This is a genomic window from Pseudomonas oryzihabitans (assembly GCF_007665395.1).
Taxonomy (GTDB): Bacteria; Pseudomonadota; Gammaproteobacteria; order Pseudomonadales; family Pseudomonadaceae; genus Chryseomonas; species Chryseomonas psychrotolerans_C.
Map to the genome: position 1 here is coordinate 56,997 of NZ_VDND01000002.1, position 55,946 is coordinate 112,942.

At 68.0% G+C, this 55,946-nt stretch carries 48 protein-coding genes, 1 tRNA gene and 1 pseudogene (2 of these 50 cut by a window edge); 24 read left to right on the forward strand and 26 right to left on the reverse strand.

The genetic code is table 11. The features are described 5' to 3' along the window. On the reverse strand, nt 1-1,225 hold the 5' portion of the coding sequence (locus FSV73_RS04180) for a polysaccharide biosynthesis tyrosine autokinase (protein ID WP_260856020.1). Its footprint begins 956 nt before the window's first position; 1,225 of the gene's 2,181 nt are visible here — the first part of the coding sequence; it begins with the start codon at nt 1,223-1,225; its stop codon lies off the left edge, out of view. Nucleotides 1,226-1,769: 544 nt separating this feature from the next. Between FSV73_RS04180 and FSV73_RS04185 the strand changes: the two genes are divergently transcribed. Next, on the forward strand, nt 1,770-3,350 hold the full coding sequence (locus tag FSV73_RS04185; RefSeq protein WP_145004371.1) for a hypothetical protein: 1,581 nt from the start codon (nt 1,770-1,772) through the stop codon (nt 3,348-3,350). Nucleotides 3,351-3,387: 37 nt separating this feature from the next. Next, nucleotides 3,388-4,659, forward strand: a complete 1,272-nt coding sequence (locus FSV73_RS04190; protein ID WP_145004374.1) for a hypothetical protein — start codon at nt 3,388-3,390, stop codon at nt 4,657-4,659. Here the strand turns inward: FSV73_RS04190 and FSV73_RS04195 are convergent. Continuing rightward, nucleotides 4,656-5,864 carry a YeeE/YedE family protein gene (locus FSV73_RS04195; RefSeq protein WP_145004377.1) on the reverse strand — a complete coding sequence of 403 codons (1,209 nt, stop codon included), beginning with the start codon at nt 5,862-5,864 and terminating at the stop codon, nt 4,656-4,658. The two genes, FSV73_RS04190 and FSV73_RS04195, sit on opposite strands and share 4 nt — an antisense overlap. A gap of 203 nt (nt 5,865-6,067) precedes the next feature. On the opposite strand from FSV73_RS04195, the gene FSV73_RS04200 reads away from it, so the two are divergent. Continuing rightward, nucleotides 6,068-7,189 carry a DUF1615 domain-containing protein gene (locus FSV73_RS04200; protein WP_437179265.1) on the forward strand — a complete coding sequence of 374 codons (1,122 nt, stop codon included), beginning with the start codon at nt 6,068-6,070 and terminating at the stop codon, nt 7,187-7,189. A gap of 143 nt (nt 7,190-7,332) precedes the next feature. After that, nucleotides 7,333-7,689 (forward strand): hypothetical protein, encoded by a 357-nt coding sequence (locus tag FSV73_RS04205; protein WP_145004380.1) that lies wholly within the window; start codon nt 7,333-7,335, stop codon nt 7,687-7,689. Here the strand turns inward: FSV73_RS04205 and FSV73_RS04210 are convergent. From FSV73_RS04210 to FSV73_RS04225, 4 genes are all read right to left on the reverse strand, one after another. Beyond that, nucleotides 7,686-8,768, reverse strand: a complete 1,083-nt coding sequence (locus FSV73_RS04210; protein ID WP_145004383.1) for an SMP-30/gluconolactonase/LRE family protein — start codon at nt 8,766-8,768, stop codon at nt 7,686-7,688. The two genes, FSV73_RS04205 and FSV73_RS04210, sit on opposite strands and share 4 nt — an antisense overlap. 129 nt (nt 8,769-8,897) lie before the next feature. Further along, complete coding sequence (locus tag FSV73_RS04215) at nt 8,898-10,145, reverse strand: GGDEF domain-containing response regulator (protein ID WP_145004386.1); 1,248 nt, start codon at nt 10,143-10,145, stop codon at nt 8,898-8,900. A 117-nt stretch (nt 10,146-10,262) separates the two neighbouring features. After that, the gene (locus FSV73_RS04220) at nt 10,263-11,516 is read right to left on the reverse strand and encodes a sensor domain-containing phosphodiesterase (protein WP_145004389.1); all 1,254 of its coding nucleotides are present in this window, start codon (nt 11,514-11,516) and stop codon (nt 10,263-10,265) included. 70 nt (nt 11,517-11,586) lie between these two features. Then, on the reverse strand, nt 11,587-13,356 hold the full coding sequence (locus FSV73_RS04225) for a putative bifunctional diguanylate cyclase/phosphodiesterase (protein WP_145004392.1): 1,770 nt from the start codon (nt 13,354-13,356) through the stop codon (nt 11,587-11,589). A 235-nt stretch (nt 13,357-13,591) separates the two neighbouring features. On the opposite strand from FSV73_RS04225, the gene FSV73_RS04230 reads away from it, so the two are divergent. Beyond that, complete coding sequence (locus FSV73_RS04230) at nt 13,592-14,269, forward strand: haloacid dehalogenase type II (protein ID WP_145004395.1); 678 nt, start codon at nt 13,592-13,594, stop codon at nt 14,267-14,269. A 76-nt stretch (nt 14,270-14,345) separates the two neighbouring features. Next, entirely contained in the window at nt 14,346-15,650 is a 1,305-nt protein-coding gene (locus FSV73_RS04235; RefSeq protein WP_145004398.1) for a leucine-rich repeat-containing protein kinase family protein, read from the forward strand. Here FSV73_RS04235 and FSV73_RS04240 read toward each other — a convergent pair. Continuing rightward, nucleotides 15,647-16,339: an aspartate/glutamate racemase family protein gene (locus tag FSV73_RS04240; protein ID WP_145004401.1), complete on the reverse strand. Its 693-nt coding sequence runs from the start codon at nt 16,337-16,339 to the stop codon at nt 15,647-15,649. The genes FSV73_RS04235 and FSV73_RS04240 overlap by 4 nt on opposite strands. A gap of 253 nt (nt 16,340-16,592) precedes the next feature. On the opposite strand from FSV73_RS04240, the pseudogene FSV73_RS04245 reads away from it, so the two are divergent. The 3 genes and pseudogenes from FSV73_RS04245 to FSV73_RS04255 all read left to right on the forward strand — a co-directional run bounded on the left by FSV73_RS04245 (nt 16,593) and on the right by FSV73_RS04255 (nt 17,648). Next, nucleotides 16,593-16,961: pseudogene (locus FSV73_RS04245) on the forward strand (toxin). Further along, nucleotides 16,958-17,275: a helix-turn-helix domain-containing protein gene (locus tag FSV73_RS04250; RefSeq protein ID WP_145004404.1), complete on the forward strand. Its 318-nt coding sequence runs from the start codon at nt 16,958-16,960 to the stop codon at nt 17,273-17,275. The pseudogene FSV73_RS04245 and the gene FSV73_RS04250 overlap by 4 nt, the downstream one beginning before the upstream one ends. 181 nt (nt 17,276-17,456) lie before the next feature. Beyond that, nucleotides 17,457-17,648, forward strand: a complete 192-nt coding sequence (locus FSV73_RS04255) for a hypothetical protein (protein WP_145004407.1) — start codon at nt 17,457-17,459, stop codon at nt 17,646-17,648. A 109-nt stretch (nt 17,649-17,757) separates the two neighbouring features. Here the strand turns inward: FSV73_RS04255 and FSV73_RS04260 are convergent, their stop codons facing one another. Next, a complete protein-coding gene (locus FSV73_RS04260) occupies nt 17,758-17,955 on the reverse strand; it encodes a hypothetical protein (protein WP_145004409.1) in 198 nt (65 codons plus the stop codon). Nucleotides 17,956-18,116: 161 nt separating this feature from the next. Next, nucleotides 18,117-18,923 carry an SDR family NAD(P)-dependent oxidoreductase gene (locus FSV73_RS04265; RefSeq protein ID WP_145004412.1) on the reverse strand — a complete coding sequence of 269 codons (807 nt, stop codon included), beginning with the start codon at nt 18,921-18,923 and terminating at the stop codon, nt 18,117-18,119. A gap of 122 nt (nt 18,924-19,045) precedes the next feature. Here FSV73_RS04265 and FSV73_RS04270 point away from each other — a divergent pair, with 122 nt between their 5' ends. Then, complete coding sequence (locus FSV73_RS04270) at nt 19,046-19,258, forward strand: DUF3820 family protein (protein WP_145004415.1); 213 nt, start codon at nt 19,046-19,048, stop codon at nt 19,256-19,258. Here the strand turns inward: FSV73_RS04270 and FSV73_RS04275 are convergent. Both FSV73_RS04275 and FSV73_RS04280 read right to left on the reverse strand, forming a co-directional pair. Continuing rightward, entirely contained in the window at nt 19,255-19,707 is a 453-nt protein-coding gene (locus FSV73_RS04275; RefSeq protein WP_145004418.1) for a GNAT family N-acetyltransferase, read from the reverse strand. The genes FSV73_RS04270 and FSV73_RS04275 overlap by 4 nt on opposite strands. 2 nt (nt 19,708-19,709) lie before the next feature. Next, the gene (locus tag FSV73_RS04280; RefSeq protein ID WP_145004423.1) at nt 19,710-19,934 is read right to left on the reverse strand and encodes a hypothetical protein; all 225 of its coding nucleotides are present in this window, start codon (nt 19,932-19,934) and stop codon (nt 19,710-19,712) included. A gap of 126 nt (nt 19,935-20,060) precedes the next feature. Between FSV73_RS04280 and FSV73_RS04285 the strand changes: the two genes are divergently transcribed. Further along, a complete protein-coding gene (locus FSV73_RS04285; protein WP_145004425.1) occupies nt 20,061-20,474 on the forward strand; it encodes a VOC family protein in 414 nt (137 codons plus the stop codon). A gap of 30 nt (nt 20,475-20,504) precedes the next feature. On the opposite strand, the gene FSV73_RS04290 is transcribed toward FSV73_RS04285, so the two are convergent. Next, nucleotides 20,505-20,855, reverse strand: coding sequence for a 4a-hydroxytetrahydrobiopterin dehydratase (locus FSV73_RS04290; RefSeq protein WP_145004428.1), 351 nt, complete (start codon nt 20,853-20,855; stop codon nt 20,505-20,507). A gap of 161 nt (nt 20,856-21,016) precedes the next feature. Here FSV73_RS04290 and acs point away from each other — a divergent pair, with 161 nt between their 5' ends. Both acs and FSV73_RS04300 read left to right on the forward strand, forming a co-directional pair. Then, nucleotides 21,017-22,975 (forward strand): acetate--CoA ligase, encoded by a 1,959-nt coding sequence (gene acs / locus FSV73_RS04295; RefSeq protein ID WP_145004431.1) that lies wholly within the window; start codon nt 21,017-21,019, stop codon nt 22,973-22,975. Between the two features lie 284 nt (nt 22,976-23,259). Beyond that, entirely contained in the window at nt 23,260-24,222 is a 963-nt protein-coding gene (locus FSV73_RS04300; RefSeq protein ID WP_145004434.1) for a GlxA family transcriptional regulator, read from the forward strand. A gap of 22 nt (nt 24,223-24,244) precedes the next feature. Here FSV73_RS04300 and FSV73_RS04305 read toward each other — a convergent pair whose 3' ends face one another. The 3 genes from FSV73_RS04305 to FSV73_RS04315 all read right to left on the reverse strand — a co-directional run bounded on the left by FSV73_RS04305 (nt 24,245) and on the right by FSV73_RS04315 (nt 28,329). Further along, nucleotides 24,245-26,809, reverse strand: coding sequence for a bifunctional diguanylate cyclase/phosphodiesterase (locus FSV73_RS04305; protein WP_145004437.1), 2,565 nt, complete (start codon nt 26,807-26,809; stop codon nt 24,245-24,247). Nucleotides 26,810-26,988: 179 nt separating this feature from the next. After that, complete coding sequence (locus tag FSV73_RS04310) at nt 26,989-27,669, reverse strand: hypothetical protein (protein ID WP_145004439.1); 681 nt, start codon at nt 27,667-27,669, stop codon at nt 26,989-26,991. 60 nt (nt 27,670-27,729) lie between these two features. After that, entirely contained in the window at nt 27,730-28,329 is a 600-nt protein-coding gene (locus tag FSV73_RS04315; protein WP_145004442.1) for a short chain dehydrogenase, read from the reverse strand. Nucleotides 28,330-28,427: 98 nt separating this feature from the next. On the opposite strand from FSV73_RS04315, the gene FSV73_RS04320 reads away from it, so the two are divergent. Then, nucleotides 28,428-29,339 (forward strand): LysR family transcriptional regulator, encoded by a 912-nt coding sequence (locus FSV73_RS04320; RefSeq protein ID WP_145004445.1) that lies wholly within the window; start codon nt 28,428-28,430, stop codon nt 29,337-29,339. A gap of 539 nt (nt 29,340-29,878) precedes the next feature. Here FSV73_RS04320 and FSV73_RS04325 read toward each other — a convergent pair. The 5 genes from FSV73_RS04325 to FSV73_RS04345 all read right to left on the reverse strand — a co-directional run bounded on the left by FSV73_RS04325 (nt 29,879) and on the right by FSV73_RS04345 (nt 34,912). Then, nucleotides 29,879-30,580: an ABC transporter ATP-binding protein gene (locus tag FSV73_RS04325; RefSeq protein WP_145004448.1), complete on the reverse strand. Its 702-nt coding sequence runs from the start codon at nt 30,578-30,580 to the stop codon at nt 29,879-29,881. A gap of 11 nt (nt 30,581-30,591) precedes the next feature. Continuing rightward, entirely contained in the window at nt 30,592-31,359 is a 768-nt protein-coding gene (livG, locus tag FSV73_RS04330; RefSeq protein ID WP_145004451.1) for a high-affinity branched-chain amino acid ABC transporter ATP-binding protein LivG, read from the reverse strand. Further along, on the reverse strand, nt 31,356-32,612 hold the full coding sequence (locus FSV73_RS04335) for a high-affinity branched-chain amino acid ABC transporter permease LivM (protein ID WP_145004454.1): 1,257 nt from the start codon (nt 32,610-32,612) through the stop codon (nt 31,356-31,358). Before FSV73_RS04335 ends, livG begins: the two co-directional genes overlap by 4 nt. Next, on the reverse strand, nt 32,609-33,532 hold the full coding sequence (livH, locus tag FSV73_RS04340; RefSeq protein ID WP_059226430.1) for a high-affinity branched-chain amino acid ABC transporter permease LivH: 924 nt from the start codon (nt 33,530-33,532) through the stop codon (nt 32,609-32,611). Before livH ends, FSV73_RS04335 begins: the two co-directional genes overlap by 4 nt. 258 nt (nt 33,533-33,790) lie before the next feature. Continuing rightward, the gene (locus FSV73_RS04345; RefSeq protein WP_145004457.1) at nt 33,791-34,912 is read right to left on the reverse strand and encodes a branched-chain amino acid ABC transporter substrate-binding protein; all 1,122 of its coding nucleotides are present in this window, start codon (nt 34,910-34,912) and stop codon (nt 33,791-33,793) included. A gap of 213 nt (nt 34,913-35,125) precedes the next feature. Between FSV73_RS04345 and FSV73_RS04350 the strand changes: the two genes are divergently transcribed. Continuing rightward, on the forward strand, nt 35,126-35,443 hold the full coding sequence (locus tag FSV73_RS04350) for a DUF2288 domain-containing protein (protein WP_145004459.1): 318 nt from the start codon (nt 35,126-35,128) through the stop codon (nt 35,441-35,443). A gap of 47 nt (nt 35,444-35,490) precedes the next feature. On the opposite strand, the gene FSV73_RS04355 is transcribed toward FSV73_RS04350, so the two are convergent. Next, a complete protein-coding gene (locus tag FSV73_RS04355; protein ID WP_145004463.1) occupies nt 35,491-36,477 on the reverse strand; it encodes an aldo/keto reductase in 987 nt (328 codons plus the stop codon). Between the two features lie 110 nt (nt 36,478-36,587). On the opposite strand from FSV73_RS04355, the gene FSV73_RS04360 reads away from it, so the two are divergent. From FSV73_RS04360 to FSV73_RS04385, 6 genes are all read left to right on the forward strand, one after another. Continuing rightward, a complete protein-coding gene (locus FSV73_RS04360; protein WP_145004466.1) occupies nt 36,588-37,475 on the forward strand; it encodes a LysR family transcriptional regulator in 888 nt (295 codons plus the stop codon). Between the two features lie 92 nt (nt 37,476-37,567). Then, nucleotides 37,568-39,481 carry a selenocysteine-specific translation elongation factor gene (selB, locus tag FSV73_RS04365; RefSeq protein ID WP_145004469.1) on the forward strand — a complete coding sequence of 638 codons (1,914 nt, stop codon included), beginning with the start codon at nt 37,568-37,570 and terminating at the stop codon, nt 39,479-39,481. Between the two features lie 9 nt (nt 39,482-39,490). Next, nucleotides 39,491-39,586: transfer RNA gene (locus tag FSV73_RS04370), tRNA-Sec, on the forward strand. Between the two features lie 197 nt (nt 39,587-39,783). Further along, nucleotides 39,784-40,107 (forward strand): DUF485 domain-containing protein, encoded by a 324-nt coding sequence (locus tag FSV73_RS04375; RefSeq protein WP_145004472.1) that lies wholly within the window; start codon nt 39,784-39,786, stop codon nt 40,105-40,107. Continuing rightward, complete coding sequence (locus FSV73_RS04380; RefSeq protein ID WP_145004475.1) at nt 40,104-41,948, forward strand: solute symporter family protein; 1,845 nt, start codon at nt 40,104-40,106, stop codon at nt 41,946-41,948. Before FSV73_RS04375 ends, FSV73_RS04380 begins: the two co-directional genes overlap by 4 nt. Nucleotides 41,949-42,002: 54 nt before the next feature. Further along, a complete protein-coding gene (locus FSV73_RS04385) occupies nt 42,003-43,037 on the forward strand; it encodes a carbon-nitrogen hydrolase family protein (protein WP_145004478.1) in 1,035 nt (344 codons plus the stop codon). Here the strand turns inward: FSV73_RS04385 and FSV73_RS04390 are convergent. Together FSV73_RS04390 and FSV73_RS04395 are read right to left on the reverse strand one after the other, a co-directional pair. Continuing rightward, nucleotides 43,005-43,904 (reverse strand): LysR family transcriptional regulator, encoded by a 900-nt coding sequence (locus FSV73_RS04390; RefSeq protein ID WP_145004481.1) that lies wholly within the window; start codon nt 43,902-43,904, stop codon nt 43,005-43,007. The two genes, FSV73_RS04385 and FSV73_RS04390, sit on opposite strands and share 33 nt — an antisense overlap. A 243-nt stretch (nt 43,905-44,147) precedes the next feature. After that, on the reverse strand, nt 44,148-48,173 hold the full coding sequence (locus FSV73_RS04395; protein ID WP_145004483.1) for a bifunctional nitrate reductase/sulfite reductase flavoprotein subunit alpha: 4,026 nt from the start codon (nt 48,171-48,173) through the stop codon (nt 44,148-44,150). Nucleotides 48,174-48,757: 584 nt separating this feature from the next. Between FSV73_RS04395 and nirB the strand changes: the two genes are divergently transcribed. The 3 genes from nirB to FSV73_RS04410 all read left to right on the forward strand — a co-directional run bounded on the left by nirB (nt 48,758) and on the right by FSV73_RS04410 (nt 52,377). After that, complete coding sequence (nirB, locus tag FSV73_RS04400) at nt 48,758-51,307, forward strand: nitrite reductase large subunit NirB (RefSeq protein ID WP_145004486.1); 2,550 nt, start codon at nt 48,758-48,760, stop codon at nt 51,305-51,307. A gap of 2 nt (nt 51,308-51,309) precedes the next feature. Then, entirely contained in the window at nt 51,310-51,666 is a 357-nt protein-coding gene (gene nirD / locus FSV73_RS04405) for a nitrite reductase small subunit NirD (protein ID WP_145004489.1), read from the forward strand. A 501-nt stretch (nt 51,667-52,167) separates the two neighbouring features. Next, the gene (locus FSV73_RS04410; RefSeq protein ID WP_145004492.1) at nt 52,168-52,377 is read left to right on the forward strand and encodes a hypothetical protein; all 210 of its coding nucleotides are present in this window, start codon (nt 52,168-52,170) and stop codon (nt 52,375-52,377) included. Nucleotides 52,378-52,383: 6 nt separating this feature from the next. On the opposite strand, the gene FSV73_RS04415 is transcribed toward FSV73_RS04410, so the two are convergent. The 3 genes from FSV73_RS04415 to FSV73_RS04425 form a co-directional block, all read right to left on the reverse strand. Beyond that, nucleotides 52,384-54,927 (reverse strand): bifunctional diguanylate cyclase/phosphodiesterase, encoded by a 2,544-nt coding sequence (locus FSV73_RS04415; protein ID WP_145004496.1) that lies wholly within the window; start codon nt 54,925-54,927, stop codon nt 52,384-52,386. Nucleotides 54,928-55,086: 159 nt separating this feature from the next. Beyond that, a complete protein-coding gene (locus FSV73_RS04420) occupies nt 55,087-55,671 on the reverse strand; it encodes a DUF4136 domain-containing protein (RefSeq protein ID WP_145004499.1) in 585 nt (194 codons plus the stop codon). A gap of 62 nt (nt 55,672-55,733) precedes the next feature. Beyond that, a protein-coding gene (locus FSV73_RS04425) for a DUF4136 domain-containing protein (RefSeq protein ID WP_145004502.1) crosses the window boundary here: on the reverse strand, nt 55,734-55,946 show its 3' end. The gene runs 399 nt beyond the window's last position; 213 of the gene's 612 nt are visible here — the last part of the coding sequence; its start codon lies off the right edge, out of view; its stop codon occupies nt 55,734-55,736.

The window sequence follows — 55,946 nt, forward strand, 5'->3', positions numbered from 1 at the left end:
CCACCTCGCGTTGCAGGCGCAGCACCTCCTGCTGGGTCTGGGGCAGCTTGCCCAGGCGCCGTTGCAGGGCCTGGCGTTCGCCGTTGAGCACCTGGCGGCGCGCCAGCAGGGTCTGGTACAGCGGATGGGTAGGCGTGAAGCGCAGCGCCAGGGCCAGGCGTTCCACCTCCAGGCCCGACAGCTGGGCATCGAGCTCCACGGCCTGGCGCAGCAGGCTGCGGCCTTCTTCGCCGATGGCGATGGAGCCCTGCCGGCGCTGGTAGCTGTCCAGCGCCTGGCGACCCGCGCTCAGGCGCTGATTCACCTGCGGCAGTTCCTGGCGCAGGAAGGCCAGTTGCTGGCTGGACTGGTCGGCATTGCGGGTCACGTCCTGGCGGACATAGGCCTCGCTGATGCCTTGCAGGATGCGCTGGGCCCGCTGCGGATCCTGGTCCTGCAACTGGATCGACAGGATGCCCGAACGCTTGCCGCGCTCGCTGACGTTGAGGCGCTCCTGCAGGGCCTGGATGGCCACCCCCCGGCGTTGCTTGACCAGGATGAACTGGGTGCCCGGGTAGGCGCGCAACTGGGCGATGTCCAGCTGCAGGGCGCCGGCGCTGGCCGGCTGGCCCAGTTGGCCCTCCAGCAGGCGGGTGCCCTGGGCGTCGCTGAGCACGAAGCGATCCGGCGCCGCGGCGGTGAGGGTCAGCGGCTGTCCATAGAGGGCGTCGGGCAGCTCGAGGTGGGCGATGACCAGGCGCTCGCCACCCCAGCCGTACTGGGTGAGCCCGAAGCGCGCGGCGGCGATGTCGCCATGGCTCGCCTCATAGCGACGCGCCAGCCAGTCGCCCAGCAGCGGCAGGCGCCGCGGCGTGACGCTCAAGTCGAGGCCCTGGGTATCCACCACCTCGCCGACCACCCGGCGCGAGGTGAGCAGCTGCATTTCGGTGATGGCTTCCGGCGGCGGCAGGGGGCGGCCGTTGTCGGCGTCGTCCAGCCTTACGATGCCGCGCTGGTATTCGATCTGCAGCGTCGCCACCGCCTGGTAGCGCGGCGCCGCCAGCTGGGCATAGGCCACGCCCAGCAGGGTGCAGCCCGCCACGCACGCGAGCAGGCCGCGGCGATGCCGCCAGAGGGCGGCGCAGTAGCGGGCGAATCCGATGTCCGCGGCCGAGGCGGCAGCGGGTAGAGCCTGATGCGACATGTCCATGCAGGAGCGGGCCTTGGGCAGGTACGGTGAGGACATCCGTCGCGGAACACCCTCGCGGGCGAGGGTCAGCGGTCGGTGAACCGGGGTGTAAGGGTGGCACCCGGCAGGGCACAGCGGGAAACGCCAGGCGCTGGATCGGGATCCGCACCTCGTCGGCTGGAGTGCTGCGTCGACTCTAAGCGAAAGCAAAAGCCAAAAATGTGACACTCCGTGCAGAACGCGACGGATGCCCGCTTGGCAGCGTCAAGGTGCTAAGGCAGTCTTCTTCGCGACCCTGCTATCCAGTGCCGTTGCCTGGCGTGTCGGTACCTGCTGGCGGGTCCCTGTCCGTTCCTCCGTTGGCCTGGCTGCTGGCGGAACGGCGACTTTCACTACAGACACCGTGGCCCCTGGGCGACGGTGTGTTCCTGGCGGCTTCTTGAATGTAGTCAGCGGTTGAAGCCCGGTTACCCACCCGCGCGGCCTCCTGGTCGGTGTGGGTGGTCTTGCACCGGTTGTACCAGGCCCGCGGATGGCGGTGACCTGGTTCTTCATTGCCCTGGACGGCGTACTCGACTGCACGGCTGTCAGGAGACAAGCGATGAGCGTGGTATCCGGTGTCACCCATTCCGGGGTCCGGGCTGGACGTTGGCCTTTTTGGCTAGGCGGTCTGGCCGTCGGGCTGCTGTTGTTGCTGGCGCTGCTCTGGCGCCTGCCGGATTTTCGCGACGGCACCGGGGCGCAGAATCTCGAAGCCAGCTATCACGTGCTGCTCAGCCTGAATGCGCTGGACGAATCCGGGGTGGCCCGCCACTGGTGGCTGCCGACCATCACCCTGGGCGGCAGCCATGACAAGCAGGTCTCCTGGGGCGCCACCATCCCCACCCGCAGCGGCGATTACGTCTACACCAGCTTCAGCAGCTATGGCTTCCTCGCGCCCTATCTCGGCCTCAAGGCCGCCGGCCTGCCGCCTTCGCTGCACAATCTTGCGCTGTTCAACGCCGCCCTCGGCGCCCTGACCGCGCTGCTGCTGTTCCGCCTGCTCTACCTGGTGCTGCGCAGCAACGGCGGCAGCCGCGGCCTGGCCGCCGGCGCGGCGGTGCTGGCCTGCCTGGTCGCGGTGTTCAGCCGCGAGGCCTTGCTGTCCCAGGGGTTGCTGTACTGGGTGCAGAGTTTCTACCAGGTGCTGCTGCTGGCCAGCCTGCTGACCTTCTTCCATTACCTCCAGGCGCCGGCCGGCCCGTCGCGCAGCCGCCTCGGCTGGGTGCTGGCCGGGCTGGTGTGCTTTGGCGCCCTGACCGAATGGACCGGCTACGTCTTCGGCGGTGGCCTGGTCGCGCTGTTCTGGCTGCAGCGTCGGCACCTGCCGGACGGCCAGCGGATGGCCTGGCGCCTGGCGTTCGCCACCGCGCTGGCCGGCCTGCTGGTGCTGCTGCACTACAGCCTGGCAGCGGGCCTGCTCCCCACGCTCAAGGCCTTCGCCCGGCGCTTCCTCGCGCGCAGTCCGAACAACGCCCACCTGGTGGACTTCTTCGCCGGCTACGGCCTGTCCTTCGGCCTCTTCCTGGCCGCGGTGGCCCTGGCCCTCGGCGTGCTGGTCTGGCAGCGGCGGACGCTGCACTGGCCGCGCAGCACCGTGCTGCTCGTGCTGGCCGCCAGCCTGCCGCTGCTGGAAAACCTGCTGCTGCTGCAGCACGCCACCCAGTTTTCCTTCGACCGCCTCAAGTTCATCTTTCCCGCCGCGCTGCTGCTCGGTCTGGCCTTCATCAGCCTGGGCGGCAAGGGCCGCGCCGTCCTCGCCATGCTGCTGGGTTTCGCCGTGTGGCAGAACGCCCAGACCTACCGCAGCGACCTCGCCGGCTACGCCGGCTGGGGCGCCATCGACCGGCAGAACCAGGCGCTGGCGACGCTGGTCCGGGGCCAGGTCGACCTGGGCTGCACCCTCATTTCCACCGACATGACCGTACGCGGCTACGCCAACCTGCTGTTCCACCGCAGCATCCACGAGTTGCAGCGCCAGCCGCTGGACTATCGCGGCGAGCCCGGGTCCTGCGGCGGCCTCTATCTGGAAGGCCGGGATTTCCGCGTCGACCTCCCTGAGTACACCCGCGCCCGCCTGACTCTGGCGGATGGCCGCCAACTGACCTACGCCAAGGTCGGTGGCGACTGGCGCGTGCAATGAATTCTTTATCCATGACCAGGCCACGAGGAGACCGGTAATGCCGGGTACGCTGATCAATCGACTGAGTTTTCTGGCCCTGGGCGGCCTGATGGTCCTGCAATTCGGCGTGTTCGAGCAGAGCCCGACCAATCCGGTAGGGATCCGCTACGTGGGCGAGCTGTACCTGGCGATCTGCCTGGGATTCTTCGCGCTGTTCACGCTGAGCACCTGGCATCGGCCCCAGCGCGACTACCGGCTGCTGATGGCCTTCTGCCTGTTCTCGTCGGTGGTGTTCGTCGTCCTGGTGGCGCTGTTCGCCCAGCTGTTCTGGGGCCAGCCGCTGATCTACGGCATCATCGAGGAGCGGCGGGTGCTCTACTGCTTCAGCGCCTTCCTGGTGCTCTACCTGGCCAAGCGCCTGACCGCCGCCCAGTTCGAGAATCTGATCATCCTGGTCGGGCTGCTCTCGGCGCTGCTGTGCTGGCTGTCCTACTTCAAGATGCTGCCGGACCTGCGCGAAGAGGTGAAGGACCTCAGCCGTCCCGGCCGGGCCTCCACCGGGGCGGTCGCGATCTTCTTCGGCTATTTCATCTGCATCTACTTCGCCGGGCGCGGTCGCTCCTTCATCGATGGCCAGCTGAGGCCCAAGCTGCGCAATGGCGTGCTGGCGCTGTTCTTCCTCGCCACCATCGTGGTGGTGCTGCAGACCCGCCAGCTGATCGTGGTCTGCATGGTCTTCACCATCCTCGCGCTACGTGCCCGTCTGATCGGTCCGGCGCTGTTCGGCGGCCTCGTCATCTCGCCGCTGATCCTCTATCCCCATCTCCTGGAGGTGCTGGGCTTCAACCTGGATTTCTATGCGCGTTCGGTGCAGGAAGGGCCGACCGACAACGTTCGGGAAAACACCATTTCGCAGATCATCAACCACCTGCAGCTGTACAACGGCCTGCCCAGCGGCAGTCTCAGCCTGATGTGGAACGATGGCTTCAAGCCGATCTTCGGCGACTACTTCTTCCTCTCCGACGTCGGCATCTTCGGCACCGTGTTCCGCTTCGGCTTCCTGTCGATCCTGGTGATTCCCATTGGCCTCGCCGTCCACTACCTGGTGGCGCGCAAGCTGAGCCGGGACCTGGAATTCACCCTGGCGGTGTTCCTCTCCTTCATGATCATCTGGCCGCTGCAGGGGCTGTTCGAATACCAGGGCACCGCCGCCTTGCTCTTCGTCATGCAGGCGCTCAAGACCTACCACGGTGCGCCCCAGTACGGCATGGTGACTACGCCGGAGCGAGCGGGCGCCCTGCCGCCCGCTCGCCAGGCGCTACCGGTCTAGCAACCGGTCAGCCGCTCCACCCGGCGCTCGTCCGGGAAGAAGACCGGGCGCAGGCGCACGCCGACGCCGTTGCCGACGAAGGCGGCGACCAGCCACAGCCAGCCGTGCAGGCTGCCCGAGGCGATGCCGCTGAAGTAGGCGCCGATGTTGCAGCCATAGGCCAGCCGCGCGCCATAACCCAGCAGCAGGCCGCCGAGCACGGCCGCCACCAGGGACCGCGCGGGGATGCGCAGGCTGGGGGCGAAGCGGCCCGCCAGGCCGGCCGCGGCCAGGGCGCCGAGCATGATGCCCAGGTTCATCACGCTGGTGACGTCGAACCACAGCGGCTCGGCCAGCGCCCGGGCATTCGCCGGTTGCTGCCAGAAGGCCCAGCCGGAGACATCCAGCCCGAACAGCCCGGCGCCCTTGGCACCCCAGAGAGCGAAGGCCGAGGTGATGCCCCAGGGGCGGCCGGCCAGCGCCAGGGTGATGAAGTTGAGCAGCGCCAGGGCGATGGCGCCCCAGACCAGTGGCCAGGGGCCGCGCAGCAGGCGCGCCGCGCCCTGGTGTTCACCGGCTGCCGCGCGTTCCAGCTGGCCATGACGGCGGCGCTCCAGCACCACCGTGGTCCAGGCGATCAGGGCGAACAGCGCCAGGCTGACCAGGATGCCCGGGAGCACGCCCAGGCTGGTCACCAGGGCGGTGGGCGGCAGGCTGGGCAGGGCGAACCACCAGCCCAGGTGCTGGGTGGCGACCAGCGAGCCGACGATGAAGAACAGCAGGGTCACCAGCATCCGCGCGTTGCCGCCACCCACGGTGAAGAGGGTGCCGGAGGCGCAGCCACCGCCCAGCTGCATGCCGATGCCGAACAGGAAGGCACCGATCACCACCGAGGTCGACAGCGGCGAGACATTGCCGCGTACCGCCTCGCCGAACAGGCTGCCGGCGCCCAGGGCCGGGAAGAACAGCAGCACCGCCAGGGCCAGCATCACCATCTGGGCGCGCAGGCCGGCGCCACGGCGGTCGCGGATGAACACCCGCCAGGCCGAGGTGAAGCCGAAGGCGGCGTGGTAGAGCGTCAGGCCCAGGGCGCCGCCCAGCAGCAGCAGGAGCGCCTGGCGGGTACCGACCGCCTGGCCGACGAAGACCGCGGCCAGGGCGAGCAGCAGCCCGGCCCAGAGGGCGGTCCAGGGCAGGCGGGGGGAAGCGAGGGTGGAAGTGTGCATGGTGGTTCCGGTAGCTTCGAACTAAAGTCCGACTATTTTAGTAGGACTTGCCCGGGAATCCCAGCCGCCAGGTAGCTCTGGTTGAATGAAAGGGTTACATCGATATAGCGAGAAGTTATCTAGCGCTCAGGGCAGCCGTTTGGCCGAGGGCGTGGTCAAAGCGGCCAAAGGAATCCCCTGGAGTCGCCGTGTCCGCTGTTGCCGTGCCGTTCGTTCCCGCCTCGCCCACCCTGTCGCGACTGCGCGGCTGGACCGCCCTGGCCGCTGCCCTGGTCCTCGCCGGTTGCAGCCTGACGCCCAGCCCCCAGGGGCCGACCCGTTCGCCGGCCGAGGTGCGCGCCGAACTCGTGCGGCTGCTGCCGGCCAGCGTGGCGGATCGCCAGGGGTGGGCCAGCGACATCCAGACGGCCTTCAGCGCCCAGCACCTCGACCCCACCACGGAGAACCTCTGCGCCGTGCTGGCGGTGGCGGAGCAGGAGTCGACGTACCAGGTCGACCCGCCGGTGCCGGGGCTGGGGCGCATCGCCCGCGAGGAAATCGACCGGCGCGCCGCGCGGGCCTATGTGCCCCAGTTGCTGGTACGCACGGCCTTTGGTCTCAGGTCGCCTACCGGCAAGACCTACGCCGAGCGCCTGGACGCTGCCCGTACCGAGCGCGAACTCAGTCTGATCTTCGAGGACTTCACCGCCATGGTACCCCTGGGCGGCCAGTTGTTCGGGCGTTTCAATCCGGTGCGTACCGGCGGCCCCATGCAGGTGAGCATCGACTTTGCCGAGGCCCACGCCCGGGACTATCCCTATGAGCGCGAGGGGTCCATCCGCCATGAGGTGTTCAGCCGCCGCGGCGGCCTCTATTTCGGTACCGCGCACCTGCTGGGCTATCCGGCGGACTACGCCACACCGCTGTATCGCTTCGCCGATTTCAACGCTGGCTGGTACGCCAGCCGCAATGCCGCCTTCCAGAGTGCGGTGAGTCGCGCCGCGGGGGTGAAGCTGGCGCTGGACGGCGACCTGGTGGTTCCCGGCTCGCGGACCCAGGGCGAGACCGAGCGGGCGGTGAATCGCCTGGCGCCGGCCCTGGGCATGAGCGACATCGCCATCCGCCATGACCTGGAAGCCGGGGAATCCGACGACTTCGCCAGGACCGATCTCTACGCCAAGGTCTATGCCCTGGCCGAGCGCAAGGCCGGGCGCAGCCTGCCGCGGGCCGTCCTGCCGGGCATCACCCTGGAAAGCCCGAAGATCACCCGGACCCTGACCACCGCCTGGTTCGCGAAGCGGGTCGAGGAGCGCTGGCAGCGCTGCCTGGGTCGCGCGCCGCGCTGATCGCGGCGGGCAGCGGCCGAACGGTGGCGTCGGGCGGATGAGGGCCGGTCCGAGGGATGGCAATTGGCCAGACTATTCGCCTACCATGGTGGCAAGAAACGGCCTCGCGCCGTGCGGTTCTGGTGTAGTCCCTAGAGGTCCAGATGACCGATACCCCCTCCGGCTCCCGGTTGACGCTGATCGTCGACCAGCCCACCCCTACGGCGCGCCACCGCCTGCCGCCCCGGCAGCAGGCCAAGGCGCTGCGGCTGTTGCGGACCCTCGGCCTGGAAGCCGATACCCCGCCCGAACTGGTGCTGGCCTGGCTGGAACGGCGCGACGGGGGCTGCTCGCTGCCCGAGGCGGCGCGCCAGATCGGCCTGGGCAACTGGCTGGGCGTCACCACCAGCCTGGCCGACCTCACCCAGAATCTGGCACGCTTCGAGGCGGCCTATGCCCTGGACAGCGTGCTCGATTCCCTGGCCACCCTCGTCGAGCAGTCACCGCCCGAATCGCGCTAGAGTCCGGCGCCGCGTACGTTGACGTAGAGGCTGTAGAGCGAATGGGAGCCGGCCATGAACAGCCGGTTGCCCTCCGGGCCGCCAAAGCACAGGTTGGGACAACGTTCCGGCAGGTGGATGTGACCCAGCGCCTTGCCGCTGGGATCGAACACCCGCACGCCATCGAGCGCCTCGGGCTTGGCGGCCGGTGCGCCGCTGCTGCCCCAGCCGCACCAGAGATTGCCCGCCACGTCGCACTTGAGGCCATCCAGGGCGCCGTATTCCAGCGCCTCGATGAGCTTGCGCCGCTCGCCCAGGGTGCCGTCGTCCTTGACGGTATAGGCCCACACCAGGCGATTGGGCTTGGCCCGGCCCTCCACCACATAGAGCAGCTTTTCGTCCGGTGAGAAGGCCAGGCCATTGGGACCGTTGAGATCCCCGATCACCCGGGTCACCGCCAGGCTCTCGCCGTCGAGGCGATAGACCCCATCGGGTTGCTCGGTCTTGACCCGGTGGCCCTCGTAGTCGCTGTTGGCCTGGAAGGGCGGATCGCTGAACCAGATCGAGCCGTCACGTTTGACCACCACGTCGTTGGGCGAATTGAAGGGCTTGCCCTCGAAGTGGTCGGCCAGCACCGTGAGGCGGCCATCGTGCTCGGTGCGGGTGATCCGCCGACCCTGGCCCTGGGTGGTGGAGCCTTCGCAGGCGATCAAGCGGCCCTGGCGGTCGCGGGCCAGGCCATTGGCGAAGTTCGACGGCGCCCGGAAGGTATCCAGCCGACCGCTGAGTTCGTCCCAGCGGACGATCCGGTTGTTGGGGATATCGCTCAGCAGCAGGTAGTTGCCGTCGCCGATCCACACCGGGCCCTCGGCCCAGCGCAGGCCGGTGGCCAGGCGCTCGACGCTGGCGTTGAACAGGCGCAAGTCCAGGAAGCGGTCGTCGAGGATCTCGATGAGCGGATCGGGATAGCGTTGGCTGAGGGGTTCGGCGGCGGCGCGCGCCAGGCGGGGCAGGGCGAGCGCCGCGCTGCAGAGCAGGCCGCCCTGGAGCAGCTGGCGACGCGACAACGCCCGGGAGAGCCCCGGAGAGGAGTCAGGCATGGTGCAGGTCCTTGATTGTTATTGTAGAGACGAGGCGATGCGGACCCAGCCGCCAACGCATGTCGGTCGCGGCTGAGAATCATATGACATCATATGTCTTGTAATATGGCTAGGCCAGCCGGCCGCGGCCTAGTCGGCGTCCAGCACCAGGCAGGTCCGCCCGCGGCCCTGGCGCTTGGCCTGGTAGAGCCGACGATCGGCTTCGTGCAGGAAGCCTTCGAGATCGTCGGCGAGGCCGGCATGGATACCCGCGCTGAACGAGAGTGGCGGCGCGCCCGGGGCGTAGGTCTGGGCGTGGCAGTAGCGCCGCAGCAGGTCCAGCGCCTGCAGCAGCTGTTCCGGCGGCATCCGGCTGACCAGGGCGAATTCCTCGCCACCCAGGCGGCCGGTCAGGTCCTGGGGCAGGGTACGGGCCAGGGCCTGGGCGAACACCACCAGGGCGCTGTCGCCGCTGGCGTGGCCGTGGTCGTCGTTGATGCGCTTGAAGTGATCCAGGTCGAGCATGGCCACGCTCAGCGACCGGCCTTCGCGTTCGGCCTGGCGGAACCATTCCTGGGCCTGGTCGTGGAAGGCGCGCCGGTTGCGCAGCCCGGTCAGGGAATCGTACTGGGCGGCGTGGGTCAGGGCGCGCATCAGCTCCCGGCGTTCCAGCGTCGAGACCACCCGGCAGTTGAGCTCCTCGGGGCAGAAGGGCTTGCGCAGGAAGTCGTCGGCGCCCTGCTTGATGAACTTGGCGCTGAGCGAGCCCTTTTCGTCGGCCGACAGGCCGATGATGATGAGGTCGTGGCGGCGCAGTTTCTGCCGCAGCAGCTGCACCAGTTCGAAGCCGCTCAGCCCCGGCATGCTGTGGTCCACCACCAGCAGGTCGATGTCCGGCTGCTCCTGGAGCAGCTGCAGCGCCTCGTTGCCGTCGCAGGCGTCCAGCAACTGGTAGCGGTGAGGCGTCAGCACGTGGCGGATGTAGTTGCGGGTGGCGTCCGAGTCCTCGGCGATGAGGATCTTGATGCCGGCGTTGCTGTCCAGACGCCGCAGCAGACGAAAGGCGAATTCGTAGGAGTACTGGCTCTCCTTGAGCACGTAGTCGACCACCCCCTTGGTCAGCAGGTCGTCGCGCCGGCGCTCGTCGTAGGAGCCGCTGAGGACGATGCAGGGCAGGCGATAGCGCAGCACCAGGTCGACGCTCTGGCCATCGGGGGCGTCGGGCAGGTTGAGATCCACCAGGGCGGCGAAGAACAGCTGGGCCGAGGTCTCCAGCATCACCTCGGCTTCGCCCAGGGTGGCGCAGAACACCGGCTCGAACTCCCGCTGCTGACGGAAGAGGTGCGCCAGGATCTTGAGCACCATGGGGCTGTCTTCGATGACCAGGATGGAGCGCACCGGTAACTCCTGCAGGGCAATGATCGGCTGGACGTCCGTCCGAGGTCGACTGAAACCGCGGGTCGCGCCAGCTTATCGACCGCTTGGTCAGCGACTTGAATGATCGCCGATCTTGCGTCAGTGCGGTATCGAATTCTCCAGTCGCCGCTGGCGTGGCAGGCGCAGGGCGTCGTCGCGGGACATCGGGCGGCCCAGCAGGTTGCCCTGTACCTTGTCCACCTGCAGGGCCTTGAGGGTCTCCAGTTCGGCGAGGGTCTCCACGCCTTCGGCGATCACCTCCTTATGCGTCTCGCGGGCGAAGGCGATGATCGCCGAGGCCAGCGCCCGGCGCTCGGCGTCGCGGTCGATGTCGCGGACCAGGCTCATGTCCAGCTTGATCATGTCCGGACGCAGCCGCAGGATGTGCCTCAGGCTCGCGTAGCCGGCGCCGGCGTCGTCGATCGCCAGGCGCACGCCCTGGGCCCGCAATGGTTGCAGTTGCAGGTGCAGGGCGTCGTAGTCGCTCACCTCGGCGTGCTCGGTGATCTCCAGTACCAGGCGCCCGGGCGCGTTGCCGGCCAGCAGCGCCGGCAGACGGCCCGCGAGGATGGTCTGCGGCGAGCAGTTCATGGTCAGGTAGGTGTCGTCCGGCAGGCTCTCCAGGCCCTGCAGGGCGAATCTCATGGCGCTTTCTTCGAGTTCGTCGCCCAGGCCGATGCTGCTGGCCTCGGAAAACCAGAGATCGGGACTGCGCTGGGGTGGGCAGTGGAAGCGCGACAGGGATTCCCAGCCGGCGATGCGCAGGTCGGCGAGATGGTAGATGGGCTGGTAGACGATGCTGGGCTGGTGGGCGGCCACCGCGCCCTGGATGCGCTGGCGCATCTCCACCTGGCCGCGCCGGCTGGAGACGTCGAGGCTGAGGCGGTCGGCCACCAGCTCGGCGAAGGTCCGCACCAGTTCCAGGTCACGCGGGCTCAGGGTCGGATCGGGTTGGTACTTGAAGCAGCAGAAGGTGCCATAGAGTTCGCCGTCGCTGAGGCGGACCGGCACGCTCAGGTGGGCGCCGATGGGGATGCTGCGGGTTTCCGGTATCAGCCGGGCGTTGCCCACGGCGCGGGTATCGGGGATGAGCTCCGGCAGATGGCCGGTGACCACCTGCTGGCAATAGCCCTGGCTCAGCGGCAGAGCGTCGCCGGCCTTGAGCGGTGCGTCGGGTTCGGCGTCGACATTGCGAAAGACGCGATCCTGCTGGCGAAACTCGGCCAGGAAGGCCACGTCCATGTCCAAGTGAACGCGCAGCGCGTGCAGCACCTTGTCGATACAGCCCTGGCTGCTCAGGTCGCCGGTATCCAGGCCGACCACATCCAACAACTCGGTACTCGATTCCCTCATGTCCTCACTCCCGGGAAACTACGACCTGAACCAGTGTAGAGGCTGAAGTGAATTTGTCAGTCAAATGACCTCAATCAGCGCGGCGGCCGTGCTCGGCGTACCAGGCTTCGAACGCCGGCAGGGCCATCGGCCGGGCCAGCAGATAGCCCTGTACCTCGTCACAACCGGCGTCCTGCAGGAAGGCCAGCACCTCGGCCGTCTCTATGCCCTCGGCGACGCTGCGGTAACCGAGCTTGCCGATCAGCGGCAGCAGGGCGCGGACCACCTCCTGCTTGCGCGGATCGGTGGGCAGGTCGTGGATCAGCGAACGGTCGAGCTTGACGCTGGTGACCGGCAATTCGTAGAGGTAGGCGAAGTTGCTGTAGCCGCTGCCGAAGTCATCGATGGCGATCTCCAGGCCCAGGGCGCGCAAGGCATGCAGCTGGGCGATGGCCGCCGGATTGCGCCGCAGCCATTCGCCTTCGGTGATCTCTACCTCCAGTCGCCGCGGGTCGACGCCCTGGTGCTCACAGGTCTCGCGCAGCAGCTCGACCAGGTCGCCCTCGTCGAAATCCCGGGGCGAGAGGTTGAGCGACAGCCGCCCCTGGTAGCGATTGTCCCACTGCGCGAGCTGGCTGACGGCGGTGCGGATCACCCAGCGGGTGACGCTGTGGATCAGCGCGGTCTTCTCGATCGCCGGGATGAAATCGCCCGGGGCGATGGGGCCGAGCTGCGGATGAGTCCAGCGCAGCAGCGCCTCGGCGCTGCGCAGGGCGCGACCAGGCAGGCCCAGGCGCGGCTGGAAGGCCAGGCTGAAATCGCCGCGTTCGAGGGCTTCGGGAATTTGTCGGACCAGCTGGAAGATGCGTTGGAAGGCCTCGTCCTGCGGGCGCTGGTAGAGCCCCCAGTGGCGCGCGCCGAGGGCCGCCTGGTCGACCGCCACCATGCCCTTGCGCAGCAGGTCGCGCACGTTGCCAGGGGTCAGCTCGAAGAGCACCACCCCGGCTTTCACCGGCGGGTCGATGGGGATGCGGTCGGCCTGGACCGGGGCGCGCAACTGGGCGATCAGGCTGTCGAGCAGGGGCGGGTAGTCGCACTCCGCCGGCAGCAGGAAGGCGAATCTCTTGGTGTCCACGTGATAGACCTTGGCTTTCTCGACCAGGGCATCGCAGAGCCGCAGCGCCAGGCAGCGCAGGAAGGTCTCGAAGGGCCACATGCCCTGGGCCAGGACCAGTTGTTCCTTCCACTGGGTTTCCAGCGGATCCACCAGCACCAGCAGCCGCAGTTCGCCCGGGTGCAGCTCGGCCAGTTGGGCGACATCGGCCTGGAACTGCTGGCGATTGGGCAGGCCGCTCACCGGATCCCGTCGCCGCAGGTGCTGGCGCAGGGCGATCAGCCGCATCACCTGGGCGGCGAAGTCATCCAGGCGCTTGCGCTCCGCCGCGCTCAGTTCCCGTGGCTGGTTATCGAGGATGCACAGGCTGCCGATGGCATAGCCGGCCTCGGTGACCAGGGCTGAACCGGCATAGAAGCGCACGTGCGGGGCGCGGACCACCAGCGGGTTGTGGCTGAAGCGGGCATCGCAGCGGGCATCACTGATCTCCATCCAGCCGTCCTCGGTCTGGATGGTATGGGCGCAGAAGGCGTGCTCCACCGGCATCTGCGCCTGGTCGAAACCGACGCGCGCCTTGAACCACTGGCGATCGCGATCCACCAGGCTGATCAGGGCGGTGGGCACGTTGAAGCTGCTGGCCACCAGTTCGCAGAGGCGATCGAATTCCTCCGCGGGCGCCGAGTCGAGCAGCTCCAGCGCGTGCAGGGCGTTGAGGCGGTCATCTTCGTGCTGCAAGGGATCGGCCATCGGACTCTCTCGGGAAAATCGCTGAGCCTGGTACGAGCAACCCGCGCTTCTTGGCGGTGCTGGGCCACTCGCGGCAGGCGGGGCGGCAAACGAGAGGCAGGCTGACCGAGGCTATCGGCTGCGTAAGGTCAGACTTTAGTCCTGCCGTCTCGCTTGTCCGAACTCGAACCTTAACGCGGGCGCACCTCGGAGGCGAGCGCGGGTCGAAAAGCCATCCTGCACTGGAGTGCCTGTCATGACCCTCACCTGCCTGTTCGACATCAACGAGACCGTCCTGGATCTCTCCGCCTTGGACGGCCTCTTCGCCGAGTTGTTCGGCGACCCGGGCAGCCGTGAACGCTGGTTCGCCCAGACGCTGCAGAACGCCATGACCGCCGACCTCTGTGGCCGCCATGCGCCCTTCGAAGCCCAGGGCCAGGCCGCGCTGGACATGCTCGGCGCGCGACTCGGGCGCGCGCCGAGCGCTGCCGACAAGCAGCGCGTGGCCACGGCGCTCAAGCGCCTGCCCGCCCACCCGGACGTCCGGCCGGGGCTCGACTTCGCCCGCACGCAGGGCGTGCGGTGCATCGCCTTCTCCAACAACGCCCGCGCCGCCACCGAGGCGCAACTCGCCCATGCCGGCCTGAGCGATGCCTTCGCCGAGATCCTCTCGGCCGAGGACGCCGGGGCCACCAAGCCCGCCACGGCCACCTACCGCCAGGCCGCCGCCAACCTGGCGCAACCGGCGGAGAGCCTGTGGCTGGTCGCCGTCCATGGCTGGGACATCGCCGGTGCCCGGGCGGCGGGGCTCAAGGGCGCCCTGCTGCAGCGGCGGCCCGAGCAGGTGGCCTATCCCCTGGCACCGCCGCAGGTGACCGCAGGGGATCTGCAAGAGGCAGTGGCGCGCATTCTGGCGCACGAGGGCCGCCGCTAGCGGCCCGGCGTGCTAACGTCCGCGCAGTCGACGGGCATGGTGCCCGGTTTTCCCAGACAGTGAGAGTCGCCTTCCCATGACGGATACCCTAGCCCGGCTGCGCGCCGGCGAACTGGCCGGAGCCACGCGCCTGACCCTGCGCGCCGACCTGACCGAATTCCCCGAAGAAATCTACGCCCTGGCCGACAGCCTGGAAATCCTCGACCTGTCCGGCAATCGGCTGACCCGGCTGCCCGCCGACCTGGGGCGGCTGCACCGGCTGCGCATCCTCTTCTGCTCGGGCAACCCCTTCAGCGAATTGCCCGAGGTGCTGGGGACCTTGCCCAACCTGGAGATGATCGGCTTCAAGGCCTGCCAGCTGGAGCGGGTGAGCGCCGCCGCCCTGCCACCGCGCCTGCGCTGGTTGATCCTCACCGACAACCGCATCGCCGAGGTGCCCGCCGCCCTGGGTGAGCGACCGGCCCTGCAAAAGCTAATGCTGGCCGGCAACCAGTTGCAGACCCTGCCGGCGTCCATGGCCGGGCTGCACCAGCTGGAGCTCCTGCGGCTGTCGGCGAATCGCTTCGCGGCGCTGCCGCCGGCCATTCTCGAGTTGCCGCGGTTGACCTGGCTGGCCTATGGCGACAATCCCCTCGGTGCCGCGCGTGAACGGGCGGTCCGGACCCAGGCCGCCAGCCAGCAGCGCATCGCCTGGCGCGATCTGACGCTCGGCGAGCGCCTGGGCGAGGGCGCCTCCGGCATCATCCACCAGGCCCGCTGGCAGTCGCCCAGCGGCCCGCGGGACGTCGCGGTCAAACTGTTCAAGGGCAGCATGACCAGCGACGGCACCCCGGAAAGCGAAAGCGCCGCCAGTCTCAGTGCCGGCACCCATCCCTGGCTGATTGGCGCGCTCGGCGATCTCGCCGAGCATCCCGAGCAGCGCAGCGGCCTGGTGCTGGAACTGGTGGAGCCGGCCTTCGGCAACCTGGCCGGCCCGCCCAGCTTCACCACCTGCAGCCGCGACGTCTATCCCGAGGATACCCGCTTCACCGCCGCCGCCGTGCGCGAGATGGCCGGCGGCATGGCCAGCGCCCTGGCCCACCTGCATGAACGGGGCCTGGTCCATGGCGACTTCTATGCCCACAACATCCTCTGGGACGGCGGCTCGCGCTGCCTGCTCGGTGATTTCGGCGGCGCTTCCCTGCTGCCCGAGGAGACCTCGCAGGCCGCGCGGCTGCAGCGCTTCGAGAGCCGCGCCTTCGGCATCCTGCTGGAGGAGTGGCTGGCACGCTGCAGCGAACCGGCCGATCCGGCGCTCATCGCCCTGGCCGAGGAATGCCAGCAGGGCGCCCTCGATGCGCGCCCGCTGCTCGCCGAGGTGGCGCAGCGCCTGCGGGGCTAGGCCAGCGCCCAGTCCACGGCGGCCAGGGCGTGCAGCCGGGTGGTGTCGAACAGCGGCACCGCGCTGTCGCCCTGGTCCACCAGCAGCATGATCTCGGTGCAGCCGAGCACGATGGCCTCGGCGCCCTGGGCCACCAGCCCGGCGATGATCTCCCGGTAGGCCTCGCGCGAGTCCACGCGGATCTCGCCGCGCACTAATTCTTCGTAGATGATGCGGTGCACGGTCTGACGATGCGCCGGTGCGGGTACCAGGACCTGCAGGCCGAACGTCTCGGTCAGCCGCTGGCGATAGAAGGCCTGTTCCATGGTGAAGGCCGTCCCCAGCAGGCCGATGGTCCGTAGCCCTCGGGCGCGGATCGCCGCACCCGTGGGATCGGCGATATGCAACAGCGGCAGGGGCGTGGCCGCCTCCAGCTCGGCCGCCAGGCAATGCATGGTGTTGGTGCAGAGCACCAGCCCCTCGGCGCCCCCGGCCGCCAGTTGCCGCGCGTGGTCCTGCAGCCGCCGGCCCAGCGCCGCCCAGTCGCCCGCGTGCTGCAGGGCGGCGATCTCGGCGAAATCCACCGACAGCAACAGGCAGGCCGCCGAATGGCTACCGCCCAGCCGCCGGCGGACCTCCTCGTTGAGGATGCGATAGTAGTGAGCCGAACTCTCCCAGCTCATGCCGCCCAACAGGCCCAGGGTGCGCATGGTGTTTCCTCCTGCCGTATGCGAGTGGTGATCCTGACGGTTGCGGTGGCTTTTGGTGAGCAGCAGTGGCGGGATGATCGAGCGGTACAGTGACCTCTTGGCCGAGGCGCGCGGGGTATATGCCTTGGGCAGGAAGGAACGAGCTGAAAGGGTGGGGGGCGAGGGAGTTTGTTTGCCGGAAGGGCGTCACCCTGGTACGACCTGAGCTGATTTTCTCCTATTGAAATATGGGCAACTTGCTTATATTTGATGCATGGAAGCAATCTTTTTCGAGACCTCAGCCTTTACCGCCACGGTTGGCAGCTACCTGAGGGACGACAAGTACCGTCGGCTGCAGGAGAACCTGCTGCACGATCCCGAAGGTGGTTATGTCATGCCGCATACGGGCGGGTTTCGCAAACTGCGTTGGGGCGACGTGCGTCGCGGCAAAGGGAAGCGGGGTGGCCTGAGGGTCATTTAGTACTGGTTATCAGAAGAAGGCCAGATTTGGTTGTTCGCTATCTACGACAAGGATGAGCTAGAAAGCCTGACTTCTGACCAGGAAAAGGCCTTGAAGGCTGCCATCGGTATCGAGATTGCGGCACGGCAGCAAACCAAGGCCAAAGGCAAGGCGGAGAAATGAGCGAGCGCGATATTTTTGCTGAGATCATGACCGGTATTGGTGAGATGGCGGCCGAGCGCGAGGGCAAGATCACCTTGCGCCAGCACCGTATGGGGCTGAAAGAACAGCCCAGGATTTCTGCTGACGAGATCGTCGCCATTCGTAAGCGACACAATATGTCCCAGGAAGTATTCGCCCGGGTGATCCGTACCAAGGCAAATACGCTGAAAAATTGGGAGCAGGGTAAGGCGGAGCCGAACCCTCAAGCGACGATGCTGCTCAAGCTGGTGGATCGTCACAGCGATATGCTCGAGCGGCTGGAGGCCGTGAGCTGACTGCCGATCACAACGAACAAGGTGTCGTGAAAGGTTGAAGTAAGTGTCAGGGTGGCAGCGCCATCGCCCGCATCATCTTCGCCTGGAACCAAGTTGCCCAGGATGCTATCGCTGCCGTGGCAGAGTGCTAGAGCGCCGGCTACGCTCCAAAAGGCCACTCCCGGCCTTGGAGGTGATCGTCATGCTGAAAGCGTTGTTCACCGCAGTAGCCCTGACCGTCTTCGCGTCCGCCAGTGTCCAGGCGGCGCCCTGTCGAGACGCCCACGGCAAGTTCGTCAAGTGCGAAACGACCAAGACCAAGGCCGTGCAATGCAAGGATGCCCAAGGCAAGTTCGCCAAGTGCGGCACGCCGGGGGCCAAGGCGATCAACTAGGCCTAGCCTGAGCCGTCCGGAGGTCAGGCACTTGGCGTGATCTCCGGACGGGTACCTCTGCGCCTCAGGTCAGCGCGACAGCGGTGCGCCGGGGGTGCCGGGAGGCGGCTCAGCGTACCGGCCTGGCGGAGCGTAGGGCGCGCTCCAGGGCTTCCACGCAATCGAGTTCGTTGGCATAGGCCAGGAATTGCACCTGCAATTCGTCACGGGTGCGGGTGAGCCTATGCTTGCGGGTGGCCAGTTCGTCTTCCAGGCTGGGGAGGTTCTGGGGGGTGACATCGACCTGGCAGGGGGCGCTGGCGCTCATGACTACTCTCTCGTGCGGCTGCTGTTGGGATGTATTCAGACATCCGTTTGAAAAAGGGTTCAGCCAGTCATGCCGCGCGCAGCGTAAAGATTTGCCTACAAAACCCGCGAGGCGGTATCGGTCGGGTTCCTTTCCTGACGGCCCGCCGCGGAGCTTCCCAGCTAATCCTGCTGCGCCGACCCCGGCTCCGACCAGGCGCGATGGCGCTCGGCCTTCTGAGCTTCGCTTTCCACCCGGTTGAGCACCTCGCCCTCGTGCGCGACCTCCGGTCCGCCGCCATAGACGTGGTCGAGCCCCTGCATCAGGGCCGCGTAGCCCTGGGCGGCCACCTGCACCGGATCGTTCTTCGGACCGGCGCCAACGCTGGTGTCGTCCTCGCCGGCGCGATGGAAGAAGTTGGTGTCGGTCTGGCCGGGCATCAGTACCGTGAGGGTCACGCCGCTGTCCTTGAGTTCGTTGCGCACGGCGAAGGCGAAGGAATTGATGAAGGCCTTGGACGCACCGTAGACCGCCTCGAAGGGAATCGGCGCCGTGGCCGAGATGGACGAGGTGAAGAGCACCCGGCCCTGGCCGGCGGCCACCATCTCCGGCAGCACCAGCTTGGCCAGGTGCACGGTCGACATGACGTTGAGCTGGATCAGCGCCAGCTCGTCTTCCAGGCGCGTCTGGCCGACGAAGGCGCCACCCAGGCCCACGCCGGCGTTGAGCACCAGTACGTCCAGGGGGCGCCCCTGGCGGCGCAGGAATCTATAGGTTTCCTCCACCCCGATGGGGGTGCGCAGATCGGCGGCGTGGCTCCAGACCTTGACGCCCAGGGCGCGCAATTCGCGCTCGGCGGCGTCGAGGCCGTCGCCGCGGGACACCAGCAGCAGGTCATGGCCATGGCGGGCCAGCTGCTTGGCCAGTTCGAAGCCGATGCCACTGGAGGCGCCGGTGACGGCGGCCAGCGGCCGGGTGACGTTGTTCATGCTGAAATCCTCTGCAAACCTGTGGTAGCTGGGATCCCTGGGCACGCCTGGCGCTCCCCGGGGCCGACGGATAACCCGGGCCGGCATGGCATAATCGCCAGGCCCCTCGGAGGAGACAAGAGATGCAACCCGCGGATCTGGAAGCCCTGGTGACCTGGACCATGCCCTACGGCAAATACGCCGGCCGCCTGCTGGCCGATCTGCCCGGCCACTACCTCAACTGGTTCGCCCGCAGCGGCTTTCCCGCCGGGGAGCTGGGCCGCCTGCTGGCCCTGATGCAGGAGATCGACCACAACGGCCTCAAGCCGTTGCTGGAACCCCTGCGACGGCGCTAGGCAGCGGCCCGGCGCATGTCGATATGGGGAATCCCGTCCTCGTCATAGACCTCCGAGCAGGGCGTGAAGCCATAGCGTCCGTAGTAGGCCTGCAGGTGGGCCTGGGCGGCCAGGAACAGCGGGCGCCCGGGCCAGCGTTCGGCGCTTTCGCTCAGGGCCCGCTCCAGCAGACGATGCCCGAGACCGCTGCCACGGCCTTCGGGGGCGACGATCACCCGGCCAATCACCACGTCCTCGCGTACCCCGCCGAGCAGGCGCAGATAAGCGTGCAACTCGCCGTCCTGCCAGCCGAACAGGTGCCAGACGTCTTCCGCCAGGTCCTGGCCATCGGGATCGGGATAGATGCACTGCTGCTCCACCACGAACACCCGGGCGCGGAGCACCAGGGCGGCATAGAGTTCGGCGGTGGTCAGCGTCGACGCGGCGCGGCAGCTCCAGTGAATCGTCATCTTCAGTCCTTGCGCCGGCCGGCCATGAAGCGGAAACGATTGCGGTTGAGCAGCACGTAACCGGTCAGCTGCAGGCCCACGGCGAAGATCAGGCTGCGCATCGCCCCGGGCTCGGCGGGACGCGGCCCCTGGTAGAGACCGTAGAGGGCGAAGGCGACGCCGAGCAGGCCGAGGATGAAGAAGATCAGCCCGACCTTGGTCAGGCGGGGAAGGTTGCGCAGGTTCATGAGCATATCGTCGTATTCAAAGCCCGCCACGCTAACCGCCCGGGCAGGGCTTGTCGAGCCGATAGGCAGCCGGTCCGGGCTGGGCTACCTTGGGGTGAGGCTGCCTGGGCGGCCGGGAGAAGAGCCATGTTCAGCCATGTACAGGTGGGCGCCCGTGACCTGGAGCGCCTGATCGCTTTCTACGACGAGGTGTTGCGCGAACTCGGCCTGGTCCGCATGCCGGCAGAGGACGATGGCGGTCCGCCCGGTTGCGGCTGGCAACGACCGGGCCGGGAATGGCCGCAGTTCTATGTGCAGCTGCCGTTCAACGGCCTGCCGGCGTCCTGGGGCAATGGCGTGCAGGTGAGCTTCGCCGCGCCCTCGGTGGTGGCGGTCGAAGCCGCCTGGCACCGGGCGCTGCAGCTGGGCGGCAGCGATGAAGGCGCGCCCGGGGTGCGGCCGGGCTATGGCCCGGACTTCTATGCGGCCTATTGCCGCGATCCGGAAGGCAACAAGCTGTGCTTCGTCCATGCCGACGGCCTGGCCGCCGCCTGCGACTAGCGCGCCCGCCAAACGGCTAAGGGTCGCTGGCTAGACGTTGGCCGCCAGGGCCACCGCATCGGTCCGCGCGGCCATGATGAAGTCGTTGCGGTGCAGGCCGCCGATGTTGTGCGTCCACCAGCTCACCGTCACCGCGCCCCATTCGGTGAGCAGCGCCGGATGGTGATCCTCGTCCTGCGCCTCGCGACCCACGCGGTTGGTGAATTCCAGCGCCTCCAGGAAGTTGCCGAAGGGATAGCGCCGTTCCAGGCGAGGAATACCGTCGCGCGCCACCAGCGTCCACCCGGGGACGGCCTTGAGTAATTCAGTGCTGGCGGCCTCGCTCAAGGCCGGCTCGCTGGAGCGGCAGGGGACGCAGTGGGAGTGGGCGAGATCGGCCATGGGGACTCCGTAGCAAAGCAAAATGGCGACCGGACAAGGGTAACAGACCCACCGGTCAGTCTCTGGCAGCCCGTCCGACCATGGTCGAATGGCTCGAAGCCGGTGCGCGCCGTACAACGGCAGACAACAAGAACAACAGTTTCCCGCCGAGGAGATCGCCCATGAGTGCCGCCTTCTACCCGGTCCGCGCGGAAGTCGCTTCCCGGACCCTGACCGACGAGGTCACCTACCGTCGCCTGTACCAGCAGTCCATCCTCAATCCCGATGGCTTCTGGCGCGAGCAGGCCCAGCGCCTGGACTGGATCAAGCCCTTCACCCGGGTCAAGCAAACCTCCTTCGACGATCATCGCGTCGACATCCAGTGGTTCGCCGACGGTACCCTGAACGCCTCCTACAACTGCCTGGATCGCCACCTGGAAACCCGGGGCGACCAGACCGCCATCATCTGGGAAGGCGACGATCCGGCCGAGAGCCGCCACATCACCTACCGCGAACTGCATCGTGAGGTCTGCCAACTGGCCAACGCCCTGCGTGGCCAGGACATCCACCGCGGCGACGTGGTGACCATCTACATGCCGATGATCCCCGAGGCCGTGGTGGCCATGCTGGCCTGTGCCCGCATCGGCGCGGTGCACTCGGTGGTGTTCGGCGGCTTCTCCCCCGAATCCCTGGCCGGCCGCATCAGCGACTGCCAGTCCAAGCTGGTGATCACCGCCGACGAAGGGGTACGCGGCGGTCGCAAGATCCCGCTCAAGGCCAACGTCGACGAGGCCCTGACCAACCCGGCCACCTATTCGGTGCGCAAGGTGATCGTCTGCAAGCGCACCGGTGCCGACATCGCCTGGCATCGCCACCGCGACGTCTGGTACGAAGACATCACCTCGGTGGCCCCGGAGCACTGCGAACCCAAGGAGATGTCCGCCGAGGCGCCGCTGTTCATCCTCTACACCTCCGGCTCCACCGGCAAGCCCAAGGGCATCCTGCACACCACCGGTGGCTACCTGACCTACGCCGCCCTGACCCACGAGCGGGTCTTCGACTACCGTCCCGGCGAGGTCTACTGGTGCACCGCCGACGTCGGCTGGATCACCGGCCACAGCTACATCGTCTACGGCCCCCTGGCCAATGGCGCCACCACCCTGCTGTTCGAGGGCGTGCCCAACTACCCGGACGTGACTCGCATGGGCCAGGTGGTGGACAAGCACCAGGTCAACATCCTCTACACCGCCCCCACCGCCATCCGCGCCATGATGGCCCAGGGCGACGCCGCCATGCGCGGCATCGACGGCAGCAGCCTGCGCCTGCTGGGCTCGGTGGGCGAACCCATCAACCCCGAGGCCTGGCACTGGTACTACAAGACCGTGGGCCAGGAGCGCTGCCCCGTCGTCGACACCTGGTGGCAGACCGAGACCGGCGGCATCCTCATCAGCCCGCTGCCCGGCGCCATCGGCCAGAAGCCCGGTTCGGCCACCCGGCCGTTCTTCGGCGTCCAGCCGGCGCTGGTGGACAACGAAGGCAACCTGCTCGATGGCGCCGTGGAAGGCAACCTGGTGATCCTGGATTCCTGGCCGGGCCAGTCGCGCTCCATCTACGGCGACCACGACCGCTTCGTCGACACCTACTTCAAGACCTTCAAGGGCATGTACTTCACCGGCGACGGCGCCCGGCGCGACGAAGACGGCTACTACTGGATCACCGGCCGGGTCGACGACGTGCTCAACGTGTCAGGCCACCGCATGGGCACCGCCGAGATCGAAAGCGCCCTGGTGGCCCATGCCAAGGTCGCCGAGGCCGCGGTGGTGGGCATGCCCCACGACCTCAAGGGCCAGGGCATCTATGTCTATGTCACCCTCAACCAGGGCGAGGAGGGCAACGAGGCGCTGCGCCAGGAACTCAAGCAATGGGTGCGCAAGGAGATCGGCCCCATCGCCACGCCCGACGTCATCCAGTGGGCGCCCGGTCTGCCTAAGACCCGTTCGGGCAAGATCATGAGACGCATCCTGCGCAAGATCGCCGTGGGTGAATACGATTCGCTCGGCGACATCTCCACCCTGGCCGACCCCGGCGTGGTCCAGCACCTGGTCGGCACCCACCAGCAGATGAGCCAGGCCGTCGCCTGAGCCGGCGCGACCACGAACCGCCCGCTACTTAACCGGTAGCGGGCGGTTTGTTTTTGGGCGTCCTATAAGGACTTGTCGCCAGGGTAAAAGCCAGGGCCGCCTGGCCAGGGCTAGAATCGCGCCAGCCGGCGGACCGGAGGGCACACCGGTCCGTTACCCGTGGCAAAGGCTGGGACAGGGGCACCGCTCCGGCGTACCATGCGTGCCAACCCCACAAGGGTTTCTCGGCGCACGGTCCCAGGATCGGCCGTACCCGCCGCTCTCGACAGGAAGCCAGACGTTAGATGACCACCCGCATCGCCTTTCTGCTTTGGCCCGACGTCCGTCCGCTGACCGTGGGCCTGGTCGAGGAAGCGTTGGAACTCGCCGCCCGCCACGCGAGCGACACGCCCTACGAGGTGCGCTTCCTGCAAGCCGGTAGCGAGCTCCAGCCGCGCCTGCCCGGCGGCTACTGGGAAGGCCAGCTGGAACGTCTGGACCGACTCTTCGTGCTGGCCGACGAACCCCCACGCACGGTGCCCCCGCCACTGGCGACCGCCCTGCGGCAGAGCGCCCGGGCTGGGGTGGTCATGGGCGGCTTCTCCGCCGGGGTCCAGGTGCTGGCCCAGCTCGGCCTGCTCGACGGCCATCGCGCCGCCGTGCACTGGCGCTGGCTGGAGGAATTCAGCGAACAGTTTCCCAAGGTCATCGCCACCCACCACCTTTACGAGTGGGACCGCGATCGCCTGACCGCCTGCGGCGGCCTGGCCATCCTCGATCTGCTGCTGGCCATGATCGGTCGTGACCGGGATGCGGAACAGGCGGGCACCATCGCCGAAGAGCTGATCGTCGAGCGCCTGCGCGAGGGCAGCGAGCGGCAGCGGATCCCGCTGAAGAATCGCCTGGGTTCGAGCCATCCCAAGCTGACCCAGGCGGTGATGCTGATGGAGGCCAACATCGAGGAGCCCCTCACCACCGACGAGATCGCCCAGCATGTCTGCGTCTCCCGCCGGCAACTGGAGCGGATCTTCAAGCAATACCTGGCGCGGGTGCCCAGCCAGTACTACCTGGAGTTGCGGCTGAACCGGGCGCGCAAGATGCTCACCCAGACCAGCAAGTCCATCATCCAGATCGGGCTGTCCTGTGGTTTCTCCTCGGGACCGCACTTTTCCAGCGCCTACCGCAACTTCTTCGGCGTGACCCCCCGCGACGACCGCAACCAGCGGCGCGGCGCGGCGGGCGAGGGCAGCATGGTGGCCGAGCGCTAGGCGCCCGCCGCCGGGGATCACCTCAGCTCAGGGGTTCCGTGGTCGCCTCTTGCAGCCAGGCGCTCAACTGGTCGGCTGGTAGCGGGGCGCCGCAATGGAAGCCCTGGATCTCGTCCGCCGGCAGGCGCTGCAACTGGCGCAGGTGATCGGCGTCTTCCACGCCTTTCAGGGTCACCGTCAGCCCCAGCGAGCGACCCAGATCGATCAGCGCCCGGACCAGGGCACAGTCTTCGGGGGCGCGGTCGCGGCGGCTGATCAGGCTGCGGTCGAGGCGGATGCCGTCCAGCGGATAGCGTTGCAGATAGGCCAGGGAGCAGAGGCCGGAGCCGAAGTCGTCGAGGCACAGACGCACCCCCAGCCCCTTGAGCGCGCCCAGGGTATTGGCCACATCCGCCGCCGGATCCAGCAGGGTGCGCTCGGTCAGCTCCAGTTCCAGGCGGGGGGCCGCCAGGCCGCTGCGATAGAGCGTCTCGGCCACCAGCTGCACCGGGTCTTCGTTGGCGTGGAATTGCTGCGGCGACAGATTCACCGATACCGACAGCTGTTCCGGCCAGCCCTGGGCGTCGTGGCAGGCGGTTTCCAGCACCCAGCGCCCCAGGCGCTGGGCGAGTCCCGCGTCTTCGGCCAGGGCGAGGAAGTCCAGCGGCTCCAACAGCCCCTGGGTCGGATGCTCCCAGCGCACCAGCGCCTCGAAGCCGCGCAGGGCGCCATCGACCAGGCTGCGGCGGGGCTGGTAGTAGAGGCTGAGGCGGTCGTCGCGCAGCGCCTGGCGGAGCTCCTGTTCCAGCTGCCGGCGCTTGAGCACCTGCTCGTTCATGGCCGGTTCGTGGAAGCGCCAGGTGCCGCGGCCGGCGGCCTTGGCCTGGTAGAGGGCGATGTCGGCCAGGCGCAGCAATTCGGCGGGGATGCCGGTATCGCGGGGCGCCAGGGTCACGCCGATGCTGCTGCCGATGAATACCCGCTGCTCGCCGAGACGGAACGGCTGGCGCAGCTGTTCCACCAGTCGCCGGCAGAGATCGGCGATGGTGCCCGCTTCCCGCTCCCCGATGAGCACCACGCAGAATTCGTCGCCGCCCAACCGGGCCACCAGGTCGGTGGCGGTCACGTTCTGCCGCAGGCGCTGGGCCGCTTCCTGGAGTACCTGGTCGCCCGCGGCATGGCCGAGGGCATCGTTGACCGTCTTGAAGCGGTCGAGATCGAGGCTGAGCAGGGCCAGCGGACGGGGCTCCGGTCCTTCCAGGTGCGTCGCCAGGAACTGGTGCAGGCGATGCCGGTTGGGCAGGCCGGTCAGGGGATCGTGCCAGGACAGGTGCTGGACCTGGGCCAGGGCCTCGATCTCGTCGGTAAGGTCGGTCACGGTGCCCCGGTAGCCGCCTTCGGGAATGGCCCGGGCGGCCACCCGGCAGGTGCGCTCGCGGCCTTTGCCGTCCAGGTAGTGGCAGACCAGCGGCGGGCGGGGCTTGCGGTCGTGCTCGTGGCCGGCGAGCCAGTGCGCCAGGGTGTCGGCATGGGGGGTCAGCAACTCGTTGAGCGGGCGACCCAGCCAGCGCTCGGCGGCTTCCCCGGTGACCTCGGCAAAGCGATCCGAGACATAGACCAGGCGCAGGCCGGCATCGACCTCCCAGAGCCAGTCCGAAGTGGCCTCGGCGATGTCGCGGAAGCGCCGCTCACCGATGGCCAGCTCGCTGCGGCTGGCCAGCAGGTCGTCGTACTGGGCGTCCAGCTGGCGCAGCGAGACCAGCGCCTGGCGAAACAGCCAGATCAGCCCCAGCAGCAGGATCAGCACGCCGCCGCCGAACAGCGGCAGGGTCTGCTGCATGAGCCACAACCCCGGGCGCGGCGGGCGCCAGGTCAGCTGATAGCTGGAGCCTGGCAGTTGCCAGCTGGCGCGGCCTCCGGTCGGGTCGTTGGTGATGCTCAGGGGCGGCAGGTTGTTGGCTTCGCTCAGGGCCGCCAGCCGCGCGGGGCTCAGCACATTGACGAAGACCAGCACCGACGCCGGGGCATCCTGGGGGCGGACGCCGGCATGGTCGCTGGGGGTGATGGCGGCAGCGGCCACCAGGGCGGGCGTGCCAGCGACGTTGAGCACGCCGGATACGCTGCCGGCGCGGGCATCCGCGCTCCGCGCCGCCGCCAGCAGACCGCTGATGTCGCCCTGCAGCCAGGGGGTGGCGGGATCGGCGAGCTGGCCCTCGAGCAGGCGGTAGCGCGGCCGGTCCTGCCCGTCGAACACCAGCACCCCCTCGTAGCCGTAGACCTGGAACAGGGATTCGCCCAGATTGCCCTGTTCGAAGGCCCAGTCGCTATCCAGCGCCTGGTGCAGGCGGCGATAGGCCTCGTCCCACTTGCTGTAGTCGATGAGGTTGCGCGCCACCTCCTCGTCGAGGCGGGTGAAGGTCCGGCCGACGGCGCGTTCGGTGTGCTGGGCGACCGTGGCATCCTGGCGCACGGCGTTATCCACCAGCAGGTAGCAGCCCAGGCCGATGAGCCCCAGGAGCAGCACGCAGAGCGCCGGGAACAGCCGCAGGATGATGGTATGGCCCCGCCGCCGCGGTGGCGCGCTGCGTGACGCTGGAGATGATGGCATGCCGGGACCCTGGCTGATGGAGCGTTCCTGTGCCTTCGCCACGGAGCGACGCCGAAGGCGTCCGGGGCGAAGTGGAGAGAAGCGTGGCGCCGCTAGACTAGCCCCTGGCGGGGCGCGGCGCTTAAGTTAAAGTGGAAGATGCCAAGAAGATCGCGCTAAGCAACCCGCGAAGCCCCATGCTAGGTGGGATTTCCGGCGCCGCCATAGAAGGCGCAGCCCTGCCAGGTCTCGCCGTTGATCCGCAACTCGGCCTGCAGCGATTGCACGGTCCCGGTACGGCCGTCCACACAGCGCCGTGGATTGATCCACAGCTCGACCTTCTCGCCGTTGGCCTCGGTGGACAGTGCGCGCATGCCACCCGGCAGCTCTTCCTGCACGAAGGGCAGGGCGCGGCGCTGCTGGCCGGCGGTGCTGACCAGCATGCCCTGGTTACTGACCTGGACGCTCCAGTCCGGTCCGTGGCCTCCCGCGCTCATGGCGGTGCGCTTGAAGTTGGGATCGCTGCAACCCGGTCCGCTGTACTGCACGCGATAGACGTCGGTGACGGCGAACACGCCCTGGGCGCCGTCGCGTCCACCGGATTTCAGCTTGCCGCGCAGATCGGCGAACAGGGAGGCGGCACCGCTATCGGCGGCCAGCTCATGGGCGTCGCGCAGGATGGCGGTGTTGTTGGCGTCGGTGACGTCGAAGAAGCGCTGCTCCTGGCAGGGACGGAACAGCAGCTGCTCGCCGCTCCAGCGCAGATCGCCCTGCAACCGCTCGCCACCCGGCGCCTGGGGGGTATCGTCACTCTGGAACAGACTGCAGCCGCCGAGGAGGCCGAGCAGGGCAAGGGGAAAGATGGAACGCGGCGCTGGCATCGCGGGACTCCCGACTAAGGTGGGCACACGTTACTCAGACAGCGCCGGGAGCTCAAGGACTTACCAGACGCGATAAGTCTTGCCGGTTTCCGCGCCTTCCAGGCTGCGCTCATAGGCCAGGGCCGCGTCGGCCGCGGCAACCGCCTTGAAACCGCGGAAGAAGTCACCGTAGTGCGCCAGGGATTCTGCCAGCACCGTCGGACTCACGGCATTGAGTCGCTGCCCGCGTGGCAGCTCGATGGCCGCGCCGCGGACGAAGCCTTCCAGGGCGGCATTGACCATGGCCGCGGAGCTGCCCTGAACGATGGGCTGCTCGCTGATGATGCCCGTGGTCAGGGTGAAGGAGGCGCCCCCGGCGGCCTGGGCCTGGCCGAGCAGGACCAGGTTGACCTGGCCCATGAGCTTGTCCTGCAGTCCCTTCTGGTAGGCCTCCGGAGTCATGTCGAGGAGGGGGGCGAAGGTCACCGAGCCCACCGCGCTGACCAGGGCGTCGAAGCGCCCCACCTTGGCGAACAGGGCGCGGATGGAATCCGGTTGGGTGATATCGACCTGCAGGTCGCCCGACTGGCGGCCGACACGGACCAGATCGTGGCGGCTCCCGAGGCGTTCGGCGATGGCACTGCCCAGGGTACCGCTGGCGCCGACGAGGATGATTTTCATGGCAAGACTCCGTGAGGGGATAGGAGTCCTCAGCCTAGAATGGCGGATTGCCTGGATAAATCGCCCAACGGGCAATCCACTGTTTCCAGGAGGAAACGATGCACGACGATTTCGCCGATCTCGCGGCCTTTGCGGTGCTATGCGAGAGTGGCAGTTTCACCCGGGCGGCCGAGCGCCTCGGCTGCAGCAAAGGCCAGCTGTCGAAGCGCATCCGCGCCCTGGAGGCGCGGCTGGAGACCCAGTTGCTGCACCGCACCACCCGACGGCTCGCGCCCACTCCGGCTGGCCGCGCCCTGCTGCCCGAGGCCCAGGCCTTGCTGCAGCAGCGCGAGCGGGCCTTGCAGAGCGTGGCGCGGCTGCGTGAAGAGGCCGTGGGCCAGGTGCGGCTCACCGTTCCGGTCTCCCTCGGCTACACCTTCTTCGAGGTACTGTTGGCCTGCCGTACCACCCATCCCGCCATCCAGCTGGATCTGGTGCTGGACAATGGCTATCGCGACCTGGTGGCCGAGGGATTCGACCTGGCGATCCGCGCGCGGGTGGAGCCGGATGAACGCCTGGTGGCACGGCCGCTGTTCGCCATGCAGGAGGTGACCTGCGCCGCCCCCGGGTACCTGGCGGATCACCCGCTCCCGGCGCGTCCCGAGGACCTGCTCGAGCACCGCTGCCTGGTGAACAATCACTATGCCGAGGGCGAGGTCTGGCTCTATCACCGCGAGCATCGGCTCAGCCGGGTAGCGGTGGCGCCCGGCTTGGCCTGCAACCACTACAGCCTGCTCAAGCAGGCCGCGCTCGCCGGCCAGGGCGTCGCCCGGCTGCCGTCCTTCATGGTGCACGAGGAATTGGCCTCCGGCGCGCTGGTCTGGCTGCTGCGGGAATGGCGGACACCCAGTGTGCCGCTGTTCCTGGTCCATCCCTACCAGGGCGGGTTGCCCAGGCGCACGCGGGTGGTGGCGGAGGCCCTGAGCGATTGGTTCGAGCGCAGTCGCCAGCGTTTGGAGGCCTTGGGGTAGCGGGGCTGATGGAACTCAACGCCTGCACGGACAGCCCCCTCTCCCCCCGGGAGAGGGTTGGGGTGAGGTGACTCTTCGCCACGAAGCCCCAGCGGCAAAGGCTGCTTTGTTTTCCACGCTACGTCGCTGTTGGGCTTCGACGGTGGAGCTGTCTCAACCCAACCTACGCGTTGCATGGACAGCCCCCTCTCCCCGCGGGAGAGGGTTGGGGTGAGGGCACCCTTCACCGTGAAGCCCCAGTGGAAAAGGCTGCGCCGTTTTCCACGCTACGGCGCTGTTGGGCTTCGACGGTGGAGCCGTCTCAACCCAACCTACGGTCGATCCGCCGTAGGTTGGGTTGAGCGCAGCGAAGCCCAACGGATCCGCGGGTGTGGAGGTGTTGGGCTTCGACGATGCAGCTGTCTCACCACAATTAAAGGCTGCCGTTTAGACCGGTGGCGCGTTGGTCATGGAGGGGTATCGCGGCCAACGGCCGTTCCTACAGGGTGGGTTGTACCTGTAGGAGCGGCCCATGGCCGCGAGGTGTCGTTCTGCGAGGCTCACCCGCCCAGATAGGCCTTGCGTACGTCGGGGTTGGCCAGCAGTTCGGCGCCGCTGTCCTGCATCACGATACGGCCGTTTTCCAGCACGTACCCGCGGTCGGCCAGCTTGAGCGCCTGGTTGGCGTTCTGCTCGACGAGGAACACCGTCACCCCGTCCTGGCGCAGCTGCTCGATGATCTCGAAGATCTGCTGGATGATGATGGGCGCCAGCCCCAGCGACGGCTCGTCGAGCAGAAGCAGGCGCGGCTCGCTCATCATGGCGCGGCCGATGGCGAGCATCTGTTGCTCGCCGCCGGACATGGTGCCGGCGCGCTGCGCATAGCGTTCCTTGAGGCGCGGGAAGAGGCCGAGGACCTTGTCCAGCTGGCGGTCGTAGGCGTCCTTGTCGGTGAAGAAGCCGCCCATGGCCAGGTTCTCTTCCACGGTCAGGCGGGCGAACACCCGGCGGCCTTCCGGCACCACGGCGATGCCCTTGCGCATGATCTGCGCGGTGTCCTGGCCGACCAGCTCCTCGCCTTCGTAGCGGATGCTGCCGCTGTGGGCACGCGGGGTGCCGCAAAGAGTCATCAGCAGGGTGGACTTGCCGGCGCCATTGGCGCCGATCAGGGTGACGATCTCGCCCCGGTTCACCTGCACGCTGACGCCATGCAGGGCCTGGATCTTGCCGTAGAAGGTGGAGACGTTGTCGAACTGCAGCATGGAAGTCTCCATCAGGATTCGCCCAGGTAGGCCTTGATCACGTCGGGGTTGTTGCGGATCTGCTCCGGGGTCCCGTCGGCCAGGGGGGTGCCCTGGTTGATCACCACGATGTGGTCGGAAATGCTCATCACCAGGTGCATGTCGTGCTCGATCAGCAGCACGGTCACGCCGTGCTCGGCGCGCAGCAGGGCGATGAGCGCCTTGAGGTCCTCGGTCTCGCGCGGATTGAGGCCGGCGGCCGGCTCGTCGAGCATGAGGATCTGCGGGCGGGTCATCATGCAGCGGGCGATTTCCAGGCGGCGCTGCTGGCCGTAGGCGAGGTTGCCGGCATTGCGGTTGGCGAACTCGCCGAGGTTGACCTGCTCCAGCCAGAAGCGGGCGTAGTCCATGGCCTCGGCTTCGCTCTTGCGGAAGGCCGGGGTCTTGAACAGGCCGGCCAGGAAGCCGGTGTTGAGGTGGCGGTGCTGGGCCACCAGCAGGTTCTCCACTGCGGTCATTTCCTTGAACAGGCGAACGTTCTGGAAGGTGCGCACCACGCCCTTGCGGGCGATCTTGTGCCCCGGCAGGCCCTGGATGGCCTCGCCGTTGAGCAGGATCTCCCCGCCGCTGGGACGGTAAAAGCCGGTCAGGCAGTTGAACACCGTGGTCTTGCCGGCGCCGTTGGGGCCGATCAGGGAGACCACCTGGCCCGGTTCCACACGGATGTTGACGCCGTTGACGGCCAGCAGGCCGCCGAACCTCATGGACAGGCCGGTGACATCGAGAAGGGCTTGGCTCATTTGCGCAACTCCAGGTGCGGGCGTTGCATCGGGAGCAGGCCTTGCGGACGCCAGATCATCATCACGACCATCAGCAGGCCGAACATCAACATGCGGTATTCGCTGAATTCGCGCATCAGCTCCGGCAAGAGGATCATCACGATGGCCGCGAGGATCACGCCGAGCTGGGAGCCCATGCCACCCAGCACCACGATGGCCAGGATGATGGCTGACTCGATGAAGGTGAAGGATTCCGGCGACACCAGGCCCTGGCGGGCGGCGAAGAAGCTGCCGGCGAAACCGGCGAAGCAGGCGCCCAGGGTGAAGGCCGAGAGCTTGATCAGCGTCGGGTTCAAGCCCAGGGCGCGGCAGGCGATCTCGTCTTCGCGCAGGGCTTCCCAGGCGCGGCCGATGGGCATGCGCAGCAGGCGATTGATCACGAACAGGGTCAGCAGCACCAGCAACAGGGCGATCAGGTAGAGGAAGACCACCTTGTATTCCGAGTTGTAGGGGATGTTGAAGTATTCGTGGAAGGGGGTCATGCCCTCCGGCGCGCGCCGCTCGAAGGTCAGGCCGAACAGGGTCGGCTTCTCGATGCCGCTGATACCGTTGGGCCCGCCGGTCCACTCGGTGAGGTTGCGCAGGAGGATGCGGATGATCTCGCCGAAGCCCAGGGTGACGATGGCCAGGTAGTCGCCGCGCAGGCGCAGCACCGGGAAGCCGAGCAGGAAGCCGAACAGCGCCGCCATCAGCCCCGCCAGCGGCAGGCAGACCCAGAAGCCCAGGCCATAGTAGTGGGAGAGCATGGCGTAGGTGTAGGCGCCGACGGCATAGAAGCCGACGTAGCCCAGGTCCAGCAGACCGGCCAGGCCCACCACGATGTTCAGGCCGAGGCCGAGCATCACGTAGATCAGGATCAGGGTGGCGATGTCCACCGCGCCGCGCGAGCCGTAGAAGGGCCACACCAGGGCGACCAGGATCAGCGCCAGGATCACCCAGCGCTGGGTCTTGGGCTCGGTGAGCATGCTGCCCAGGCCGGTGGCCGGCAGTTGCAGGCCGCCGCTGCGGCGCCAGCCGGCGGTGAGCGGGTCACGCACCAGTTGCCAGACGAACATCAGCACCGCGGCCAGGGCCACGGTCCAGAGGTTGCGCGGCGTGGCACCGTGCACTTCCAGGTTGACGCCCACCGTCTCCAGCTTGAGGCCGAGGATCGGATAGGCGACGGCCAGCACCAGCAGGGCGCTGAAGAAGGCGGTTCTCAGACGGGCACTCATACTTTTTCCACCTCGGGACGGCCGAGGATGCCGGTGGGACGGAACAGCAGCACCAGGACCAGCAGGCTGAAGGCCACCACGTCCTTGTACTGGTCGCCGAAGACATCGGCGCCGAAGGCCTCGGCCACGCCGAGCACCAGGCCGCCGAGCATGGCGCCGGGGATGCTGCCAATGCCGCCCAGCACCGCCGCGGTGAAGGCCTTGATACCGGCCAGGAAGCCCAGGCTGGGGTTGATCACGCCGTACTGGATGCCCAGCAGGACCGCCGCCACGGCGGCCAGGGTGGCGCCGATGACGAAGGTCAGGGCGATGATGCCGTTGGTGTTGATGCCCAGCAGGTTGGCCATCTTGATGTCCTCGGCGCAGGCGCGGCAGGCGCGGCCCAGGCGGGAGCGGGAGATGAACCAGGTCAGGCCGAGCATGGTGAGCAGGGTGACGATGAAGATCAGCACCTGGACGTAGGAGATCACCACGCCGTTCATGGCGTCGGTACCGATGATGAAGTTGCCCGGCAGCAGGTTGGGGATCGACTTGTCCTTGGAATCCTGGGCCAGCAGCACCCAGTTCTGCAGGAAGATCGACATGCCGATCGCCGAGATCAGCGGGATCAGGCGGTTACCGCCGCGCAGCGGGCGATAGGCGATGCGTTCGATGCTGTAGCCATAGGCACTGGCGATGACGATGCTGGCGGCGAAGGCGGCGAGCATGACGATGGGCAGGCTGTGGATGCCCAGCATGGCGAGGCCGGCGATGGCGATGAAGGCCACGTAGGAGCCGATCATGTACACCTCGCCATGGGCGAAGTTGATCATGCCGATGATGCCGTAGACCATGGTGTAGCCGATGGCGATCAGGGCATAGGTGCTGCCGACCGTGAGGCCGTTTACCAGCTGTTGCAGGTAGTGGTAGAACTCGGGCATGGGTGTCTCCAGGGGACCTCTGCGCACTTCTGGTGCGGGTCCCAGGCCTCGGATGGAGGCGGATAAACGAAGCCCACTGCCAATGACAGTGGGCTTCGGTGTTACGGACTTCGAAGCTGTTCAGAACCTGCTGCGCGTCGGCCAAACCGCGTTGAACACACCTTCGGAATGCTCATTTACCTCTTGTAAACTCCGCTTCCTCAGGTGTGTTCGCCTTGTTTGTCTCTAGCTCGCGAGGTCCTGAACAGCTTCTAGGGCTTACTTGGCTTCGGTCTTGGTGCCGTCGGCGTGCCACTCGTAGACCACGAACTCGAAGTTCTTCAGGTCGCCCTTGTCGTCGAACGCCAGCTCACCGGTGGGGGTGTTGAAGGTGTTGGCGCGCAGGGCCTTGGCCACGTCCTCGGGCTTCTCGTCGCCGGCCTTCTGGATGCCTTCGGCGATAACCTGCACGGCGGCGTAGGAGGGGAACACGAAGGGACCGCTCGGATCCTGCTTCTTATCCTTGAACGCCTGGACCAGCGCCTGGTTTTTGGGATCCTGGTCGAAGGAGCGCGGCAGGGTGACCAGCAGGCCTTCGGAGGCCTTGCCGGCGATGGCGGAGATGGAGCTGTTGCCCACGCCTTCCGGACCCATGAACTTGGCGGTCAGGCCCTTCTCGGCGGACTGACGCAGGATCAGGCCCAGCTCGGGGTGGTAGCCACCGTAGTAGACGAAGTCGACGTTGGCCTGCTTGAGCTTGGCGATCAGCGAGGAGAAATCCTTGTCGCCGGAGTTGATGCCTTCGAACACGGCGACCTTGATGCCGGCCTTGTCCAAGGTCTGCTTGACCGCGGTGGCGATGCCTTCGCCGTACTGCTGCTTGTCGTGGATGACCGCGACCACCTTCGGCTTGACGTGCTCGACGATGAACTTGCCGGCGGTCGGGCCCTGCATGTTGTCCAGGCCGATGGTGCGGAAGATCAGCTTGTAGCCACGGTTGGTGATGTCGGGGCTGGTCGCCGCCGGGGTCACCATCAGGATGCCTTCGTCCTCGTAGATGTCGGAGGCGGGCTGGGTGGAGCTGGAGCAGAGGTGACCGACGACGAACTTGACGCCATCGTTGACGATCTTGTTGGCAACCGCGACGGCTTGCTTGGGATCGCAGGCGTCGTCGTAGATCACGCCCTCGAGCTGCTTGCCCTTGACGCCGCCGGCCTTGTTGATCTGCTCGATGGCCATCTGGGCACCGATGAACTCCATGTCACCGTACTGGGCGACCGGACCGGTCTTGGGGCCGGCCAGGCCGATCTTCAGGGTGTCGGCTGCCAGGCTGTGGCTGGCCATGCCGGCCAGTGCCAGGGCCGCGACCAGGCGGGAGAAACGCAGGGTTGCCTTGTTCATGAGTGCTCCACTCGGAATGCTTTATTAATGAGGCAGTTGGACGCGAAAGTGTGCCGATTTTGTTCTGTATGACGCGCAGCGCAGTTTAATCACCGTGTGTTCGTCTTGGAAAGCTGGCGGCGACAACTTGTCGGCTCTGTCGGCCGCCCATCCGGGCGCTCGGCAAGCGTGGAGGCTGGCGGTAGAATCCGGCCTTTTCGCGAGGCCCGCACCATGACCGATCACGCCACCCGCTACGCCACCCTGCTCGGGCAGACCGCCGCCATCGGCTGGGAAGAATTGCAACCGCATTTTGCGCGGGGTGTGCTGCTGGAAGTGGCGCCGGAACTGGACCTCATCGAAGCGGCCATCGCCGTGACCGCGGACGATGCCGCCCGGGTCGGGCTGTGGCTGCAGCAGGGCCAGCTGGCCAAGGTCGACGAAGCGCGAGCCCGCCGCCGGCTGGAGGCGCCGGAGGTGGCTCTGTGGGCGGTGGTGGTGGCGCCCTGGGTACTGATGCAGGAGCGTCCGGCCGAGCGCGCGGCGGACTGAAACGACCACGGCCCGCGCGAGGCGGGCCGTGGGCTGGGCGCTGACGATCAGCGTTCGCTGTCGAGATCGCGCAACTGGTGTTCGCCGTAGCGGTCACCCGCCACCGCGCCGGGCGGCAGCAGCCGTTCCAGTTCGGCGCGATCCGCGGCGCTCAGGGTCAGGTCCAGGGCACCCAGGGATTCGTCCAGCTGGTCGCGGCGCCGGGCGCCGATCAGCGGCACGATGTCCTCGCCCTGGGCCGCGACCCAGGCCACCGCCAGCCGGGCCGGCGTGGTGCCCCGCTGTTCGGCGAACTGGCGCAGGCCTGCCACCAGTGCCAGGTTGCGTTCCACGTTACCCGGCTGGAAGCGCGGGCTGTGGGCGCGGAAGTCGCCCTGGCCCTTGGGCGCCTGCCAGTGGCCGCTGAGCAGGCCACGGGAGAGCACGCCATAGGCGCTGATGCCGATGCCCAGCTCGCGGCAGGTCGGCAGGATGTCGGCCTCGATGCCGCGTGAGACCAGCGAATACTCGATCTGCAGGTCGCAGACCGGATGCACCGCGGCGGCGCGTCTGAGGGTCTCAGCGCCGACTTCCGACAGGCCGACATGGCGGATGTAGCCGGCCTGCACCAGCTCGGCGAGGGCGCCCATGGTGTCCTCGATGGGTACCTGGCGATCCAGGCGCGCCGGTCGATAGATGTCGATGTGGTCCACGCCGAGGCGCTTGAGGCTATAGGCGACGAAGTTCTTGATCGCCGCCGGCCGGGTGTCGTAGCCCAGCCACTCGCCGCCCGGCCCGCGCAGGGCGCCGAACTTGACGCTGATCAGCGCCCCGTCGCGGCGGCCGCGCAAGGCTTCGCCCAGCAGCAACTCGTTGTGGCCCATGCCATAGAAGTCACCGGTGTCGAACAGGGTGATGCCGCGCTCCAGGGCGGCGTGGACGGTGGCGATGGCCTCGCCGCGGTCGGCGGTGCCATAGAGGTCGGACATGCCCATGCAGCCCAGACCGAGGGTGGATACCTGCGGGCCCTGGCGGCCCAAGCGACGCTGTTGCATGAAGGATGCCTCTTGGTGGAAAGGAGCCTTCACTGTAGCCAGGGGAGAGCTGTGCGATAATCCGGTCCATGCACAACGGCCTGTTCGGCCAGTCGTACAATGGGGGCTGGATGAATCTGGATGACCTGGCCGCCTTCGCCGCCGTGGCCGAGGCGCGCAGCTTTCGCGGGGCGGCCTATCGGCGTGGGGTGGCGGCCTCGTCCCTGAGCGATGCGGTCCGCCGCCTGGAACGCGAGCTGGAGGTGCGGCTGCTGCATCGCACCACCCGCAGCGTGACGCCCACCGACGCCGGCCAGCGCCTGCTGGAACGCCTGAGCCCGGCCCTGCGCGAGGTGCACGAAGCGCTGGACGCCATCAATGCCGAGGGCGCGAGTCCGGTGGGTAGCCTGAGGCTCAACGTGCCCACCATCGTCGCCCGGGTATTGCTGCCGCCACTGCTGGGGCCCTTTCTGGCCGCCTATCCCGGCATCCGCCTGGAGGTGGTGGCGGACGACCGGCTGATCGATGTGCTGGCGGCCGGCTACGACGCCGGGGTGCGCTACGACGAGCACCTGGAGGGCGACATGATCACCGTGCCCCTGGGCCCGGCCAGCCAGAGATTCGCCGTGGCCGCCTCGCCGGCCTACCTGGCGCGCCACGGCGTACCGCGGCATCCCGCCGATCTCCAGGACCATTCCTGCATCGGTCATCGCTTCGCCAGTGGCCTGGTGGCGCCCTGGGGCTTCGAGCGCGGCAGCGAGAGGGTGCAGATCCAGCCCGGACAACGACTGCTGGCGTCCACCCTGGACCTGGAACTGCAGGGTGCCCTGGAGGGCATCGGCTTGATCTGCTCCTTCGCCGACTACCTGGCCGAGCCGCTGGCGGACGGTCGGCTGGTCGAGGTGCTGGCGGACTGGTCCAGCCCCTTCCCCGGGCCGCGGCTCTACTATGCGGATCGTCGTCACCTGCCCGCCCCGCTGCGCGCCTTCGTCGCCTTCCTGCGCGAGCGTCACGGCTAGGCGAGGTTGGCGGGCGCCGTTACCCTGGGAGCTTGTCTGTCGTCTGGAGTCCCCATGACGTTCGCGTTTTCCCGCCCGCAGGTACGACCCTCATGATCATCGGCACCGCCGGCCACATCGACCACGGCAAGACCGCGCTGATCCAGGCCCTGACCGGCGTCGCCGGGGATCGGCGCCGCGAAGAGCAGGCGCGCGGCATCACCATCGACCTGGGCTACGTCTACGCCGACCTGGGCGATGGCCAGCTCACCGGCTTCATCGACGTGCCGGGCCATGAGCGCTTCGTGCACAACATGCTGGCCGGGGCCAGCGGCCTGGACCTGGCCTTGCTGGTGGTGGCTGCCGACGACGGCGTCATGCCGCAGACCCGCGAGCACCTGGCGATCCTCGAACTGCTCGGTATCCCCCGGGCGCTGGTGGCCGTGACCAAGGCCGACCGGGTAGGCGCGGAGCGTCTCGCCGCGGTGCGGCAGGAGGTCTTTGCGCTGCTCGCCGGCGGTCCCTTCGCCGAAGCGACCTTGTATCCGGTGGCCAGTCCCAGCGGCGCGGGCATCGCCGAGCTGCGCGCCGCCCTGCTCGCCGCCTTGGGCGAGGAGCGCGCGCGCAATGCCCGGGGCGGTTTCCGCCTGGCGGTGGACCGGGTGTTCAGCGTCGCCGGGGCCGGGGTGGTGGTCACCGGCACCGCCTTCGCTGGCCAGGTGGCGGTGGGCGACGAACTCGTCCTCACCCCGCGCGGCCAGCGGCTGCGGATACGTGGCCTGCACGCCCAGAATCGCGCGGCCGAGACGGCGCGGGCCGGCCAGCGCGTCTCCCTCAATCTGGCCGGTGAGCGCCTGAGCACCGACAGCATCGCCCGTGGCGACTGGCTGGTGGCCGAGGCGCTGCATGCGCCCACCACTCGGATCGACGTCGAGCTGCGCCTGCTGCCCGGCGAGGCACGCCACCTGGCCCATTGGACGCCGGTGCACGTGCACCTCGGCGCCCAGGATCTCACCGGTCGCGTCGCCCTGCTGGAGGGCGACAGCCTGGCGCCGGGTGCCTCGGCCCTGGCGCAGTTGGTACTCAATGCGCCGCTGCACGGGGTGCATGGTGATCGCCTGGTGCTGCGCGACCAGTCCGCCCAGCGCACCCTGGGCGGCGCCCGGTTGCTCGATCCCTTCGCCCCGGCGCGTCATCGCCGCACTCCGCAGCGCCTGGCGCAGCTCCAGGCGTTACGCCAGGGCGGCCTGGAAGAGGCGCTGCCCGAGCTGCTGGCCCAGGCCGACGGCGGCCTCGATCCGCGGCTGCTGGCCCGGCAGTTCAACCGGCCCGAAGGTGACTGGCAGCTGCCGACGGATAGCCTGAGGGTAGAGACGAGAGTGGGTCCGCGGCTGTTCGCCTTGCCGCTGTGGCAGGGGGCGCTGGTCCGGTTGAGCGAGGCGCTGGCCACCTTCCACCAGGAGCAACCCGACGAACTGGGTCCGGATCGCGATCGCCTGCGGCGCATCGCGGCGCCGGAGCTGGAACGCCCCGTCTATCTGGCCCTGCTGGAGACGGCCCTGGCCGAGGGGCGGCTGCAGAGCAGCGGTCCCTGGCTGCACCTGCCCGATCACCGGGTGCGCCTCACCGCGGGGGAGGAGGGGCTCAAGGCCCGGCTCTGGCCGCTGCTGGAGGCCCAGCGTTTCGATCCGCCCTGGACCCGGGACCTGGCCAAGGCCCTCGGCCAGCCGGAGGCTGAGGTGCGGTTGCTGTTGCGCAAGCTGGCCCGGCTGGGGGAACTGACCCAGGTGGTCAAGGATCTCTTCTATCCCCAGGCGAGCCTGGAAGCCGCCGCGCGCGAGGCCTTGCGCCTGGAGCGCGAAGCCGGGATCATTCGCGCCGCGGCCTTTCGCGATGCCCTCGGCATCGGTCGCAAGCGCAGCATCCAGATCCTCGAATGCCTGGATCGCATCGGCTTCACCCGTCGCTTCGGCGACGAGCGCCGGGTCCGCCCGGACAGCGCCTGGGCCCGCGCGGCCGAGGGCTAGCACCTCAGAGGAAGGCAATCACGCCCGGTGGCGTGGCCGGGCTTCAAACCCGGTTGGGGACGGCAGCCGTTCCCGGGTGGGTTCGACTCCCACTGCCTTCCGCCATTTCTGCCCTAGGCACCCTCCGCTCACACTGCTTGCAAATCTGCAAGTGGCGTTTCGCCATTGCCGCTCAGGCCGGCTGGCCATAGGCCTTATGCTGGGGGCGTTGTCCCGTCCTAGAGCGTTTGCAAACGCCATCGTGGTCTGGTCGTTCGCGGCCCTTGCCTCCCTGCCGTCCTTCGTCGTCTGGAGTACGGATCATGTCCATTCCTTCCGCTATCCCCTGGGAACTCATCAGCCGTGACACGGAGTTCGTCGCCACCACACGCGCTAAGGCGCGACTGGTCACGGCGCTCATGGTGGTCGCGGCCCTGTACTACTTCGCCTTGCCCCTGGGAGCCTCGTTGCTCAAGCCGCTGTTCCAGCAAAGCCTGGTGGGCCAGCTGAATGTCGGCCTGGTCTTCGCGCTGTCGCAGTATCCAGTGGGCGCCCTGCTGGCGCTGGCCTATCTGCGCGGTACCCGCATCATCGATGCCCGCTTGCAGGCGGTGCGCCAGCGTTATCTGGCGGAGGTGAAGCCATGAGTCGTCATCTTTTAGGGCCGGGAGCGGCGCTCCTGGCGCTCTGGACAATGGCGCCCCCGGCCTTCGCCGCCGAAGCCGTGGTGAGCGCCGACTATCGCACCCTGACCTTCAGCGTCTTCGGCGCCATCCTGCTGCTGACGCTGCTGGTCACCGCCTGGGCGGCGCGCCAGAATCGTTCGGCGAGTGCCTTCTATACGGCCGGTGGCGGGATCAGCGGTCGGCAGAATGGCCTGGCCATCGCCGGAGACTACCTGTCCGCGGCGGCCTTCCTCGGCGTCTCGGGGTTGATCGCCCTCTATGGCTTCGACGGCATTCTCTATGTGGTGGGCTTCTTCGTCGGCTTCGTCCCCGTGCTGTTGCTGGTGGCCGAGCCGTGCCGCAACCTGGGGCGCTACACCCTCGGCGATGTCCTGGCCTTTCGCAATGGCTTCCGGGCGGCCAAGAGCGCGGGCGCCGTCTCCAGCGTGGTCGTAGCCATCTGTTACCTGATCCCCCAGGTAGTGGGTGGTGCGGTGATCATCAAGGCGTTGATCGGCGTGCCGTTCGAGCTATCGGTGGCGTTGGTCGGGGGGCTGATGCTGATCTACGTGTTCTTCGGCGGCATGCTGGCGACCACCTGGGTGCAGTTGATCAAGGCGGTGCTGCTGATCTTCACCTGTTTCCTGCTGGTGGCGCTGGCCTGGGCGCCGTTCGGCTTCCGCATTCCTACCTTTCTCGGCACCCTGGCCGCTGATCCGGCGCTGCGTACCTACCTGGGGCTCCTGGCGCCAGGGCAGGAGGGGACGCGCGCCTTCTTCGAACCAGGTCTCTATCTGAAGAATCCGGTAGAGCAATTCTCGCTGGGGCTGGCCCTGGTACTGGGCACCGCGGCCATGCCCCACGTCTTGATGAGGTTCTTCACCGTGAGCGATGCCGAGCGGGCACGCAGCTCGGTGCTCTGGGCGATGCTGGCCATCGGCGTCTGCCATCTGTTCATCATCGGCATAGGCTTCGCCGCCGCCTATTACGTCGGCTCGGCGACCATCGCCGGCTTCGACAAGGGCGGCAACCTGGCGGCACCCTTGCTGGCGCAATTCCTCGGCGGTGGCGCCGAGAGTCTGCTGGGCAACTTCCTGCTGGCCTTCGTCGCCGCCGTGGCCTTCGCCACCATCGTCGCGGTGGTGGCCGGGCTAGCCCTGGCCGCCGCCTCGGCGCTGGCGCACGATATCTACGTAGGCGCCGTGCGCGGTGGTCAGGTCAGCGAGCGCGAGCAACTGCTGGCCGCCCGCCTGGCCACCGTGGCGGTGAGCCTGGTCGCCATCGTGCTCAGCATCCTGGCCAAGGGACAGAACGTCGCCCACCTGGTGGGGCTGGCCTATGCGGTAGCGGCCTCGGCCAATCTGCCAGCCTTGCTGCTGACCCTCTACTGGCGACGCTGCACCACCGCCGGGGTGTTGGCCGGCGTGATCGGCGGCACCCTCGCGGCGGTGGTCCTGGTGTTGGTCTCACCGAACATGACCTATCCCCAGGCCGTGCGGGCTGCCGCGGAGCAGCGGGTCGCTCAGCTGCAACAACGACTGGATGCCTTGCCGGTCGGTGCCGAGCGCGCCGCCGTGGAAGCCAGCCAAGCCCAGGCGCGGCAAACGGTGGCCGGTATCGCCCCGGATGCGACCAGCCTGGTGGGCCTGGCCCAGCCGCTGATCACCCTGCGCAATCCTGGCTTGATCTCCATTCCGCTGGGCTTCCTGTTGGTGATCCTGGTGTCGCTGCTGCGCCGCGATCCGCTCAGCGAAGGACGCTGGGCCGAGATGCTGGTGCGCCAACACACCGGTCTGGGTATCGACGGCCCGGTCGCCCATTGATCCTGCCGGGCGACGCGTGTCGCCCGGTCCTTTCCTCCCTAGAAGGGCTCTGTCATGACCTCTCTTGCTTCGCTCAAGGCGGCGGCGTGCCACGTCGCGCCGGTGTTCCTGGATAAAACCGCTACCACCGCCAAGGCCATCGACCTGATTCGCGAGGCCGCCGCCAACGGCGCCGAGCTGGTGGTCTTTCCTGAATCCTACATCCCGGCCTTTCCCATCTGGGCGGCGCTATGGTCGCCGCTGCTCAACCACGATCTGTTCGAGGCCATGGTGCACAACAGCCTCTATCCCGCCGGGCCCGAGCTGGCGGCGATCCGCGCCGAGGCCAAGCGTCGCGGAGTGTTCGTCTCCCTGGGCTTCAGCGAACGCAGCGAGGTGAGCGCGGGCTGTATCTGGAACAGCAACGTGCTGATCGGCGACGAGGGGGAGGTGCTGGTGCACCACCGCAAACTGGTGCCGACCTTCTACGAGAAGCTGGTGTGGGCCTCCGGCGATGGCGAGGGTCTGCGGGTGGCCGATACCCGCATCGGCCGGATCGGCGCCCTGATCTGCGGGGAGAACACCAATCCCCTGGCGCGCTACGCCCTGATGGCCCAGGGCGAGCAACTGCATATCTCCTGCTGGCCGGCGCTATGGCCGACGCGTCCACCGGCGGACGGTGGCAATTTCGACAATGTGGCGGCCAACCGCATCCGCGCGGGCGCCCATTCGTTCGAGGCCAAGGCCTTCGGCATCCTCTGTGCGGGCTACATGGATGCGGGGATGCGGGAATTCCTCTTGGCGCGCGATCCAGCGGTGGCTACTATCCTCGATGACACGCCGCGTGGTGCCACTCTGTTCCTCGACCCCACCGGCAGCCAGCTCGGCGGAATGTTGCAGCACGAAGAGGGCATCCTCTACGCCGATCTCGATCTCAATCGCTGCATCGAGCCCAAGCAATTCCACGACGTGGTCGGCTACTACAACCGCTTCGATATCTTCGACCTGCAGGTGGAGCGCCGTCGGCACCAACCGGTGCGCTGGCAGGGTGAGAACGCCTTGGCGAGTCCCTGGCCCTCAATAGGCGTAGAGCGGATCGCTGGCGAATAGCTGCTGGAGAAAGCCCACCACGGCCTTGATGCGCGGCGCGTAGCGCAGGTCGTGGTGCACGCTCAGCCAGAGGTCACGACGGACCTCCACTTCCCGGGCGAGGATGCGTTGCAGACCGAAACGCTGGGCGCCGGCGAATTCGGGCAAGAGCACCAGGCCGCTACCGGCGGCGGCGGCAAACATCTGCGCCAGCATGCTGCTGGACTGGAACACTACCTGGGCCTCGGGGACGGCTTCCTCCAGCCAGCGTACCGCCTCGATCTGCACCAGGTCGTCGATGTAGCCGACGAATTCGTGGGCGCTCAGCTCGGCCACCGTGCGCGGTTCGCCCAGGCGCGCCAGATAGGACGCCGACGTGTAGAGGTGCAGGGCGAAGCGCCCCAGGTGCTCCACGTCCAGGCCGCGCCCGCTGGGTTGGAAGAAGCTCAGGAAGATGTCGGCTTCGCGCCGGGTGACGTGCAGTTGCTGGGTGGAGGTGACCAGCTCCAGGGTGATGCGCGGATGGCTCTGGCTGAAGCGTGGCAGGTGCTGGGTGAGATAGAGGGAGGCGATACCTTCCATGGTGCCGATGCGTACCGGCCCGGCGGCTTCTCGCGCCTGACCGCCAAGGCTGGCCAGCGCGGCGGTATAGGCGCTGTCCATGGGGTCGGTGGCGGCGAGAACCTGGTGCCCAAGGGTATTGAGTTGCAAGCCCTTGGGCGTGCGCTCGAACAGGCTGGCGCCGAGGGCCTGTTCCAGGTGCGCCAGGCGGCGGCTGACGGTGGATTGGTCGACCTTCAGTCGCTTGGCCGCTCGCGCCAGGCTGCCGGCACGGGCCAGTTCGAGAAAGATACGCAGGTCATCCCAGTTCAGGTGTTTGGAGAACATGGCTCAAGACGGGCGGTGAGGGGCGCTGCCAGCTTGGCAGCATTGTGGTCGCCGGCCAAGGCCACTGGGTGGCTGGCATGGGACTAGCGGGCGCTGCGCTCCAGGCGGCGACCGGGCGAAAACTCAGACGAGTACGACTCCTACTGCCCTCCGCCATTTTGGCGCTGGCGAAGGGACCCTCACCCTAGCCCTCTCCCAGGGGGAGAGGGGACTGTTTCGGCGCGGTTGATTGCGTCCTTAATCCTAATACACGTCCTTCAGATAGCGCTTCTGCTCGGTCATCCCGCGCACGTAGTCAGCGGCGGCCTCGTCGCTGAGGTGGCCGTGGCGGGCCACCACCTGGCGCAGGGCCTGGTCGACGTCCTTGGCCATGCGGCTGGCATCGCCGCAGACGTAGACACGGGCGCCTTCCTGCAGCCAGCGCCAGACCTCGGCGCCGCGTTCGCGCAGGCGATCCTGGACATAGATCTTCTCGGCCTGGTCGCGGGAGAAGGCCAGGCTGAGTTCGCTCAACAGGCCATCGCGCTGGAAGGCTTCCAGTTCGTCGCGGTAGTAGAAGTCATGGGCGGCGTGCTGTTCGCCGAAGAACAGCCAGTTGCGGCCGCTGTCGCCACGGGCGCGGCGTTCGTGGAGGAAGCCGCGGAAGGGCGCGATGCCGGTGCCGGGGCCGATCATGATCAGCGGCACGTCGCCCTGCTCCGGCAGGCGGAAGTGGCGCGAGGGCTGGATGTGGACCTCGGTGGTGGCGTCCTGCAGGCGATCGGCGAGGAAGGTCGAGGCCACGCCCTTGCGGCTGCCGTAGCGGACCGCCGAGACGGTGAGATGCACCTGGCCGGCGTGGGCCAGGGGGCTGGAGGCGATGGAGTAGAGCCGCGGCTGCAGGCGCTTGAGGCTGGCGAGCAATTCATCGGCGGCGAGACGAGCGGGGAAGCTGGCCAGGACGTCGGCCAGTTGCCGGCCCCAGAGCCAGCTTTTCAGTTCCTCGCGAGCGGCCAGCAGGGCGCGGCAGTCGGCATGGCCGCTGCGTTCGGCCACCAGGGCCAGGGTTTCGTTGCTGGGGCGGGCGATTTCGTAGTGCTCGGCCAGCGCCTGCCGCAGGGATAGCTCGCCGACCTTGGGTACCGTGACTTCCTGTTCGCCGTCCAGATGGGTCAGGGCGAGGATTTCCTCCACCAGCTCGGGGCAGTTGCGCGCCCTCACGCTCATGGCATCACCCGCCTGGTAGGCGAGGGGCTGCTCGCTTTCGAAGCCGAACAGCCGGACTTCCTTGTTGGAGCCGGCGCCATTGAGCCGCTGGTTGATGACCAGGCGCGCCGGTACCGGGGCGGGGCGGCTCGCCGAGGTCGTGCTGACGGCGGGGGCGCTGCCGGCGGCAGGGGCCAATAGCTGCTGCAGCCCGGCCAGCCAGGCATCGGCGCCGTCGTGCCCGTCGGCATCGCAGTCGAGCCGCGCGCAGAGGCGGCGGGCGCCGAGTTCGGCCAGGCGGGCATCGAGGCGCTGGCCGTGGCCGCAGAATTGATCGTAGGTGGAATCCCCCAGGGCCAACACGGCGTAGTCCAGCTCGGCCAGGGAGGCATCGAGGCGACTGAGGCCCTGCCAGAAGGCCTGGCCATTGTCCGGGGCCTCGCCGTCGCCGAAGGTGCTGCTGACCAGCAGGGCGCGGCGGGCACTACCCAGGCGTTCCACCGCGTAGGCGGCCATGTCGTGCAGCTCCACCGCCAGCCCCGCGTCCCGCAGGCGCGAGGCGCAGCGCTCGGCCAGGGCTTCGGCGCTACCGGTCTGGGAGGCCCAGAGCACCACCAGGTCGGCGGGGGTGGCAGGTGCCAGGGGTTCGGTTTGGGGTTGCGGCAGGCGGCTGTACAGCCCGGCGAGCAGGCCGTCCAGCCAGAGGCGGGTATCGGCGGCCAGCGGTGCCTGGGCCGGCAGGCAGGGCACGCCCTGGAGTCCACCGTCGCGCAGGCCATCCAGGAAGCCGGCCAGGTAGGTGCGTTCGGTGGCGCTGAGCGGGGGGCGCATGGCGGTGGCGACACCAGTGAGTTCGGCCAGGCGGTCGAGCGCGGGTAGCCGCGAGTCATCCCTCGCGGGTTCGTCGGCCGGCAGCTGGCGGTGATCTATGGTGGCGACGCGGGTCAGGCGCACGGCGCAGACCTTGAGTTCCGGCTGCTGGGAAAGTGGGTCGATGGCATCGCTGGTGACGGCGTTGATGGCCAGGTCCGGGCCGTGCACGTCGGCCCAGTGGAAGGGGGCGAAGCAGTTGCCGGGCTGGACCCGGTCGCTGAGGGTCACCGGCAGGACGGCGCGTCCACGGCGAGAGGTGATTTCCAGGCGGTCACCGTCCTTGAGCCCCAGCGCCTGGGCGTCCTGGGGGTGCACCTCGACGAAGGGCGCCGGGTTGAGGCGGTTGAGGGCGGCGATCTTGCCGGTCTTGGTCAGGGTGTGCCACTGGTGCTGCAGCCGGCCGGTGTTGAGCACGAAGGGGTAGTCGTCGTCGGGCAGTTCCGCCGGCTCCAGGTGCGGGCGGGCGAAGAACTGCGCCTTGCCGCTGGGGGTGGCGAAATTGAAGGCGGTCGGCGCACCGGCGGCGTCCAGGCGCAGGGTCTGGCTGCGACCGTCGTTCAGATAGCGGATCGGCTGGCGCGGGGCGCTTTCCGGGCTGGCGCAGGGCCATTGCAGCGGCGTCTCGCGCAGGCGCGCATGGCTGGCGCCGCGCAGGTCGTAGCCGGTCTGCGGATTGTGGAACTGCGTGAGCTCCTCGAACACCTCGGCGGCCGAGGTATAGGCGAAGTGCTCGCCATACCCCATCGCGATTGCCACGTCGGCGATGATCCGCCAGTCGGCGCGGGCATCGCCGGGCGGGGTGACGGCCTGTTGCGCCAGGGTTAGGTTGCGCTCGGAATTGATCTGCACCCCGTCGGCCTCGGCCCAGAGCGCGCCGGGCAGCAGGATGTCGGCGTATTGGTTGGTCTCGGTGTCGAGGAAGGCATCCTGGGTGATCACCAGCTCGGCGGCCTGGAGCCCACGGATGACGCTGGCGCGATTGGCCACGCTGGCCACCGGGTTGGTGCAGATGATCCAGCAGGCCTTGACGCTGCCGGCGGCCATCTCCTCGAACAGGGCGATGGTGCCCTGGCCCAGGCGGGTGTGCAGGGTGCCCGCCGGTACGCCCCAGGCCTGCTCGACGAAGCGGCGGTCGGCGGCGGACAGCACGCTGCGCTGGCCGGGCAGGCCGGGGCCCATGTAGCCCATCTCGCGTCCGCCCATGGCGTTGGGCTGGCCGGTGAGGGAGAAGGGGCCGCTGCCGGGGCGGCAGATCTTGCCGGTGGCCAGGTGCAGGTTGCACAGGGCGTTGGTGCTCCAGGTGCCGTGGGTGCTCTGGTTCAGGCCCATGGTCCAGAGGCTGGTCCATTCGCCGGCCTCGCCGATCCAGCGCGCGGCGGTGCGGATGTCCGCCTCGGCCAGGCCCGTCCCGGCGGCGACGCGCGCCGGGGTGTAGTCGGCGAGAAAGGCCGGCATGGCCGCCCAGCCTTCGGTATGGGCGGCGATGAAGTCCGCATCGAGATAGCCCTCGGCGTGCAGCAGGTGCAGCAGGCCGTTGAGCAGCAGCAGGTCGCTGCCCGCGCGCAGTTGCAGGAACAGATCGGCCTTCTCGGCGGTGGCGGTGCGCCGCGGGTCGATGACGATCAGCTTGGCGCCGCTCTTGATGCGGTCCAGCAGGCGCAGGAAGAGGATGGGGTGACAGTCGGCCATGTTGGCGCCACTGACCAGGAAGAGGTCGGCGCGGTCGAGGTCGTCGTAGGAGCCGGGTGGGCCATCGGCCCCGAGGGACAGCTTGTAGCCGGTGCCGGCACTGGCCATGCACAGCCGGGAGTTGGATTCGAGCTGGTTGGTGCCGATGCAGCCGCGTGCCAGCTTGCTGACCAGGTACTGGGCTTCCAGCGACAGCTGGCCGGAAACATAGAAGGCAATCGCGTCCGGCCCGTCGCGTTCGAGGATGGCGCGCAGCCGCTCGGCGGTGGCGGTGATGGCCTGGTCGAGGCCGGTCTGCACCGGTTGGTGGGAGCGGTCGCTCCTGATGTAGGCGTGCTCCATGCGTCCGCTGTCCACCAGCGCCTGGTGGCTGGTACTGCCCTTGGTGCAGAGCCGGCCACGGTTGGCCGGATGGTCGCGATCACCGCTGACCTTGGTCACCCGGCCGTCTTCCACCTGCATGACGAGCCCGCAGCCGACGCCGCAGTAGGGGCAGACGCTCTTGATGTGGGTAGTGGCCATGGCGAGGATCCCTGCAAGACGGAAAGCAAAAAGGCGCCGGTCGCTCTCCCCGCGGGGAAGCGAACACGGCGCCTTTGTCGTGAAGGAGAGCGATCGGCGTTGACCGCTCCCGGTAGGCAGGGTTTAGCAAGGGCCGCGCCAGCTCGACCCTGCTGCTGGCGTGAGCGGCATGGGGACTGGCCTGGCACTGGCTGGGCAGGGTCCACCGGACTCGTCTTGCTCGCCGCGCGGATGCGCCGTGACGGGGCAGATGGGGTGGTCTTGCACCGTTGTGGTTCCGCTGGGCGACCACCCGGCCACCGGCGCAGGCTCGCCATCGACGGCTCGAGGCCGCGCCGGACCTGGTTTTCCTGGCGCGGATGCGAAACTGGCACAGCCGATGCAGAAGCCTTGGCAGACCCGCCAATTCGGGTCGCCCGGTCGATCAACGGCGATCGACTGCCACTGCAGGCGACGGGCACGGAACAGAGCCAAGAGCTCTTCCGCACAGAGAACAGGCAAAGGCGCCTGAGACCGCAAGGTTTCAGGCGCCTTTTTTATTGCCGCGAATCAACCTGATTGGCCTCGGCCGGGGGATAGCCTCAATGAACAGCATCGTGACCCGCAAAGAACGCCTGATCGTCGTCGGCAACGGCATGGTCGGTCATCACCTCGTCGAGCAACTGCTGGCCGCCGGCGCCCTGGATCACTACGAGATCCACGTCTTCGGCGAAGAGCGCCAGCGCGCCTATGACCGGGTCCACCTCTCCGAATACTTCGCCGGTCGCGACGCCGAATCCCTGGCCATGAGCGAAGCCGGCCTCTATGCCGTACCCGGTCTGGTGCTGCACCTGGGCTGCGCCGTCACCGCCATCGACCGCGAACAGCGCCAGGTACTGACCCCTGACGGCGCCTTTGGCTACGAACGCCTGGTGCTGGCCACCGGCTCCTATCCCTTCGTACCGCCCATCGAGGGTGCCGAGGGCGATTCGCGCCTGGTCTACCGTACCCTGGACGACCTGGACACCATCCGCCTGGCCGCCGCCAAGGCCCGCCGTGGCGTGGTGGTCGGCGGTGGCCTGCTCGGCCTGGAAGCGGCCAACGCGCTGAAATCCCTGGGCCTGGAAGCCCACGTGGTGGAATTCGCCCCGCGGCTGATGCCGGTGCAGCTGGACGACCTGGGTGGCGCCGCGCTCCGGCAGCGGATCGAAGACCTCGGCGTGGGCGTGCACCTGTCCAAGGCCACCCAGAACATCACCGCCGGCAGCGACTACCGCTACCGCATGAACTTCGCCGGCGAGGATTTCCTCGAGACCGACCTGGTGCTGTTCTCCGCCGGTATCCGCCCCCAGGATGCCCTGGCGCGTAGCTGCGGCCTGGAGCTCGGCCCGCGTGGCGGGGTGGCGGTGGACAATCTCTGCCTGACCAGCGACCCCGCCATCTACGCCATCGGCGAGTGCGCCGCCTGGAACGGCAGCATCTTCGGCCTGGTCGCCCCCGGCTACCAGATGGCACGCCTGGTCTCCGCCGAGCTGTGCCACGGCCAGAGCAGCCCCTTCACCGGCGCCGACATGTCCACCAAGCTCAAGCTGCTGGGCGTGGACGTGGGTTCCATCGGTGATGCCCACGGCGCCACCCCGGGTGCGCGCAGCTATCGCTACATCGACGAGGCCAGTGCCAGCTATCGCCGCCTGGTGGTTTCCGCCGACGGCAAGCAGGTGCTCGGCGCCGTGCTGGTGGGCGACAACAGCTACTACGATACCCTGTTGCAATATGCCCAGAACGGCATCCCGCTGCCCCAGGACCCGGCCAGCCTGATCATGCCGGTGGGCGAGGGCGCCCCGACCCTGGGCGCCGATGCCCTGCCGGCCACCGCCACCCTCTGCTCCTGCCACAACGTCACCAAGGGCGCGGTGTGCGCCGCCATCGACGCCGGCTGCACCGACCTGGCCGGCATCAAGAGCTGCACCAAGGCCGCCACCGGTTGCGGCGGTTGCGCCGCGCTGGTCAAGCAGGTGTTCGAGCACGAGCTGATGGCGCGGGGCGTCGAAGTCGACAAGAGTCTCTGCGAACACTTCGCCCATACCCGCCAGGAGCTCTATCACCTGGTGCGGGTGTCAGGCATCGAGAGCTTCGACGAGCTGCTGGCGCAGCATGGCCGCGGTCACCATGGCTGCGACATCTGCAAGCCGGCAGTGGCGTCCATCCTGGCGTCCTGCTGGAACGGCTCCATCACCGATCCGCACCTGGTGCCGCTGCAGGACACCAACGACACCTTCATGGCCAACATGCAGAAGAACGGTACCTACTCGGTGGTGCCGCGCATCCCGGGTGGCGAGATCAGCCCGGAAGGCCTGATCGCCATCGGCCAGGTGGCGAAGAAATACGACCTCTACACCAAGATCACCGGCGGCCAGCGCATCGACCTGTTCGGCGCCCAGCTGCACGAACTGCCGGACATCTGGGGCGAGCTGATCGCCGCCGGCTTCGAGACCGGCCATGCCTACGGCAAGTCCACCCGCACGGTGAAGAGCTGCGTGGGCAGCACCTGGTGCCGCTACGGGGTGCAGGACAGCGTCAAGATGGCGCTGGACATCGAGCACCGCTACAAGGGCCTGCGCGCCCCGCACAAGCTCAAGTTCGCCGTCAGTGGCTGCACCCGCGAATGCGCCGAGGCGCAGAGCAAGGACATCGGCGTGATCGCCACCGAGAACGGCTGGAACCTCTATGTCTGCGGCAACGGCGGCATGCGGCCGCGCCACGCCGAGCTGTTCGCCACCGACCTCGACGACGAGACCCTGATCCGCTACATCGACCGCCTGCTGATGTTCTACATCCGCACCGCCGACCGCCTGCAGCGCACCTCGGTGTGGCGCGAATCGCTGGAGGGCGGGCTGGACTACCTCAAGCAGGTGATCATCGAGGACAGCCTGGGCCTGGGCGCCGAGCTGGAAGCCCAGATGCAGCTGGTGGTCGACCGCTACGAGTGCGAATGGGCCAACGCCCTGAGCGATCCCGACAAGCTCAAGCGCTTCCGTACCTTCGTCAACCAGCGCGGCAGCGACCCGGACATCCACTTCGTCAAGGAGCGCGGCCAGCGCCGGCCGGCGCGCCAGGACGAACTCCAGCTCATCGCCGTCACCGAGGAGGCCTGACCATGACCCAGACCCAAACCGCCCAGACCTTGCAACCCGCCTGGCAGCCACTGTGCAGCCTGGCCGACCTGGTGCCCCAGTCCGGCGTGGTGGCCCTGCATGAGGGGGAGCAGGTGGCGCTGTTCTACCTGCCCGACACCGAACAGCAGGTCTTCGCCGTGGGCAACCGCGACCCCAAGTCCGGCGCCAACGTTATCGGCCGCGGCATCGTCGGCCACCTCGGTGGCGAGCTGGTGATCGCCTCGCCGCTGTACAAGCAGCATTACCGGCTGAGTGACGGCGGCTGCCTGGAGTATCCCGAGCAGCGGCTACCGACCTGGACGGTGCGGCTGAACGGGGATCGGGTGGAGATCGCCTGAGACGGCTTGGCCCTCACCCCAACCCTCTCCCCGAGGGAGAGGGGGTGGGAGTGGTGGGTGACTGCCAAGCAGTCGGCGTAGCCTGGACAACGGCGGAGCCTTGTCCAGGACCGAGTCGAATAGGGTTGGTTTGCCCTCACCCCAGCCCTCTCCCGAGGGGAGAGGGGGCGGTAGGGAGTCGAGCGAGACCGTGGCGCCTGTAGCCTGGACAACGGCGAAGCCTTGTCCAGGATCAAACTGAACAGGGTTGGTTGGCCCTCACCCCAGCCCTCTCCCGAGGGGAGAGGGGGCCGTAGGGAGTCGAGCGAAACCTTGGCGCCTGTAGCCCGGACAAGGTCGCCGCCTGGTCCGGGCTCCTGCTGTCCGACTGTTGCATTCCGGACAGAGCAGCGTTGTGCGATCCGTGCGCGCGCAGGCCGGCAAAAGGGCCGCGGTGGGTCGATACTCAAGGAGCGGGGCGCTGTCCGCGCGATCCTTGCGTTCGCCCCGTGGGAGGTCCTCATGCGCACGACAAGAACAATTCGCTCCGCGCTGTTCATCGCCTTGCTGCTGGTGTTGGCGACGGTGGCGCTGCTGGAAGGGTGGCGGACGCAGCCGGTGCTGGAACCGGCCTTGCGCGCCGATCCGGTCTGTACCCATGGCTACGCGCCCTACGGCTGTTATCCGGTACCGGCCCGCGGCGGTGACCTGGGGTGGCTGGAGCGGCTCTAGGCGTGATCAGCCCGGCGCTGCCACCGTGGCGAGTAGAGGTGCCAATTGGGCCGCTGACAAGGCGCTGCCCAGGTAGTCGCCCTGAACCTCAGCGCACTGCTGGATGCGCAGCCATTCCCATTGCGCTGCGCTTTCGATGCCTTCTGCGGCTACCGTCAGGCCCAGCGATCGTCCGAGCGTGATCAGTGCCTGGCCGACGGCCGGGTCGAGCGCTCGGCGTTCGTGCGGGAGAAGGAAGCGTCGATCGATGCGGATCCCGTCTAGCACCTGGTGACGCAGGAGTTCGAGCGCGGCCGAACCGCTGCCGAAGTCGATCAGACTTAGCCGTACGCCCAACGCCTTGAGCGCGCTCAACTGCGCCGGTAGCTCGCCAATGCTGCCTTCCAGCAGGGCTTCGCTGAACTGTAGCTCCAGACGGTTGGGCGCCAGGCCGCTGCGCGCCAGGGTCTGGGCGACGACCTCCACCAGCGGCGTGCGTCCAGAGAATTGGCGGGCATTCAAGGGCACGGCAACCTTGATGGCGGCAGGCCAACCGGCTGCCTCCTGGCAGGCGGTGTGGAGCAGCCAGAGCCCCAAGGAAAGACTGAGGCCGGTGTCCTCGGCCAGCGGCAGAAAGATATCCGGCAGCAATAGCCCCTGCTCGGGGTGCGCCCAGCGCAGCTGAGCTTCGCAGCCGCACAGGCGGTTGGTCTCTGGGGCGAAGCGCGGCAGGAAGTAGAGGCGTAGCTGCTCCAGGGGCAGTGCCTGGCGCAGCTCCTGCTCCAGCTGGCGTCTTTGACTGAGCTGGGCGTCCATTTCCCGAGCATGGAAGCACCAGCGGTTGCGCCCGGCGGCCTTGGCCTGGTAGAGCGCGATGTCGGCCAGTCGCAGCAGCGCTTCGGGCTGTGCGGCCTGGTTGGACGCCTGGGCGACGCCGATACTGGTGCCGACGCTGACGATTTGCTCTTCCAGCACGATGGGGCGGTTCAGGGTGGCCACCAGGCGGACGCAGATCTGCTCGATCACCGTCTTGTCCAGCGCCCCTACCAGCACCACGATGAATTCATCGCCACCCACCCGGGCCACCAGCCCGCCGGGTCTCAGACTGGCCTGCAGGCGCTGGGCGACCTCCTGCAGCACGCGATCGCCAGCGGCATGACCGAGGCTGTCATTGATCGGTTTGAAGCGGTCCAGGTCCAGGCTGAGCAGGGTCAGGTCGGCCGGTTTATCTGCCAGATGGCTGGCGAGGAATTGCTGGAGGTGCAAGCGGTTCGACAGACCGGTCAGGCTGTCATGCTGAGAAAGGTGCTCGATCTCGGCCTGGGCGGTGAAGGCGGCGGTGATGTCGCTGGCGGTGCCCCGATAGCCAGCCCCCTTTGGCAGGGGCCGTGCGGTGATCTCGCAGACGCGTGCCTGGCCCAGGCGGTCGCGATAATGACAACGCAGTACCTCACGCTCATCGCGGCGGTCGGCGCTGGCGGCCAGCCAGGTGGCCAGGGTCGTGGTCTCCGGGCTGAACAGTTCGGCGAGAGGACGGCCGAGCCAGCTATGTGGCGTATTGCCGGTGATCCGGGCGAAGCGCTCGGAGAGATAGGAGAGGCGCCCCTCGGCGTCGATCTCCCAGAGCCAGTCGGACGCCGCCTCGGCCAGATCGCGGAACCGCTGTTCGCTGCGGGTCAGCTCCGCCTCGTTGGCCACCAGCACATCGAATTGCTCATCCAGCTGGCGTGCCGAACTCAGGGCGTGGCGAATCAGCAGCGCCAGCACCAAGGCCAGCGTCAGGGCCCCAGCGAGGAACAGCGGCAGGGTCCGGTGCAGCAGGTGGGCGCCGGGCTGTGGCGGATGCCAGTTCAGCAGCCAGGAAGAATTCAGCATCCGCATGGATTCGAAATCGGCCAGCGGCTCGTGGGAGGGCTGCAGGTCCGGCAAGCCGTAGGTCTCGCTGAGATGGTCCAGCTTGGCCTGGTCGAGCACGTTGACGAACAGCATCACCGATGGGGTACCGGGGATCGGTGCCACGCTGTAGGCATTGCCGGTGGTAATGGTCGCGGCGGCGACCAGGGCCGGCATGCCACCTACGCTGAACAGGCGCACCAGGCTTTCGCTTTCCCCGGGATGGCCACGAGCCGCCGCCAGCAACTCGGTCAGATCGCCATCCAGCCATTGCCCGATGGGCGCTGCCGAGGGCAGGCCGTTGATGACGGCATAGACGGTGCGATCCTGGGCATTCAAGACGAAAACGCCGTTGTAGCCATACAGCTCGTAGGGAATATCGCCGACGTTGCGCTCATCGTTGGCCCAGAACAGGTCGACCTTCAGGTGCAGGTTCTTATAGGCCTCGCCCCACTTGGCGTAATTGATGATGTTGTGGGCGATCTCGTACTGCACCTGGCCCAGGGTGCGGGCGATGTATTTCTGCGCGCGTTGTTGAACGTCGGCATCCTGGTTGGTGGCGGTCTTGACCAGCAGGTAGCAGCCGAGGCCGAGCAGGATCGGCAGGGCGCAGATGACCGGGAACAACCGTAGCAACAGCTGGTGACTGCGGCGGGTGGCGATGGGGGCTGACGACATGGCGAACCTGAACGAGGCTGGTCGAACGGCCGGGTGCACGCGCTCTGGTCAAGCACGGCGCGGTGCGGCCCGGCCCAGAGCCATTATCCGCAACGTCGGCTAGGCGGCTTTACGCCATCGGACCGGGGGCGGTTCCGAGCCGCCCGGACGGTCGACCGCTCAGGGACGCGGGGGATAGCGGGTCAGCAACTCGTTGACCAGCCGGCCGAAGGCGGCGCTGCGTTGCGCCGGTGTGGCGCCCTGATCGTCGACCAGGCGTTCTTCGCTGGCGCGCCAGACCAGCTTGCCATCGCGACCGTCGAGCATGTCGAGTTGTACCGTCATCACCGGATAGTTGACGGTCTGGGTCCGTACGTAGCTCGGCCCCCAAGGCCCGGGACTCCAGGCAGAGCCCCAGGGACCACCCCACCCCGGACCCCAGTAGGGGTCGGCATAGCTGATGCTCTGCTGGCGCTGGTCGAGGATCACGTACAGCTTGATCTTCAGGTCCGCACGGCTGCCAGCGGCCGCGGGTCGCAGGCCGCGCTGGTCGAGGCCGCCGCTGACCGCCTCGCGCAGGCGCTGTTCGGTGAGGTCGCTGCGGATCCGCGGGTCGTTGGGGCGGTACTCGATGGCCGGGTCCGCCCAGCTCCAGCTGCGATAGGCCGCGAAGTCACGGCTGGCATCGTAGTCCAGGTTACGGGGACCCTGCTCGGCACAGGCCGCCAACAGCAGGACCGAAAGCAGCAGGAGACAGCGTTTCATGGGTAATCCTCTGGGTGAGGGAGCCAGTCTGCTTGGACTGGCTTAAGGTCGACTTATCCCCCTCAGCTCGGCGGATAGTTGGCCAGCACGCGGCGGGTGGTGTCGCGCAGGGCGCGGGCACGTTCGCCGGCGCTGCCCCCGGCGGCCTGCTCGGCGGCCGAGTGCCAGAGCACGCGCCCGCTGGCGGGGTCCAGCAGCTCCACCTCCAGGACGTCCACCAGAAAGGTCCGGGTACGGGTCCGCGCCTGGCCGACGGTGGCGCCATAGCCGGGGCC

Bases quoted from the DNA above. Each gene is read 5' to 3' on its own strand.
- FSV73_RS04185 (WP_145004371.1), top strand. From the start codon at position 1,770: ATGAGCGTGGTATCCGGTGTCACCCATTCCGGGGTCCGGGCTGGACGT.
- FSV73_RS04190 (WP_145004374.1), top strand. From the start codon at position 3,388: ATGCCGGGTACGCTGATCAATCGACTGAGTTTTCTGGCCCTGGGCGGC.
- FSV73_RS04195 (WP_145004377.1), bottom strand. From the start codon at position 5,864: ATGCACACTTCCACCCTCGCTTCCCCCCGCCTGCCCTGGACCGCCCTC.
- FSV73_RS04205 (WP_145004380.1), top strand. From the start codon at position 7,333: ATGACCGATACCCCCTCCGGCTCCCGGTTGACGCTGATCGTCGACCAG.
- FSV73_RS04210 (WP_145004383.1), bottom strand. From the start codon at position 8,768: ATGCCTGACTCCTCTCCGGGGCTCTCCCGGGCGTTGTCGCGTCGCCAG.
- FSV73_RS04220 (WP_145004389.1), bottom strand. From the start codon at position 11,516: ATGAGGGAATCGAGTACCGAGTTGTTGGATGTGGTCGGCCTGGATACC.
- FSV73_RS04225 (WP_145004392.1), bottom strand. From the start codon at position 13,356: ATGGCCGATCCCTTGCAGCACGAAGATGACCGCCTCAACGCCCTGCAC.
- FSV73_RS04230 (WP_145004395.1), top strand. From the start codon at position 13,592: ATGACCCTCACCTGCCTGTTCGACATCAACGAGACCGTCCTGGATCTC.
- FSV73_RS04235 (WP_145004398.1), top strand. From the start codon at position 14,346: ATGACGGATACCCTAGCCCGGCTGCGCGCCGGCGAACTGGCCGGAGCC.
- FSV73_RS04240 (WP_145004401.1), bottom strand. From the start codon at position 16,339: ATGCGCACCCTGGGCCTGTTGGGCGGCATGAGCTGGGAGAGTTCGGCT.
- FSV73_RS04250 (WP_145004404.1), top strand. From the start codon at position 16,958: ATGAGCGAGCGCGATATTTTTGCTGAGATCATGACCGGTATTGGTGAG.
- FSV73_RS04255 (WP_145004407.1), top strand. From the start codon at position 17,457: ATGCTGAAAGCGTTGTTCACCGCAGTAGCCCTGACCGTCTTCGCGTCC.
- FSV73_RS04260 (WP_145004409.1), bottom strand. From the start codon at position 17,955: ATGAGCGCCAGCGCCCCCTGCCAGGTCGATGTCACCCCCCAGAACCTC.
- FSV73_RS04265 (WP_145004412.1), bottom strand. From the start codon at position 18,923: ATGAACAACGTCACCCGGCCGCTGGCCGCCGTCACCGGCGCCTCCAGT.
- FSV73_RS04270 (WP_145004415.1), top strand. From the start codon at position 19,046: ATGCAACCCGCGGATCTGGAAGCCCTGGTGACCTGGACCATGCCCTAC.
- FSV73_RS04275 (WP_145004418.1), bottom strand. From the start codon at position 19,707: ATGACGATTCACTGGAGCTGCCGCGCCGCGTCGACGCTGACCACCGCC.
- FSV73_RS04280 (WP_145004423.1), bottom strand. From the start codon at position 19,934: ATGAACCTGCGCAACCTTCCCCGCCTGACCAAGGTCGGGCTGATCTTC.
- FSV73_RS04285 (WP_145004425.1), top strand. From the start codon at position 20,061: ATGTTCAGCCATGTACAGGTGGGCGCCCGTGACCTGGAGCGCCTGATC.
- FSV73_RS04290 (WP_145004428.1), bottom strand. From the start codon at position 20,855: ATGGCCGATCTCGCCCACTCCCACTGCGTCCCCTGCCGCTCCAGCGAG.
- acs (WP_145004431.1), top strand. From the start codon at position 21,017: ATGAGTGCCGCCTTCTACCCGGTCCGCGCGGAAGTCGCTTCCCGGACC.
- FSV73_RS04300 (WP_145004434.1), top strand. From the start codon at position 23,260: ATGACCACCCGCATCGCCTTTCTGCTTTGGCCCGACGTCCGTCCGCTG.
- FSV73_RS04305 (WP_145004437.1), bottom strand. From the start codon at position 26,809: ATGCCATCATCTCCAGCGTCACGCAGCGCGCCACCGCGGCGGCGGGGC.
- FSV73_RS04310 (WP_145004439.1), bottom strand. From the start codon at position 27,669: ATGCCAGCGCCGCGTTCCATCTTTCCCCTTGCCCTGCTCGGCCTCCTC.
- FSV73_RS04315 (WP_145004442.1), bottom strand. From the start codon at position 28,329: ATGAAAATCATCCTCGTCGGCGCCAGCGGTACCCTGGGCAGTGCCATC.
- FSV73_RS04320 (WP_145004445.1), top strand. From the start codon at position 28,428: ATGCACGACGATTTCGCCGATCTCGCGGCCTTTGCGGTGCTATGCGAG.
- FSV73_RS04325 (WP_145004448.1), bottom strand. From the start codon at position 30,580: ATGCTGCAGTTCGACAACGTCTCCACCTTCTACGGCAAGATCCAGGCC.
- livG (WP_145004451.1), bottom strand. From the start codon at position 31,359: ATGAGCCAAGCCCTTCTCGATGTCACCGGCCTGTCCATGAGGTTCGGC.
- FSV73_RS04335 (WP_145004454.1), bottom strand. From the start codon at position 32,612: ATGAGTGCCCGTCTGAGAACCGCCTTCTTCAGCGCCCTGCTGGTGCTG.
- livH (WP_059226430.1), bottom strand. From the start codon at position 33,532: ATGCCCGAGTTCTACCACTACCTGCAACAGCTGGTAAACGGCCTCACG.
- FSV73_RS04345 (WP_145004457.1), bottom strand. From the start codon at position 34,912: ATGAACAAGGCAACCCTGCGTTTCTCCCGCCTGGTCGCGGCCCTGGCA.
- FSV73_RS04350 (WP_145004459.1), top strand. From the start codon at position 35,126: ATGACCGATCACGCCACCCGCTACGCCACCCTGCTCGGGCAGACCGCC.
- FSV73_RS04355 (WP_145004463.1), bottom strand. From the start codon at position 36,477: ATGCAACAGCGTCGCTTGGGCCGCCAGGGCCCGCAGGTATCCACCCTC.
- FSV73_RS04360 (WP_145004466.1), top strand. From the start codon at position 36,588: ATGAATCTGGATGACCTGGCCGCCTTCGCCGCCGTGGCCGAGGCGCGC.
- selB (WP_145004469.1), top strand. From the start codon at position 37,568: ATGATCATCGGCACCGCCGGCCACATCGACCACGGCAAGACCGCGCTG.
- FSV73_RS04375 (WP_145004472.1), top strand. From the start codon at position 39,784: ATGTCCATTCCTTCCGCTATCCCCTGGGAACTCATCAGCCGTGACACG.
- FSV73_RS04380 (WP_145004475.1), top strand. From the start codon at position 40,104: ATGAGTCGTCATCTTTTAGGGCCGGGAGCGGCGCTCCTGGCGCTCTGG.
- FSV73_RS04385 (WP_145004478.1), top strand. From the start codon at position 42,003: ATGACCTCTCTTGCTTCGCTCAAGGCGGCGGCGTGCCACGTCGCGCCG.
- FSV73_RS04390 (WP_145004481.1), bottom strand. From the start codon at position 43,904: ATGTTCTCCAAACACCTGAACTGGGATGACCTGCGTATCTTTCTCGAA.
- FSV73_RS04395 (WP_145004483.1), bottom strand. From the start codon at position 48,173: ATGGCCACTACCCACATCAAGAGCGTCTGCCCCTACTGCGGCGTCGGC.
- nirB (WP_145004486.1), top strand. From the start codon at position 48,758: ATGAACAGCATCGTGACCCGCAAAGAACGCCTGATCGTCGTCGGCAAC.
- nirD (WP_145004489.1), top strand. From the start codon at position 51,310: ATGACCCAGACCCAAACCGCCCAGACCTTGCAACCCGCCTGGCAGCCA.
- FSV73_RS04410 (WP_145004492.1), top strand. From the start codon at position 52,168: ATGCGCACGACAAGAACAATTCGCTCCGCGCTGTTCATCGCCTTGCTG.
- FSV73_RS04415 (WP_145004496.1), bottom strand. From the start codon at position 54,927: ATGTCGTCAGCCCCCATCGCCACCCGCCGCAGTCACCAGCTGTTGCTA.
- FSV73_RS04420 (WP_145004499.1), bottom strand. From the start codon at position 55,671: ATGAAACGCTGTCTCCTGCTGCTTTCGGTCCTGCTGTTGGCGGCCTGT.